Raw genomic sequence first — 55268 nt, 5'->3', positions numbered from 1 at the left:
ACCGCGATCGGGATCGCACCGACCCTGCGGGCGACCTGGATCGCCGCGGTCCCCACGCCGCTGGAAGCACCGGTGATCACGACATGGTCGCCGGCCCGCAGGCCACCGGCCGCCACCATGCCGCCGTACGCCGTGGAGTAGGTCAGCCACACGGCCGCCGAGGTGACCGCGTCCGTGCCGGCGGGCCGGTGCACCACCGATGCGGCGGGCAGCACCACCCGCTCGCCGTACACACCGTGCACCCCGAAGTCGAAGTTCGCGGCGGCCATCACCGGATCCCCTGCCACGAAGCGGGTCACGCCCTCGCCGACCGCTTCGACGACGCCGGCCGCCTCGTAGCCGAGCCGCGAAGTGTCGCCGGATAGTAGTAGCCGCCCGAACGGAACAGGGCCTCCGCCCGGTTGAGGCCGAGCGCCTCCACCCGGAACAGCACCTCGCCGGGTCCGGGCTCACGCAGCGGGACGTCCTCGACGCGGAGCACCTCCGGGCCGCCGGTCTCGTGGAACAGAACTGCCTTGGTCAACGCGGTAGTTGTCATGTCATGACCGTAGGAAGCGAGAGCTGGACGATCCATGTCCGAAGCCCTCCCCATCATGTCCGATCGTCTCCGCCGCCGCTTCATCCGGTGCGGTACGGTGCGCCCATGGACGTGCTGAGCGATGCGATCGCCGCGATGCGCACCGGGCGGCCCCACTCGTCCCGTTCCGTCAGATACGCCCCCTGGGGCATGCGTTTTCCGGCCTCCAGGGGCGCCGGATTCCATGTGATGCTCCAGGGCTCCGCCTGGCTCCTGCCCGACGACGCCCCGCCGCTCCGGCTCGGCCCCGGTGACGTCGTCTTCCTGGCCCACGGCTACGGACACGGCCTCGCCGACGACCCCGCGACACCACTGCGCGAGGTCGAGATGGAGCCGGACGGCAGCTGGCCTCCCGTTCCGCACCCGGGTCCGGCGAACGGTCGCCCCGAGAACCTTCTCCTGTGCGGCGCCTACCAGTTGAGCCGGGCACGGGCGCATCCGCTGCTGACCGAGCTGCCCGACGTGATCCACATCCCGGCCCGGATCGGCATGTACGCCTCCGTACGGGCTGCGGTCGATCTGCTCGGCGCGGAACTGGATCAGCCGCAGCCCGGATCCGACGCGCTCGTCCCCGCACTGCTCGACACCCTGCTGCTGTATCTGCTGCGCAGCTGGTGGCTCAACGACCGGCCCGGCACGGAAGACGGCTGGGCGGCGGCGCTGCGCGACCCGGGTGTCACCGCCGCCCTGCACGCGATCCACGGCGACCCGGCCAGACCCTGGACGGTCGGCGAACTGGGCGCCCGCGGGGGTCTGTCCCGGGCCGCCTTCGCCCGCCGCTTCACCACGCTGATCGGCCGACCCCCGCTCGCGTACCTCACCTGGTGGCGCATGACGACCGCGGGCAAGCTGCTGCGCACAGAGGACGCCCCGCTGCGTTCGATCGCCCAACGCGTCGGCTACTCCTCGGAGTTCGCCTTCGCCAAGGCGTTCAAGCGGGAGTACGGCATGTCGCCGGGCCGGTACCGCGCCGGGGAGGGCGGACGCGCGCTCACCGAGCAGGGCGACTAGCTTCTGTCGCCCGACAGGGCCTAGTACCCCTGGGCGGCCAACCGGTGCTCGTGGACACGCAGTTGCAGGGTCACCAGGTCGAGAAGCGGCGTGGTGACCGTCAGCGCGCGGGCGCGTGTGACCAGGTCGCCGAGGATGTGCTCCGCCTCGGTGAGGAGACCGGCCACGACGTCCCGGTACAGGGACGACGAGAACGGGACGCCGGTTCGCGTCACCGTCTCCTTGGTGGAGGTCAGTTCGCCGTCCGGGACGGGGAAGCCCGCCGCCGCGGAGACCGCGGCCGCCTCGGCGAGGATCGCGGGCCCGAGTTCCGGGCCGCCGGGGACGGTGTTGATGTCCCCGACCGTGCCGCGCATCAGGCAGGTCAGCGCGCCGATCGTGCTGACGAAGACCCACTTGTGCCACATCGCGGCGATGATGTCCGACGGAGCGTCCGAGTCGATGCCCGCCCCGCGCAGCAGCTCACGGACCGTCTCCACGCGGGCCGAGACGCCGCCGTCCTGCTCGCCGACGGTCAGGGCGCCGCGCGGGGCGAGCCGGACGATGTCCCCGTCGCCGTTCAGCGTGGTGGCGACCTTTGCCACGCCACCCAGGATCCGTTCGGCACCGAACCGGGCGTTGAGTGTGTCGAGATGGCCCATGCCGTTCAGCAGCGGCACCACCGCGGTGTCCGGCCCCACGGCAGGCGCCAGATCGTCCAGCGCTGCGTCCAGCGCGGTGGCCTTGACCGACAGCAGCACCAGGTCGTACGCCCCCGGGATCTCGTCGGCGGTGACGATGCGCGGGGTGATCACCTCGGCCTCGCCCTGTCCGGTGATCCGCAGCCCGCGCTCGCGCAGCACCTCGGCGCGCCGCGGACGGACCAGAAACGTCACGTCCGCCGCCCCCGCCCGGGCGAGCCGGGCGCCGTAGAAGCCTCCTGTGGCGCCGGCGCCCACGACCAGTACGTTCATTGCCGTCCCTCTCGTTCTCGATGCCCGGTCAGCCGGTGACACGCAGCAGGAGCTTGCCCGTCGAGGTGCGTCCGCCCATCAACTCGTGTGCCGCGGCCGCCTCGTGCAGCGGGAACTCGGCCGTCACCGGCAGCTTCACGGTGCCGTCCGTCACCGTGCGGAACGCGCGTTCGGCGAGGACGTGCAGGGCGGCCGGGTCCGAACCGGCCAGGCCGAGCACGGAGAAGGCCGCCACCGAGCGTGCCCCCGGCATCAGATCCGGCTGGCCCACCTGCCACGGCTCGGCGCCGGACGCGTTGCCGTAGGACACCAGGCGGCCGTACCGCGCGAGCGTGTCGAGACCGCGGCGCAGCGTGTCGCCGCCGACCGGGTCGAGGATCAGGTCGACGCCCCGTCCGCCGGTCGCGCGGCGCGCTTCCTCGGCGAAGCCGTCGGAGCTGTCGGACCCGTCGGCGACGAAGACCGCGTCGTAGCCGTGAGCGAGGGCGTGCTCCGCCTTGGCGGGCGAGGACACCACTCCGTAGACGGCTCCCGCGCCCGCCACGCGGGCCAGTTGGCCGGCAGCCGTCCCCACGCCTCCCGCGGCCCCGTGCACCAGCACGGTCTCGCCCGCGCGCAGACGCCCCACCTCGTGCAGCAGCGCATGTGCGGTCGGCAGCACGGTGGGCAGGGTGGCGGCGGTCCGCAGATCGAGGCCGTCGGGGACCGGGAAGACGGTCGCGGCGTCGGCGAGCACGATCTCGGCATAGGCGCCGGAGCCGGTGAGCGCGGCGACCTCCTGGCCGGGTCGCAGCCCTTCGACGCCGGGGCCGACGGCACGGATGCGGCCCGACACCTCCAGTCCGGGCACGAAGGGCAGGGACGGTACCCGGTAGCCCTCGGCACGGGCCTTCAGGTCGGCGAAGTTCACCCCCGCGTACGCCACGTCGATCGTGACCTGGCCGGTGCCCGGCTCGGGGGCCTCGAGAGCGACGGCCTCGAGCACCTCCGGACCGCCGTACTCCTGGAATCGGACAGCACGCATGGAGCCCACCCCTTCGAGTGTTCAATGGGAAGCGAACACTCGGAGTGTATGATCGTCATCGAACACTCGGCAAGGGGGATCGGAGGAAGGACATGCCGGACAGCACGCCTGTGCCCGGTCACCGCGCCGCCCCGGTGCACAAACATCCCGACGAAGTCGCCCTCCTCACGGCCCTGTCGGCCCTCGCCGACCCCGTCCGCCTCCAGCTCGTACGCGAACTCGGCGGCTCTCCCGACTGGACCCGCGCCTGCGGCAGCTTCGACGTCCCGGTCGGCAAGGCGGCCCTGAGTCACCACTTCACGGTGCTGCGCACCGCGGGCCTGGTCGAACAGCGCGACCAGGGCCCCAAGCGCATCAACCGCCTGCGCCGTGAGGAGTTCGACGCACGCTTCCCGGGACTGCTGGAGCTGGTGCTGAGGTCCGACCGTGCCGAGTAGCAGCACCGAGTGGCAGACGACCGGCGCGCAACCGCCGGGCGGCTGGGCGTCCGAGGTCCGTCGTGTGGAAAAGGGGCGTCGCTTCAGCGAGCTCGATGTCCTGCCCCCGGCGCGGGGGGACCGCGATGCGCCGCCGCTATCCGAGGCGGAGGTCCGCGAGGCCGAGGCGGAACTGGGGCTCACCCTCCCTGGGGAGTACCGGGACCATCTGCTCCGGAACAGCGCAGGCGGCATGCGCGTACGGCGGCTGCGCCGGACCCGGGAGGGCTGGGGCTGGTACGGCGACTACGACACCAACTACGCCTTGCTGACCACGGACTTCCCGCACCCCGACTCCTATCGCGCCTACGAGGACGCGCTGGACGGCCGGAAGCCGCAGGAGAAGGACTTCGCGGACCACGACGCCTACCAGGAGGCGTGGAACGACTGGGACGCCGAGTACGGGGTGTTCCAGGAGCGCAGGACGTCCGGTGCCGTGTTCGTGCAGGACAACGGCTGCGGATTCGCCACGCTGCTCGTCGTCACGGGCCCGCACCGCGGGGAGCTGTGGTTCGACGGACGGGCCACCTGCGACCGGATCCTGCCGATGACACTCCACGGACGGCCCGTGACGTTCACGGACTGGCTCGGCAGGTCCTCCATGGACCTTGTGGGCTGGTAGGCCGGGAGAACGAGCCGGGAGTCGCACGGCTTCCGGTCAGGAACTGTCGCGTCGCAGGCGGCGTCACTCCTGGGCAGGACGTGACCGACGGAAGGGGGAGCACGTGGACTGGGGGACGCTCGTTGCGACGGTCATGGGTGGCTCCATCGCCATCTCCGGAACCGTTTTCGCCGACCATCTGCGCCACCGCCATGAGGAGGACCGCGGGGTGGGGGCCCGCCGGCGGGCGGTGTACATCGAGTTCATCACCGCCGCAGGAGCCTGCCACGCGCGGTTGCGCGAGATCGCCCAGGACCCGGTAGCCGAACCCGACCTGGAAGCGGCCGCCCGCGCGGCACTGAGCGACGCCGCGATCCACGAAGTGCGCGAACGACTGTTCATCGACGCGACCACTGCCGTCGCCAGTGCCGGGCAGGCGATGTTCGAGCGGCTCCGCTCGCTCCAACGCACGGTGGCGGGGGGCGCATCGTCGACATCGCCCGCCTTCCACGACGCCTACCACCCGTACATCGGGACGGTCTGGACCTACCGGGTCGCCGTGCGCAAGGAACTGGAGGGCAAAGCGCTCTCGCCCGCGGTGTTCGGATGGGGCGAGTGGGACGGCACGGACCGGTGCCCCATGTGCAGGACGGCGGGTGATCGGGAACCGCAGTCCGGCGCGCCGTTCGTCACGGAGGGCCGGCGCGGGGAATGACGCACCCTTCCCGCGCGTTCCCCTCCTGGCGGAGGCGGCCTCCGCACCCGTACGACCCCTGGAGTGATGACAAGACATGCGCGTCGAGATCTGGAGCGACATCGCCTGCCCCTGGTGCTACATCGGCAAGGCCCGCTTCGAGAAGGGGCTGGCGGAGTTCGCCCATCACGACGAGATCGAGGTCGTCCACCGGTCCTTCGAGCTCGACCCCAACCGGGCGAAGGGCGACACCGCCCCCGTGATCGACATGCTGGCGAAGAAGTACGGCCGCACCCGCGAGGAGGCGCAGGGCATGGAGGAGCACGTCGCCTCCAACGCCCGCTCCGAGGGACTGGAGTACCGCACCGAAGGCCGCGACCACGGCAGCACCTTCGACATCCACCGGCTTCTCCACCTCGCCAAGGCCCGCGGCCGCCAGGACGAGCTGCTGAACCTCGCCTACCGGGCGAACTTCGCCGAGGAGCGGTCCGTCTTCGAGCCGGGGACGCTCCTCGCGCTGGCCGTCGAGGCCGGGCTCGACGAGCAGGAGGCGCGCGACGTCCTCGCCGACGAGAGTGCGTACGCCGACGACGTGCGGTCCGACGAGCGCGAGGCCGCCGAGCTGGGCGCGACCGGGGTGCCGTTCTTCGTGATCGACCGGCGCTACGGCGTCTCCGGCGGCCAGCCCGCCGAGGTCTTCACCCAGGCGCTGCAGCAGGCATGGCAGGGCCGCGTGCTCACGCCCGTCGGCGGGGACGCGGCGGTCTGCGGCCCGGACGACGCCTGCGAAGTCCCGCAGCAGTAAGGCGCCCGGCGGATCTGGGCCGAGCGGATACGCGATTGACCTCGCGGACGCCGCGGCCCAGGGTTGGGCGCATGGAGATCCTCAGCGCCCTGGCCGGAACCGAGTTCGCGCCCACGTCGACGTATCTGAACACCTCCAGCTGCGGGCTCCTGCCCCGCCGGACGGTACGCGCCGTCACACAGCTCCTCGGCGAGCTGGCCGACGGGCGGCCGGGCGGTGCAGGGGACTGGGCGGTCGTGACCGGTGCCCGGGAGACCTTCGCCCGACTCGCCGGGGTGGGCGCCGACGACGTGGCGATCGGCGGATCGGTCTCCGTGCATGTCGGGCTGATCGCTGCCTCCCTGCGGCCCGGCGCCGAAGTGCTGTTCCCCGAGGGCGAGTACGCCTCGGTCATCACGCCCTTCGTCGTGCGCGGCGACCTCAAGCTGCGCTACGCCCCGCTGGAGAGTCTGGCCGAGGCCGTGCGGCCGGGGACCGCGTTGGTGGCGTTCTCGAGCGTGCAGTCCGCCGACGGCCGGATCGCCGACCTGCCGGCGATCCGGGCCGCGGTGCAAGCGCACGGCGCCCGGACGCTCCTCGACGCCAGCCAGTCGGCGGGCTGGCTGCCGCTCGCTGCAGGGGAGTGGGACTACACCGTCACGGGCGGCTTCAAGTATCTGCTGTGCCCGCGCGGCGTCTCGTTCCTCACGGTGACGGAGGAGGCCCGGCGGGAGCTGGTCCCGCTGCACGCCGGTACCTTCGCCGCGGAGCGGCTGTGGGAGACGACGTACGGCCCGATCGAGGAACTCGCCGCATCCGCCCGCCGTTACGACGAGCCCCCTGCCTTCCCGTCGTACCACGGCGCAGAGCAGTCGCTCGCACTGCTGGAGGAGATCGGGATCGGGGCTGTGCACGCCCACGACACCGCGCTCGCACGGCAGTTCAGGGACGGGCTCATGGGGCTGGGGAGGGTACCCGTCCCGGCCGAGGGTTCGGCGATCGTCGCCGTCCCCGGCCTCGGCCACCGGGCCCGCGAGCTGGCCGAGTCCGGGATCGTCGTCTCGGAACGCGCGGGCAATCTGCGTGCCGCGTTCCATCTGTACAACTCGACCGCCGACGTGGAGCGTGTGCTGGACCGCCTGGCCGGTTAGGTTCCGGATGCGGTCTCACGCACGCGCCTACGGCTGGGGCAAGGGACTCAGCCCTGAGCCTCCGTGCACTCCGCCGTCTCCGTGCACAGGCTCGCCTCGACCTTGCCGAGCAGCCGCAGCAGTTCGGCGCGCTCGTCCGGCGCCAGGTCGGCCAGCGTGCGGTCCTCCAGTTCCGTCCACGCGGCGGACATGTCCGTGAGCAGCGCGCAGCTGCGGTCCGTCGCCTCGACCACGACCGCGCGGCGGTCCGCCGGGTCCGGGCAGCGGGTGACGTGGCCGGTCTGCTCCAGCCGCTGGAGCATCTTGGTGACCGTCGAGGGATCGAGGCCCACTTCCCTGATCAGTTCGGACTGCCGCACCGGGCCGGCGCCCCACAGCCGCATCATCAGGAACTCCTGGCCGGGGTAGAGGCCCAGGCTCCTGAGCTGCTTGCCCGCGGCGATGCGGTGCAGCCTGGCCACGCGCGACAGGGCGTGACTCACCGGGCCACCGCGGGCGGCGAGGGGGAGGGCGTCGGTACAGGCGGGCTGGTCCCGTGTATCGGGCGCGGCGGACATGGCGGCCTCCTCGGCGGTGGGTGGTGCGGACCCCTTGTTCGGCCACAGGGCCTGTAGGGCGGTTCAGGCCCTCGTTCCAGATGCTGTCACACATATTACCTTGGCCGACCAATGAATGCTGTACAGTGTTCATCGAGCCCATTACTTGGCCGACCACATAACGTATTGGGGATGCATCATGACCACCGCTTTCGACCCGGTCCAGCTCGGCGGCGAGCAGCTCGCGAACCGCATCGCCATGGCGCCCATGACCCGCAGCCGCGCCCACGGCCCCGGACTGACGCCCACACCCTCGGTGGTGGAGTACTACGCACAGCGCGCATCCGCGGGCCTGATCATCACCGAGGGCATCCAGCCCTCCGTCGTCGGCCAGGGATACCCCGACACGCCCGGACTGCACAGCCGCGAGCAGATCGCCGCCTGGCGCAAGGTCACCGACGCCGTGCACGCCGCCGGCGGCACGATCTACGCCCAGCTGATGCACGCCGGCCGCATCGGCCACCCGGTGCTCCTGCCCGACGGACTCGTACCGGTGGGCGCCTCCCCGGTCGCCGCGCAGGGACAGGTCTACACGCACGAGGGACCCAAGGACTTCGTCACCCCGCAGGAGCTGTCCGCCGACGACATCCGCGCCACCATCGCCGACTTCGCGGCGGCGGCCCGCAACGCCGTGGAGGCGGGCTTCGACGGCGTCGAACTGCACGGCGCCAACGGCTACCTCATCCACCAGTTCCTCGCGCCCAACACCAACGCCCGCACCGACGAATGGGGCGGCCCGGCCGAGAACCGCATCCGCTTCGCCACCGAGGTCGTCAAGGCCGTGGCCGAGGAGATCGGCGCCGAGCGCACCGCCATCCGGCTCTCGCCGGCGAACCCGTACAACGACATCGACGAGCCCGAGCCGGAGGCCGCGTACACCGCCCTCGTCCAGCGGCTGGAGCCGCTCGGTCTCGCCTATCTGCACCTCATCGAGGCCACCCCCGAGCGGCGGGAGCTCACCCAGACCCTGCGCAAGCTGTTCTCCGGGACCTTCGTGCTCAACGCGGCGACGGATGGCCCGACCGGCCCCGGCGAGCTCACTCTCATCGAGGACGGCATCGCCGATCTGATCTCCTACGGCGCCCTGTTCCTCGCCAACCCGGACCTCCCGGCCCGCCTCAAGGCCGGCGGCCCCTACAACACCCCCGACCCGTCCTCGTTCTTCGGCGGGGACGACAAGGGCTTCATCGACTACCCGGCGCTCGCCGGCTGAGCGCACACACGCAGGCGGGGCCGGTCTCCGAAGGGGAAGGAGACCGGCCCCGCCTGCGTGCGGCCGGTGAGCTATCGCACCGGGGTGAAGTCCCGCGCGCCGATGAACTCGGGGCGCGGTACGGGGGCCGCGAAGGGCTCCACCGCGGTGTTCTCCACGCTGTTGAACACGATGAAGACGTTGCTGCGCGGATAGGGCGTGATGTTGTCGCCGGAACCGTGCATGCAGTTGCAGTCGAACCAGGTCGCCGAACCGGCCCGGCCGGTGAACAGCCGGATGCCGTGGTCGTCGGCGAAGTGCGTCAGCGCCTCGTCCGACGGCGTGCCCGCGTCCTGCATCTGCAGCGACTTCTTGTAGTTGTCCTTCGGGGTCTCGCCTGAGCAGCCCAGGAACGTCCGGTGCGAGCCCGGCATGATCATCAGGCCGCCGTTGGTGTCCAGGTTCTCGGTCAGCGCGATCGACACCGACACGGTCCGCATGTTCGGCAGACCGTCCTCCGCGTGCCACGTCTCGAAGTCCGAGTGCCAGTAGAAGCCCGAGGCGCCGAAGCCCGGCTTCACGTTGATGCGCGACTGGTGGACGTACACGTCCGAGCCGAGGATCTGACGGGCTCTGCCCACAACCCGCTCGTCGCGCACCAGCGCCTCGAAGAGCTCGCTCAGCTTGTGCACCTCGAACACCGACCGCACGTCCTGGGACGTGGGCTCGATGATCGAGCGCTCGTCGGCGCGGACCGCCGGGTCGGCGATGAGCCGGTCCAGTTCGGCGCGGTACACCGCGACCTCGTCGTCGCTGATCAGCTGGTCGACGGTGAGGAAACCGTCGCGCTCGAAGCCCATCAGATCGGCCGTGACGATCGGCCCCGGGGTGCCCGGAGCGGACCAGACGACCGGGTCCTGACGCGGGGTCGTCACCTCACTCGCGCCACGGGTGGGGTACAGATCGGTGCGTGCGGGTGCGGTGGTCATGTTTCAGCCCTCCTCCGTCAGCAGGGGGTAGACGCCGTTCTCGTCGTGGTCCTCCCGTCCGGTCACGGGCGGATTGAAGACGCAGACACAGCGGAAATCGGTCTTGGGACGCATGGTGTGCTTCTCGTGCCCGTCCAGCAGGTACATGGTCCCGGGCTCGATCCAGTGGGTCTCGCCCGTCTCGTCGTTGGTCAGCTCGGCCTCGCCCTCCACACAGAGCACGGCCTCGATGTGGTTCGCGTACCACATGGAGGTCTCCGTACCCGCGTACAGCACGGTTTCGTGCAGCGAGAAGCCGACCTTCTCCTTGGCGAGCACGATGCGCTTGCTCTCCCAGGTCCCGGACGCGGACTTCACATGGCGGTCGGTGTTCTCGATGTCCTTGAACGATCGGACGATCACGGTGCGTCGATGCCTTTCTCTTCGTGCGCCTGTGTCAGGCGGTCTCGCGGACGGAGCGCGCCAGAATGCGCAGACCTTCGTCCAGCTCGTCGGGAGTGATGGTCAGTGCGGGCAGGAGCTTCACGACCTCGCTCTCCGGACCCGAGGTCTCCAGCAGCAGGCCGAGTTCGAAGGCACGGGCGCAGACCGCGGAGGCGCGCGCCTTGTCCTCGAACTCCATGCCCCACACGAGTCCGCGGCCGCGGAAGCTCACACCCTCGCCGCCCATTTCGTCGACGATGGCGAGCAGCGCGCGCTCGACCTGTTCGCCGCGGGCGAGGGTCTGCTTCTCCATCTGGCCGTCGGCCCAGTAGGTGTTGAGCGCGGCGGCTGCCGTCACGAAGGCCGGGTTGTTGCCGCGGAAGGTGCCGTTGTGCTCGCCCGGCTCCCAGATGTCCAGCTCCGGCTTGAACAGGCACAGCGACATGGGCAGTCCGTAGCCGCTGATGGACTTGGACAGCGTCACGATGTCCGGGACGATGCCGGCCTCCTCGAAGGAGAAGAAGCCGCCGGTGCGGCCGCAGCCCATCTGGATGTCGTCGACGATCAGCAGCATGTCCTGGCGCTCGCACAGCTCCTTGAGCGCGCGCAGCCATTCGGCGCGTGCGACGTTGATGCCGCCCTCGCCCTGCACCGTCTCGACGATCACCGCGGCGGGCTTGTTCAGGCCGGAGCCCTGGTCCTCCAGGAGCCGCTCGAACCACAGGAAGTCCGGGACCTGGCCGTCGAAGTAGTTGTCGAACGGCATCGGCGTGCCGTGCACGAGGGGGATGCCGGCCCCGGCGCGCTTGAACGCGTTGCCGGTGACGGCGAGCGAGCCGAGCGACATGCCGTGGAAGGCGTTGGTGAACGAGACGATCGCCTCGCGCCCCTTCACCTTGCGGGCCAGCTTCAGCGCGGCCTCGACGGCGTTGGTGCCGGTCGGGCCGGGGAACATGACCTTGTACGGCAGATCGCGCGGGCGCAGCACGACGTTCTCGAACGACTCCAGGAAGGCGCGCTTCGCGGCCGTCGCCATGTCCAGGCCGTGGGTGATGCCGTCGCGCTCGATGTAGTCGATCAGCGCCCGTTTCAGGACCGGGTTGTTGTGCCCGTAGTTGAGCGATCCGGCGCCGGCGAAGAAGTCGAGGTAGGTGTGGCCGTCCTCGTCGTGCAGATAGCTGCCCTGTGCGCGGTCGAACACGGCGGGCCAGCCACGGCAGTAGCTGCGCACTTCGGACTCGAGGGTCTGGAAAACGCTCAGGGCGGGCGGGGTGATGGTCACGACAGTCTCCAAGAAGTGGGGGGTCAGGCGGCGAGAGGGCCGATGCGGTAGAGCACTTCCGGCTGGTGGGTTCCCTCGGGGAACAGCCCGCCGTCGAAGAGGACTTCGTGGCTCAACGGCGCCTCGTGGCGCTTGGCGTAGGAGGTGAACAGTCGGTCCGACGCGGTGTTGTCCGGGGTGATGGTCGTCTCGATCTCGCGGACTCCGCGACCGCCGGTGACCTTGGCGGTCAGGGCGTCCAGCAGGACGCCGGCCAGTCCCCGGCCGCGGTGCGCACGGTCGACGGCGACCTGCCAGACGACGAGTGCCTCCGGGCGGTCGGGCCGTACATAGCCGGTGACGAAGGCGATCGGCTCTCCGTCCTGGCCGCGGGCCACGACGGAGGTGGCCGCGAAGTCCCGACACCACAGCAGATAGCTGTACGAGGAGTTGAGGTCCAGGACCTCGGAGTCGCGGGCGATGCGCCAGATCGCGGCTCCGTCCTCTACTCGTGGGGTGTCTATCTCAAGGAACTCCGGGGAGTCGGCAGAATCGGTGAATCCGTCTCGGGCTCGTACAAGGTCTTCCTGTGCGGCGGTCATGCGAATTGAATTTACCGAGCAAATTCAGAGATTGCATCGGGCCAAGGGGTTGGGTGGCGGCCGGTCCTGTGTTATCGCGCGGGCGCGAGCCGCCCTGCATATGACCCGCTGATCGCCCTTGTTTGACCGGATATGAGGGGGCAAAGCAGACTTCATGTGGCGTCGGTCACATGCGGGAAACCGCGTTGACACGTGTACGAATCGCCTACGGAATCTATTCGAATCTCTGCGTTTAGGTCGTGGGATCGGGGGCAGCAGAATGCGGGGAACTGTTCATCCGAATTTACTTACCGCATTCTTTCCGGGCCGTGCTGTGAATTCATGTTCCGTGTGCGTGGGGCGATATTGCCACAGGCGACGAGGGCCGGCTGCGGACGCCGTCCGGCCCTCGCCGGTGCCGCTACCAGCTCGCGCCGGCCGCCCGGCGCGCGCCCTCGAGGTCGACCGGCCTGCCGTGCCCGGCGAGCGCCGAACCGAGCGCCGCCAGCGAGGACTGCACGACACCGCGCGTGGCGTCCACCCCGTAGTGATTGACCCGGATCATCTCCTTGGCCAGGGCGCCACCGCCCGCGATCAGCGGCAGCGAGGGGTCGGCGGCCAGCGCCGCCGCCACCAGCTCGCGCGCGTCGACCCCTTCGGGGGCGCGCAGCGTCGTCGCCACCGGTGCGGCCTCCTCCGCCCGGTGGACATACGGCGCGAGCCCGCCGCCGAGCGCCAGCGCACCGGCACGCGTGGCGGCAGCCGCCGACGCGTGCCGCGCCATCACCGCGTCCAGGCCCTCGGCCTCGATGCGCTCCAGGCACGCCTCGAGCGCCAGCATCTCCAGCTGCGCGGGAGCGTGCAGCAGCGCCTTGCGGCCGCCGTCGATCCAGCGCTCCTGCCAGTCCAGGAGCGACAGGTACGAACGCCGCGGCGCGGCCGGATTGGCCGACATGCGCTCCCATGCCCGCTCGCTCACCGACACCGCGGAGACACCCGCCGGGCCGCCCATCGCCTTCTGGGCGCCGATCACACACAGATCCACGCCCCACGTGTCCGGCAGCAGGGGCTCCGCGCCGACGGAGGCGACCGCGTCCAGCATGAACAGCGCGCCGTGCGCCCTGACCACCTCACCGATCTCCGCGACCGGGTTGGTGTTGCCGGTCGCCGCCTCGGCGTGCACCAGCGAGACGAAGTCGATCTCCGGGTGGGCCGCCAGGGACTCGGCGACCTGCTCCGCCGAAACCGCCGTGTGGAACGGCACTTCGAGGTCGACGACCCGGGCACCGCAGTCACGCAGCCAGTTGCCGAAGGTCTGCCCGTACGGACCCGTCACCACGTTCAGAGCGGTGGAGCCCTCCCGTGCGCCGCCCCTGATGCATCCCTCCAGCGGCAGCAGCGCCTCGCCCTGCATGATCACCACGTCCTGCCCGGTGCCGAGGAGAGCGGCGACCCTGTGCTCGATGGCGGCGAAGTGCGCGGCGGTCAGCGGGGCCAGATCCAGCAGGGGGTGAGTCACGGCGGTGCTCTGCTCTCTTCGGTGTGCGGTCTTCGGCGGTGCGGACTCCGGTCGTTGTCCGGGCTCCCGGCCGAGCCTACCGAGCGCCTCGTACAGTGCCTGACATGAGCGATCACGCGGTGCTGCACGTGAAGGGGCGGGTGCTCGTCGGACCCGACGAGGCGCGCGACGAGGTCTGGGCGGTGGACGGCAGGATCACCTTCGACCGTCCTGACGCCGAGGCCGTCACCGTGCACGGATGGGCACTGCCGGGACTCGTCGACGCCCACTGCCACGTGGGGCTCGACCGCCACGGTGCGGTCGACCCCGCGACCAGTGAGAAGCAGGCGATCACCGACCGGGACGCGGGCACGCTGCTGCTGCGCGACGCCGGGTCGCCGTCCGACACACGGTGGATCGACGACCGGGAGGACCTGCCGAAGATCATCAGAGCCGGCCGGCACATCGCACGCACGCGCCGCTACATCCGCAACTACGCGCACGAGATCGAGCCCGACGACCTGGTCGCCTACGTCGCCCGGGAGGCCCGCCGGAGCGACGGCTGGGTCAAGCTCGTCGGCGACTGGATCGACCGCGACGCGGGGGACCTCACCGCCTGCTGGCCGCGCGGCGCGGTCGAGGCGGCCATCGCCGAGGCGCACCGCCTGGGTGCCCGGGTGACCGCGCACTGCTTCGCGGAGGACTCGCTGCGTGACCTCGTCGAGGCCGGGATCGACTGCATCGAGCACGCCACGGGGCTGACGGAGGACACCATCCCGCTGTTCGCCGAGCGGGGCGTCGCGATCGTCCCCACGCTGGTCAACATCGCCACGTTCCCGGACCTCGCGGCCGGCGGCGAGAGCAGGTTCCCCCGGTGGTCGGCGCATATGCGCAGCCTGCACGCGCGCCGGTACGACACCGTGCGCGCGGCCTACGACGCGGGCATCCCGGTGTTCGTCGGCACCGACGCGGGCGGCTCGCTGGCGCACGGTCTGGTGGCCCAGGAGGTGGCCGAGCTCGTGAAGGCCGGTATTCCGCCTCTGCAGGCCCTGTCGGCGACCGCCTGGGGTGCACGGCAGTGGCTGGGCCGTCCGGGGCTGGAGGAGGGCGCTCCCGCCGATCTGGTGGTGTACGACGAGGATCCGCGGGCCGATGTGCGGGCGCTGGCGGCGCCGCGTCGGGTGATTCTCAACGGGCGGATCATCGGCTGATGCCCTGGGAGGTGGCGTGTTGACCGGGCGTGACCCGGTCCACCGGCCGGTCGTTGAAGAACTCCGCACGCCGGTCGGGAGCGACCGGCGCACCACCCTCGGGGCGCGACACGCGGGCCCAAGGGAACGTCCGTACCTCAAGAATCGAAAATGGGCACGGAAACCCCACGTTGGAGTGAACTCACTTCAGGTGTCTGTCGGTTCACTCTCCGTGCGTAAAGATTCGGGTGTCTTCGCCACCGCCGCCCGTGTCCCCGGGCAGGCCGACGGCGCCATGTCTCTTGTGGGGGTTCCACCATTGTGAACAGCAACACCTTCCGTATGCCCGCACGCGGTTCCGCACGCAGGGCAGCCGCGGCGACGGCCGCCGCCGCAGTGGTCGCCGGCCCCCTCGCGCTCGCCGCCCCGGCCCACGCCACCGGCGGCGAGGGCAAGGCGGGCGCGGTCGTGCTCCGTACCGGCCTCGACGTTGCCCTGCTCAACAAGACCGTCGATGTGCCGCTCACCGCCACGCTCAACGAGGTGCAGGCGCCGGCGAGCGCCGAAAAGACCGCGCTCAGCGTGGAGTTGGACGGTGTCGACAAGGGGCGGCCCGTACAGCTGCTGCGCGCCGACGTGGCCACCGCGAAGGCACACGTCGAGGACGGAAGGGCCGAGGCGCGCAGCAACCTCGTCCGCGCCAGGGTCCATGTCCCCGGGCTGCCCCTGTTGTCCCTCATCGAGGTCGAGAAGGTCACCTCCGAGGCCGTCTGCGAGGCCGGCAAGCAGCCGGTCGCCAAGTCGAACGTGCTCGGACACGTGAAGGTGCTCGGCAAGAAGGTCACGCTGAGCACGGGCGGACCGACGCACGTGAAGGTGCCGGGGGTCGGCGAGGTGACCCTCGACCTGTCGAAGACGCACACCACGACGCGTACGGCCGCTGCCACGGCCCTGCAGCTCGAGGTCTCGGTGAATCCCCTGGAGCTGAACGTCGCCGATGTCACCGGCGAGGTCACCCTCGCCGAGGCGACATGCGAGTCGCCCGACGCACCCGAGAAGCCGGTCGAGAAGCCTGCCGAGGAGCAGCCGAGCACGGCACCGCCCAAGGACGTCGCGGCCCAGTCCGGGCAGGAGCCCGAGGAGAACCTGGCCGAGACCGGCGGCAGTTCGACCACCCCGTACATCGCCGGCAGCGCCGCCCTGCTGCTGGCCGCGGGTGCCGCAGCGATGGTGCTCACGCGGCGCCGCTCGCGCTCCCGGAGTTGATCCGTACCCTGTCGGGCCCCGCCGAGGGGGAGGGGCCCGGCCGGACGGGCGTGCCCGTGGTGGGCTGCCACGGGCGCCGGTCCCGCGTCAGCCCACCATGACCAGGGCCTGGTCGAGCGCCTGAAGGAAACGATTCGTCGTGGCCCGGTCACGTACCGCGAGCCGCAGCCAGTCGCCGTCGAGACCCGGGAACGTGTCCCCTCGCCGGGCCGCGAACCCCAGGGACCGCAGCCGCCCCCGTACCTGCTGCGCATGCCGGATCCGCACGAGCACGAACGGTCCCTCCGCGGGCTCCACGGCCCGCACCTCGTCGAACTCGGCGAGCCCCGCCAGCAGATGCCTCCGGTCCGCCGCGATCCGCCGCGCGGCCTCGGCCGCCTCCGCCAGCGCGTCGCTCCCCATGCATGCCTCCGCCGCGGCGAGGGCCGGTGTGGACACTGGCCACAGCGGCTGCGCCCGCTCCAGCGCGGCGATCGTCTCCTGCTCGGCCAGCACATAGCCGATCCGCAGACCCGCGAGCCCCCACGTCTTGGTGAGGCTGCGCAGCACGACGAGGCCGGGGACGTCCGTGCGGCCCGCAAGCGCCTCCGTCTCGCCGGGCACCGCGTCCATGAACGCCTCGTCCACCACCAGCAGCCGCCCGGGACGGGCAAGTTCGGCGATCTGCGCGGCCGGATGCAGGACCGATGTCGGATTCGTCGGATTGCCGATCACGACCAGATCCGCGGACTCGGGCACGGCCTTGGGATCCAGCCGGAAGCCGTCCTCCTCGCGCAGCAGCACGCGCCCCACCTCGTGGCCCGCGTCCCGCAGCGCCGCCTCCGGCTCCGTGAACTGCGGATGCACGACGACCGGTTGCCGCACCCGCAGAGCACGCGCCAGCAGCACGAACGCCTCCGCGGCCCCCGCCGTCAGCAGCACCCGCTCCACGGGCAGGCCGTGCCGCCGTGCGACAGCGGCCCGAGCCGCCCGGCCGTCCGGATACGCCGCGAGCGAGCCCAGCGAACCGGCGATGCACTCCCGCAGCCAGCCGGGCGGCGTGCCGGTGCGTACGTTGACCGCGAGATCGACCAGGTCCGAGGCACAGTCCCGCATCTCGGCATCGCCGTGGTGGCGCAGATCGTGGCCGCCCGGCGGCCGCTCCGGATACTCGGGCATGCCCCGGTGGTCAGTGCGCGTGTACATGGCTGCCACGCAGCGCCGCAGGAGGGCTGATCACAGGGGTCTCCTCGATGTGTGGGGGGTGGAAGAACGCACGACGGTCATCATGTCTCCTGCCGCCGGATCCCGTCAGGTGCCGGGGACGTCCGCGACGTCCGCCGGGCAATGGCGCATGTCACACCGGCGGGCCGCCCCACGGGGGACGACCTGCGTTTGGGTACGAGCAGCTCGCCGCCACCCGCGAGGGCCGCCGCCTCCGCCACCGAGGGCGTGCCCACCGCCTCCAGCACCGCCGCGGACTCGTTCGCGACGCGGACACCGGCCAGCTCCGCGGCCGTGTACGTCACCAGCGGAACGCCCAACCGCACGGCAGCGGCGACCACCCCCGGCTCCCAGGCCTTCGAGTCGAGCGTGGCGATCTCGACCACGTCCCGCGCCGGCAGGGACGCCTCGCGCAGCACGGAGAGGACCAGCTGCACCACCTCGTCGACCGGAACACCCCGGGACGCGCCGACGCCGACGACAAGGCCCTGTCCGTCCTCGTGGTGGACGTACTCGGGCGCCTGTGACAACTCGGCGTGGTGCCGCGGCCTCCGTTGCGGCCCCGGGACGACCGCCCGGGCAGGTAGCGGCGTACCGGGCGCGCCACCCGGGCCGGTCGGGAGAGGCATCAGCGGTTCCTCGTCGCGGCAACCGGGTGAACGGGCCCGGCCTTGATGTGCGCCGGAGTGGGGCGATCCGCTAGCAAGGGCCCATGGCGGTGTTCGTCGCGCTCGGCGCGTTCCTCATGACGCTGTTCGGCGGCTGGATGGCGCACCGCGTCACCGACCGCCGCCACCTCGTGCTCGGTCTCGCGGGCGGACTCATGCTCGGCGTGGTCGGCCTCGACCTGCTCCCGGAGGCGATCGAGGCGGCGGGCAGGCCGGTGTTCGGCGTCTCGCAGGCCCTGCTTTTGTTCGTCGGCGGCTTCCTCGCGGGGCACATGGTGGAACGGCTGCTGGCCGTGCGGCAGGCGGCGCACGGCGCGGAACGCCGCGTACCGCAGGTGGGCATGACGGCGGCAGCCGCGATGGTCACCCACAGCCTCATGGACGGCATCGCGCTGGGCGCCGCGTTCCAGGTCGGCGGCGGAATGGGCGCGACCGTCGCGCTCGCCGTCATCACGCACGACTTCGCCGACGGCTTCAACACGTACACGATCACCAGCCTGTACGGGAACACTCGCCGCAAGGCGGTCGTCATGCTGATCGCCGACGCACTCGCGCCCGTCGTGGGGGCGGCGTCCACCCTGCTGTTCACCCTTCCCGAGGAACTCCTCGGCAGCTATCTCGGCTTCTTCGGCGGCGCGCTTCTCTACCTGGCCGCCGCCGAGATCCTGCCCGAGGCCCACCACGAACACCCCGCCCGCTCCACGCTGTTGTGCACCGCGGGCGGCGTCGCATTCATCTGGCTGGTGGTCGGCCTCGCCGAATGAGCCGCACGTCCTCATGCCCGGGCCTCCCTACGGCCTGGCGGCCGTGGGCGGGACCTCCGCCCCGCACGAGGCGACGAACCGGGCCGCGACCTCCGGCCGGGCCGCCCAGTGCGTGTGCAGATAGCTGGCGTGCACGCCCTGCTGGACGAAGCCCTCCACCCGCCGCTCCGGACGCACCATGCCCCATGCGGGCACCGGGCCCGCGCCGGGCTCCAGCACCGTGCGATGGAACTCATGGCCACGCATCCGCGTCCCGGCGGCGGCCAGTGGGCTGTCGGCCACCGCAACGGCCTCCCGGTAGCCGAGCGTCAGCCGCCCCGACATCCGTGCTTCGGCATCCAGGACTCCGCACATGGGCTTCCCGTCGAGGGACCGGGCCAGATACAGCAGCCCGGCGCACTCGGCCGCGATCGGCGCCCCCGAGCGGGCCAGTTCGGCGACGGCCTTGCGCAACGACTCGTTCGCGGAGAGCTCGGGCGCGTACATCTCCGGGAATCCGCCGCCGATGACGAGCCCGCGGGTCCCCTCGGGAAGCTGCTCGTCCCGGAGCGGGTCGAAGGTCACCACCTCGGCGCCCGCCGCCTCCAGCAGCTCGACGTGCTCGGCGTACGAGAAGGTGAACGCGGCGCCACCGGCGACGGCCACCACCGGGTGCGCGCGATCGCCCGCCGCGGCCGCGGGGGAACCCCCGGGGAGGGTGGGCGCAACGGGACCACCGGTGCCCAGCCGCTCTGCGAGGCCCGGAGCCCACGGAGCGGCGTCCAACCGCGGCGCACTCCTCGCGAGCGCCAGCAACGCATCCAGGTCGCACCCGGCCCGTACCTGCTCCGCCATCGCCGCGATCGCATCCACCGCCTCGACCCGCCGCTCGGCGACCGGTACGAGCCCAAGATGGCGCGAGGGCGTCGCGACATCGCCCGCCCGCCGCAGCGCTCCCAGCACCGGTACGCCCGAACCGCCCAGCGCCTCCCGCAGCAGATGCTCATGACGGTCGGTGGCGACCTTGTTGAGGATCACGCCCCCGATCCGTACCTCCGGATCCCACGACGCGAACCCGTGCACCAGCGCCGCGACCGACCGCGACTGCGACGACGCGTCCACGACCAGCACCACTGGCGCCCGCAGCAACTTCGCGACCTGGGCGGTCGAGGCCAGCTCGCCCTGATCTGCGGCACCGTCGTACAGCCCCATCACGCCCTCGACGACGGCCAGTTCGCTGCCGCCGGCGCCGTGCGCGAACAGCGGTGCGATCAGCTCCGTACCGCACAGATACGCGTCGAGGTTGCGGCCCGGCCGCCCGGTGGCCAGCGAGTGGTAACCGGGGTCGATGTAGTCCGGTCCCACCTTGTGCGGCGACACCGCCAGACCACGGCCGGCGAATGCGGCCATCAGACCGGTCGCGACCGTGGTCTTGCCCGCGCCCGAGGACGGCGCGGCGATGACGAGACGTGCTACCACTCGATGCCCCGCTGGCCCTTCTGACCCGCGTCCATGGGGTGCTTGACCTTCGACATGTCGGTGACCAGGTCGGCGAAGTCGATCAGCTTCTGCGGCGCGTTGCGGCCGGTGATCACCACATGCTGGGTGCCGGGCCGGGCGCGCAGCACCTCGATCACCTCGTCCGTGTCGATCCACCCCCAGTGCAGCGGGTACGCGAACTCGTCGAGGACGTACAGCTTGTGCGTCTCGGCGGCCAGGTCCCGCTTGACCTGCTCCCAGCCCTCGCGCGCCTTGTCCTCGTTGGACTGCTCGCCCTCGGCGGGGGCACGCTGGATCCACGACCAGCCCTCGCCCATCTTGTGCCAGGCGACGGTGCCGCCCTCACCGCTCGCGCCCAGCACCTTGAGCGCGTTCTCCTCGCCGACCTTCCACTTCGCCGACTTGACGAACTGGAACACGCCGACCGGCCAGCCCTGGTTCCAGGCGCGCAGCGCGAGCCCGAACGCGGCGGTCGACTTGCCCTTGCCGATTCCCGTGTGCACGAACACGAGCGGGCGGTTGCGGCGCTGGCGGGTGGTGAGCCCGTCGTCGGGTACGACGGACGGCTGTCCCTGAGGCATCAGGCGGCCCTTCTGGTGGTTGCGGTGACGTTCCGGACGTCCTTGACGAGGCTGGCGATCGAGTCGGCGCGCAGCTCGTCGAGGGTGACGGCGGTGCCGCCGAGTTCGCCGGCGAGCGTGCCGGCCAGACCGAGCCGGACGTACCCGGACTCGCAGTCGACGACCACCGCGGCGGTGCCTTCGGCGGCGTGCAGGCGTGCGGCGCGCTGCGCGAGGGCGAACGCGTCACCGCCCCCCGACGCCGTCGCGCGGCCGTCCGTGACGACGACCAGCAGCGGGCGGCGCGACGGGTCGCGCAGACGTTCCACGCGCAGCGTGTCGTGTGCCTTCAACAGCCCGGCGGCCAGCGGCGTACGGCCGCCCGTCGGCAGTGATTCGAGACGGGATGCGGCCGCGTCCACAGACGACGTCGGCGGCAGCGCCAGCTCCGCGTCCTTGCCGCGGAAGGTGATCAGCCCGACCTTGTCGCGCCGCTGGTAGGCGTCCAGCAGCAGCGACAGCACCGCCCCCTTGACCGCGCTCATCCGCTGCCGCGCCGCCATCGAGCCCGAGGCGTCGACCACGAACAGCACCAGGTTGCCCTCGCGCCCTTCGCGGACCGCCTGCCGCAGGTCGTCCCGGCGGACGACCAGCCCGCGGCCGTTGCGGCCGCGGGCCCGCTGATGGGGTGCTGCGGCTTGCACGGTCGCGGCCAGGTGCAGTTTGGTGAGCGCCCCGCGCGGCCGCCGTGCTCCGGTCGTACGGCCGTGCTCGGTACGCGCCCGGGACCTGCGCCCCGCCGCGCCCTCGCCGAGACCGGGCACGCTCAGCATCTTCGTACGGAACGGCTCCGAGGCCCGGACGGGCTGCTGCTCGCCGCGTCCGGCCCCTGGCGCGGGCGAGGGAGCCGCCTGCTGCTCGTCCGTGCCGGTGGCCTCGGGCGACGCCTCCGGCCCCTGGTCCTGCGGGGGCACGCCGCCCCCGCCGCCGGGGCCGCCGTCCCCGTCCGGTCCGGGGTCCGGATCAGGGTCCGGATCGGGCTCGTCGCCGCCGAACTCGTCCAGCGTCTCGTCGAGCTTGTCCTCGTCGAGCCCCGGCGCGTCGAACGGATTGCGCCGCCTGCGGTGCGGCAGCGCCAGCAGGGCGGCCTGCCGGACGTCCTCCTCCGCGACCTCGTCCCGCCCGGCCCAGGCGGCCAGCGCGGTGGCCGTCCGCGCCATCACGATGTCGGCGCGCATACCGTCCACCTCGAAGGCCGCACAGGTCGCGGCGATCTGACGGAGCGCCATGTCGCCCAGCAGCACGTTGGGCAGCAGTTCCCGCGCGGCCACGATCCGAGCCCGCAGCGCCGCCTCGTCGTCCGCCCAGCGCGCCGCGAAGGCCGCCGGGTCGTCGTCGTACGCCAGCCTGCGCCGTACGACCTCGACCCGCTGGTCGGGGTCACGGGACGCGGCGACCTCCACCGTCAGCCCGAAGCGGTCGAGCAGCTGCGGCCGCAGCTCGCCCTCTTCGGGGTTCATGGTCCCGACGAGCAGGAAGCGGGACGCGTGCCGTACGGAGACACCCTCACGCTCGACGTACGAGGCACCCATGGCCGCGGCGTCCAGCATCAGGTCGACGAGGTGGTCGTGCAGCAGATTGACCTCGTCGACGTACAGGATCCCGCGGTGCGCGTCCGCGAGCAGCCCCGGCTCGAACGCCTTCACGCCCTCCGCGAGTGCCCGCTCGATGTCGAGCGCGCCGACGAGCCGGTCCTCCGAGGCGCCGACGGGCAGCTCGACCATGGGAGTCGGCCGGCTTGCCACCCCGCCACCCCCGTGGGGTCCGTCGGGGCAGTCGGGGTCGGGAGCGGCCGGGTGACAGGAGAAGCGGCAGCCGGGGACGACGTCCATGGCAGGCAGCAAAGCGGTGAGGCCGCGCACGATCGTCGACTTGGCGGTGCCCTTCTCACCGCGGACGAGCACACCGCCAACCGCCGGACTGACCGCGTTGAGCAGCAGGGCCAGCCGCAGATCGTCCATCCCGACGACCGCGGTGAACGGATAGGGGGTGCTCATCCTTTGATCACTCCTTCGTTGAGGTAGGCCGAGTTCGGCCGCGGCGGTGTTCGAGGCGTGGGGCTCCCGGGCGGAGCCCCGGTGCGGGACGGGGGTATCGCCCACGCCGCCGGGCGCAGGGCGAGGGCGGGGTGGGGAACACGCACGCCGCAGGCGCCACCCGCGCCCACGACCCGCACGCCCCTCACGGCGCTCCCGGCGGCACGAACGGCAACCCCGCCGGCGCCCCGCGCTCGATGAGGGCGAGCAGCGCATCCGTGTCCGCGTGTTCCTCGATCAGATCGCCCAGCCGGTCCAGCTGCTCCTCCCGGAGCATCCCGAAGCTCGTGTCCGGCGCGGGCACGAACCGCCGGCCCGCCTGCGCCGCCACCTCCCGCAGGAACACCCGCCGGAAGCCGTCGCTCTCCAGCGACCCGTGCCAGTGCGTGCCCCACACCGCGCCGACGCGGCAGCCGTCCAGGAAGGGGTCGCCGCCCCGTACTTCGGCGACACCGTGATGGATCTCGTACCCCTCGACCCGCTCGCCGAGCGCTTCGCCGACCGGCCGCGCAAGGGTCTTCTCGCGCGCGAACCGGACCCGTACCGGCAGTAGTCCGAGCCCTTCGACCTGCCCGGCCCTCGACTCGACGTCGTCCTCGATGTGCTCGGCCAGCGCCTGGAAGCCGCCGCAGATGCCCAGTACCGGCCGGCCCTCCGCCGCGCGCCGCGCGATCGCGTCCGCCAGCCCGCGCTCCCGCAGCCAGGCCAGTGCCTTCACCGTCCCGCGCGTGCCCGGCACCACGACCAGGTCGGCGTCCACCAGCTCCTCCGCGCGGTCCACGAACCGCACCACGACGCCGGGTTCGGCCGCCAGCGCGTCCACGTCGGTGAAGTTCGACATCAGCGGCACGGCGCACACCGCGATCCGCAGCACGTCCTCGCCGACCGGCGCAGCGACCGTGGACTCGCGTACCGCACCGCGCAGGGACACCCGCAGACCGTCCTCCTCGTCGATGCCCAGCCCGTGCGCGTACGGCAGGACACCGAACGTCCGCCGGCCGGTGAGCCCGAGCAGCATGTCCAGGCCCGGCTCCAGCAGCGTCACATCACCCCGGAACTTGTTGACCAGATAGCCGGCGACGAGCTCCTGGTCCTCCGGAGCCAGCAGCGCGGTCGTGCCGAAGAACTGCGCGAACACCCCGCCCCGGTCGATGTCCCCGACCACCAGCACCGGCAGCCGGGCCGCCCGTGCGATGCCCATGTTCACGATGTCCGTGCGCCGCAGGTTGATCTCGGCCGGACTGCCCGCCCCCTCGCAGATCACGGCGTCATACGTGCCCCGCAGCTCGTCCAGGCACGCCATGACGGGTTCGAACAGCTCCCGCTGCCTGTTCCCGTGGTACCCCTTCGCGCTCATCTCGCCGACGGGCTTGCCCATCAGCACGACCTGGCTGGACCGGTCGCTGCCGGGCTTGAGCAGCACAGGGTTCATCAGCGCGCTCGGCTCGACGCGGGCGGCCTGCGCCTGCATCGCCTGCGCCCGGCCGATCTCCGCACCCTCCCGGGTCACGAACGAATTGAGGGACATGTTCTGCCCCTTGAAGGGCGCGACCTTCACGCCCTGCCGCACCAGCCATCGGCAGATCCCGGCGGTCACCACGCTCTTCCCGGCGTCCGACGTCGTCCCCGCGACCAGCAGTCCGCCGCTCATGTACGCCGTCCCCTCATGGCTCCGCGGACGAGCCGCGCACCCGCGCAGGCCGCCAGCGTCAGCACTCCGATGCGGCGCGACAGCCGCACCGCGCGGTCGATGTCGCCGAACTCCACCGCTCGTCCGCCTCCGTTGAGCACCGGCCGGTGCTCGACCCGCCCGCCGTAAGAGAGGGTCCCGCCCAGCCGTACGCCGAGCGCCCCGGCGAACGACGCCTCCACAGGGCCCGCGTTGGGGCTCGGATGCTTCGCCGCGTCCGCGCGCCAGGCGCCCATGGCCCCGCGCGGGTTCGGGCCGGCGACGGCCGCGAGCGCGGCGGTGAGCCGGGCACCCGGCCAGCCGGCCACGTCGTCCAGCCGTGCGGAGGCCCATCCGTACCGCAGATGGCGGGGTGACCTGTGGCCGACCATGGCGTCGAGGGTGTTGACCGCGCGGAAGCCGAGCAGCCCCGGTACACCCGCGACCGCGCCCCACACCAGGGCGCCGACAACGGCGTCGGAGGTGTTCTCGGCGACGGACTCGACGACGGCGCGGGCGATCTGCTGCTCGTCGAGGGACTGCGGATCGCGCCCGCACAGATGAGGCAGGCGCTCGCGAGCGGTGTCGATGTCCCCGGCCGCCAGTGCCTCGCCGATGGAACGTCCCTCGCGGCCCAGGGAGGTGCCCCCGACGACGGCCCACGTGGCGGCGGCGGTCAGCGCGACCGACGCGGCGGGGGAGCGGCGCACGGCACGGGACGCCAACGCCCCGACGGCGACGGCGCCTCCGGCGCAGACGGCGGTGTGCAGGGCGCCCCAGCCACGGTGGTCGCGCCACAGCATGCGCTCGACGGCACCGGCCGCACGCCCGAAGGCAGCGACGGGATGGCCCCTGCGGGGGTCCCCGACGAGGAGGTCACCGGCGAGACCGGCGGTGGCGCCGTACACGAAGATCCGGTCGGCACGCATGGGGTCAGCGACCTCTGGGGTGGTGTCCGACGGGCAGGGCTGAACTGCAGCCAGGCATGGTGACGAGTCCTCACTCAGGGTCCGCGCCCTGGTTCGACGTGACCGGCGGTGAGAGTTCCTGGCTCCCCGGGACCTCCCGGGTGACAGTGGCGGGACCGCGCCGGATTCGCACCGGACTTCCTCTTCTGCCGCCGTATATGGCCCCGGCAGTCCACCACGCCCGCGAACGCCCGTCAACTCACCCTTGACCTGCGGCGGGACAGTGTGCCGAGCCCCACACCGGGCGTCCGCCGGGCGGCATACGAAAGCCGGGACGGAGGTCCCCGAGGGGGCTCCGGCCCGGCTTCCGAACGGGTCGTGCGGTCGTCGGCCGACGACCGGTCAGACGACGATCAGATAGATCCCGTACGCGACGGCCGCGGCGCACAGCGCGAAGCAGGCGTACGCGGCGGTTCGGGCCATGGACGCCGAGCCGCCGTTCGCGCTCGCCGACTCGTGCTTGGTCAGGCCCACGATGCCCAGGGTGAACAGGCCCACCAGGGCGACGGTGGCGACGAGGCTCACGCCGAACACGGAGCCGAGAGCTGCCCAGTCGATCTTCATGCTGCTGATTCCTTACACCGTGGCCGGACGGGCCGGCTCGGGCTCGGCCGGGGCCGGGATGGTGGTCTTGAGCTCGCCCGCCGGCGGCGGGGCGACGGCCGCGATGGCGGTGGTGACGATGCCCGCGGGCTCGTCGGCCGCGGTCTCCGTCTCGTTGACGTTGGTGTGGTCGACGACCTGGCGGCGGGAGACGAGCCAGATCGCGAGGCAGGAGGCGACGAGGAACACGGCGACGGCCGCGACGCCCCAGTCACCCTGCTTGGTGACGAACTCCGAACCCGCGGCGACCAGACCCGCGGCCGGCAGGGTCAGACCCCAGGCCACGAACATCCGGGTCGCGGTGGACCAGCGGACCACACCGCCCTTGCGGCCGAGGCCCGCGCCCATCACCGCGCCGGAGCACGAGTGGGTCGTGGAGAGCGAGAAGCCGAGGTTGGAGGAGGCGAGGATGACGCTGGCCGCGCTGGTCTGGGCGGCGAAGCCCTGCTGCGGCTGGAGGTCGGTGAGGCCCTTGCCCATGGTGCGGATGATGCGCCAGCCGCCGAGGTACGTGCCGAGCGAGATCGCGATACCGGCGGAGAGGATGACCCACAGCGGAGGGTTGGAGCCGGGGGAGAGCACACCGCCGGCGACGAGCGCCAGCGTGATGATGCCCATCGTCTTCTGTGCGTCGTTGGTGCCGTGCGCCAGGGAGACGAGACCGGCGGAGGCGATCTGGCCGGAGCGGTAGCCCTTGGCGGTCGCCTTCGGGTCCGCGTTCTTCCCGATCCTGTACGTCAGCCGGGAGGCGAGATAGGCGGCGATACCGGCCACCAGCGGCGCGGCGATCGCGGGGATCAGCACCTTGGTCACGACGACGCTGCCGTCGACGCCGCTCATGCCGACGGAGGCGACGGTGGCGCCGATGAGGCCACCCATGAGGGCGTGCGAGGAGCTGGACGGCAGTCCGATGAGCCAGGTCATCAGATTCCAGAGAATGGCGCCGACGAGCGCCGCGAAGATGACTTCAGGGGTGATGCCTGATTCGTCGACGAGGCCGCTGGAGATCGTCTTGGCGACCTCCACCGAGAGGAAAGCGCCGACGAGGTTCAGAACGGCGGACATGGCCACCGCGGTCTTGGGCTTCAGAGCGCCGGTCGAGATGGTCGTCGCCATCGCGTTGGCCGTGTCGTGGAAACCGTTCGTGAAATCGAACACGAGAGCTGTCACGATCACAATCGCGAGCAGCAGTGTGATGTGTTCCATTTACCCAGGCAATCGTTTGGCGTCATTGACGCGCCGACCGTAGGCAACCTGGATGAACGGAAGGTGAACTGGGTCCGGCGGAGCGGTGTCCGCAACTGGGGGCTGAGTATTCCGTTTGCACTTTTGACGCCCCGGCGGGACACCCTGCCACCACTCGAACACCGTCCGTGCCCCTGTCGGCTCCGGCGGCCCTGCTGACAGGATCGCCGCATGACTGAGCAGCCTCGGCAGGACCCGATCGAACAGGCATGGCAGGACCTCGTCGCGACAGCCCGCAGGACTGCTGCCGAGGGCCTCGTGGTGGGCACGTCCGGCAACGTCTCCGTACGCGTCGGGGACCTGGTGCTCGTGACGCCGAGCGGAGTGCCGTACGACCGGCTCCGGCCCCGGGACACCGTCGCCGTCGACCTCGACGGCCGTCAGGTCACCGGCGAGCTCCCGCCCACCAGCGAACTGCCGCTGCACCTGGAGATCTACCGCCACACGTCCGCCGCCGCGGTCGTCCACACCCACGCCGTGCACGCCACCGCAGTCTCCACGCTCGTCCCCGAGCTGCCGCCGATCCACTACATGACCGCCGCTCTGGGCGGCCCCGTCCGTGTCGCGCCCTATGCGCTGTACGGCACCCCCGAACTCGCACGGAACATGCTCGGCGCGCTGCGCGGACGGTCGGCCTGCCTCCTCCAGAACCACGGCACTGTCGCCCACGGCGACTCCCTGGCCCAGGCGTACGACCGCACGGCCCAGCTCGAGTGGATGTCCCGCCTGTGGCTCACGGCCTCCGCCGTCCCGGGCCGCGAGCCGAACCTGCTGTCGGACACCCAGCTCGCAGAGGCGGCGACGCAGCTGAAGGGGTACGGCCGACGCAGCTGACCGCTCTGCCCGGTCCGTGCCCGAGCGCCGCCCACTGGCACCCCCGGCCACCCGCGCCGACACTGGATCCGTGCGCCCCGCTACAGCGACGGCAGCAGCCGTCTCCACCCTGATAGGCGTCGGCGCGGCCGCGGTCGCCGCCGGACGCTACGCGAGCCACGCCGCCCTCGGAGCACGGCCCCGCCGTCCCCTGCCGGGTGAACCGCGGCTCACCGTGCACGACACCGGCCCCGGCCGCGTGACACTGACCCGCAGTCTCGCCTCGACGCGGACCGGCACCTACGGCCTGGAGGGGTCCGGCGTGCACGCGGTCGTCGGCCCCGTCCTCGACGGGGTGGCCCCGTCCGCGGACACCGTCGTCCGACGGCTCGAACGGGTGGCCGCGGGCGGCCTGGAGCCGGGGACACGGGTGCGTTTCACCCCGCAGGTGCACAGCGGGGACCCCACCACGGCCCTCGGCATCGCGTACGCGGACGTCCTCGTCCCCGGCGAGCTCGGTGCCCTGCCCGCCTGGTTCGTCCCCGGCGCCCGCACCACCTGGGTGATCACCGTGCACGGCCTCGGCACCACCCGGGAACACCCGCTGAACGTGTTGGAGTTCCTGCACGCCAACCAGTTCCCCGTGCTCAACCTCGCCTACCGGGGGGACGAGGGTGCCCCCCGGCCGCCGGACGGCCTCAGCCATCTCGGGGACTCCGAGTGGCGCGACCTGGACGCGGCCGTACGGCACGCGGTGCGGCACGGCGCCGACCGCATCGTCGTCCACGGCTGGTCCACGGGCGCGTCGATGGCCCTGCACGCCGCAGCCAACTCGGGACTTCGTGACTGCATCAGCGGACTTGTCCTGGACTCGCCGGTGCTCGAATGGGAGACGACCGTGCGCGCCCTGGCCTCCGCCCGGGGCACCCCGGCCCCGCTGCTGCCCCTCGCGGTCCGCGCGGCCCAGGGCCGCACCGGCCCGCACAGCGACCGGTTCGCCGAGGCCGTCGACCCGCTCGCCGTCCGGGTCCCGATGCTGATCTTCCACGGCCCCGACGACACCATCGCGCCGTGGCGGCCCTCGCGCCGACTCGCCGCGCAGCGACCCGGGTTGACCACGCTGCACACCGTCCCCGGTGCCCCGCACGCGGCGATGTGGAACGCCGACCCCACGGCGTACGAAGAGGTCCTGCGCCGCTTTCTCACCCCTCTCATGTAGCCGTCGGCGGCCGCGGGGCGGGGGCGCTCCCGGGGCGGCCCGTGAGGTTCCGTTTGGGCTTTCGGGCAGTCAGCGGGAAGACTGCTCCCCGTGACGTCCCGAAAGCCTGATGAGCAATTGGCGCGCAACTCCAGACTTCGTCTTGTCCGCCCGCGATCCCTGGCCACCGCGCGACGGGCCGTGACGACCCGGCGTACCCGTCCGGCGCCTCGTCCGCCGGAGGGCACGCCCGCCCCCGCCGAGCTGGCGCGACAGGCGCGCGCGATCCTTGCCGACGCCGTACGCATCGCCCGCTGGGCGGCCGTGGAACGCGGTCCCGGCGAGGCCCGTTCGGTCCCCGAGGCGCGGGAACGCGCCGCGGCCGCACTGGACCTGACCCCGGAGCAGGTGGGAGCGGGATGGGACCGCGCCCGCCTGGCCGGACTGATCGAGATCCACGGCGACACCGCCCGCCCGGGATGGCGGCTGCGCGCCTGGGACCGCGACGACATGGCCGTGCTGCGCGGCTGGGTCGCACTCTTCGACGCCTGGTCCCTGGCGCACCCCGCCCCTGCGGACGTCGCGCCCACCGGTGTGGCCGAGGTCGTCGAGGCCGTGCCCCAGGTGCTCTCCCTCCTTCAGCTCTCGGCCGGCCCCGTGCTCATGCCGGCGCTGCTCGACCTGCTGCAGCAGCGCGTCGCCGAACTGCGCGAGGAACGCTGCGAGGTGCCCGGTCCGGAAGCCGCGGACCCCTCGGGGGCCGCGGCCGGTCAGGACGTCCCGGTCTCCGCCCTCCTCGGCTGGGCGCTCGAGGGCCTGGCCGCCGTCGGAGCCCTCACCCTGGAACGCGACCGGGCCACACTCACCCCGCTCGGCAACTGGGCGGTGTGGGTCAAGCTGGAGCAGATCTGCGTCGCCGCGCAGAGCCCCGCGGGCAACATCGAACAGTCCGCCGAGGACATGCTGCGCGGCTGCGCCCGCCTCACCCCCGGCCCGGCACGCGCCGAGTACCGCGCCTGGCTCGCCGCCCGCACCGTCTCCAGCGCCGTCGGTGAACTCCTCGCCGTCGCCCGTGGCGAGGACGCCCTGCTGCGCGGACTCGCCTTCGAGGCGCTGCGCGTCGTCGGCGCCCCCGCCGAGGCCGAAGTCCGCGCCGCCGCAGGCGAACCGTCCCTGCGCCCCTACGCCCTGCTGTGGCTGGCCGAGTACGAAGGCGCCGATCCCGAGGACGCCGCGGACGCCCTCACCCGGGAGGAGGCCACCTGGCTCTGGGTGGACACCGCTGCCGCAGTCGCCGACCACGGCGAGCCCCAGCTGCTTCTGCGTCATCTCGACTCCGCCGTGCAGGGCACCGTCCCGGCACTGATCGAGGAGGTGCGGTCCGGCGGACACCCCCGGACCGTCCAGGTCCTGGTCGCGCTGGCCGCGGCACACCCCGACCCGGCACTGGCCAAGGCGGTGCGCCGCGCGGCCTTCCAGGTCCACACCGGAGGGGCATGAGGGCGGGTGACATGACCCGCACGGCGGCGGAGGACTACGAGGACTCCGCCGCCCCCGGCGTGTAGGTGCCGAAGCTCCAGATGTTGCCCTCCACGTCCCGGGCCATGTAGTCCCGTGCCCCGTACTCCTGGTCGGTCGGCGGCATCACGATCTCCGCCCCGTGTTCCACCGCCCGCCCGTGGTGCGCGTCGACGTCGTCGACATGCACGAACACCCCGGTGGGTCCGGCCCCCTGCATCAGCTTGTCGAACTCGCTTCCGGTGCCCTTGCTTCCCAGCATCACCATGCCGTTCCCGAAGGTCAGTTCGGCATGGAGCACCCCGCCGCCCTCGTCCTCGTACACCGCGTGCTCGGTGAAACCGAAGGCCTCCGTGAGCTGTCTGATCGCGGCCTTGGCGTCCGTGTAGACCAGCGTCGGACAGATGCTCGGCGACTGTGTCATCCCGATCACTCCTCACTCGCTCGACGACAGGATGGTGATCTGCGTCTCAGTCTGGCACCGCCCACCGACAACGCCCGCCCCCGGACCGCCGCCCCGCCGGGGCCCTCCGCGAGCTCAGCCGAACGTGTTGCACCGCGCCATGTCGCCGGTGCGGTAGCCGTTGTAGAACCACTGCTGCCGCTGCGCCGAGGAGCCGTGCGTCCAGGACTCGGGAGTGACCCGGCCCTGGTACCGCTGCTGGATCCGGTCGTCACCGACAGCCGCGGCCGCGTCGAGTCCGTCCCTGATGTCCGCGTCCGTGAGTTCGGTGATGAGCAGCCGGCCCGTCCTGTCGTCCGGCGTCGTCGTCGCGTGGTGGGCCCACACCCCCGCGTAGCAGTCGGCCTGGAGCTCCACCCGCACCGCGTTGCTGTCCGCACCCTGCCGTCCGTCCTGTGCCCGCTGCAGCGTGCCGGTCAGGTTCTGCACGTGGTGCCCGTACTCGTGCGCCACGACGTACGCCTGCGCGAAGGGGCCGCCGGTCGCGCCGAACTCGGTCCGCAGGTCGTCGAAGAAGTCGAGGTCCAGATAGACCTTGCGGTCGCCGGGGCAGTAGAACGGTCCGACGGCCGAGGTGGCCGTCCCGCACGCCGTGCCCACCTGTCCCGTGAACATCACCGTCGGCGCCGTCGTGTACCGCCCCTGCCGCCGCTGGAACTCCGCGCGCCAGTAGTCCTGCACGTTGTTGACCACCGCGACGATGCGGCAGTCCTCCCGGGTGTTGGCGTCCGCGCCGCGTCTGCAGGCCTCGTTCACCTCGGCCTGGGACGACGACGTCGCCACCGGGCCGTCGTCGCCCGAGGAGAGGCCCAGCTGTTCCGGTCCGACACCGAAGAACAGCCCCAGGATCAGTGCGATGACGCCCGCGATGCCGCCGCCGACGGTGGCCCTGCCGCCCGGGATCCGGCTGCCGCGCACATCCTGGACCTCCGAGGTGTCGAGGTCGGTGTTGTCGTCGAACTGCATGGGCGACCCTCCGCTCCACGGCGACGGAAGCCCCCGCTCCTCGCGAGTATCGGCCGGTTCGTAGCCGTATGCCCCTTTTGCTGAGGCGCTCACGGGCGGTCGCGTTCGGGTCAGTGGCGCCCGTCACTCCTGCTCCACAGCCGGAAAAGTACTTGGCGAGCCCCGTTAGACTGGGCCGTATGGCAATTCTCCTTGTGCATTAGACGGCGTCGAAGCGTCGCTCGCCCGTCCCTTCCGTCGTCCATACCGCCCTGGAGTATTCCCCCGTGATCACCGCATCCGGTATCGAGCTGCGCGCCGGCGCGCGCATCCTCATCGAGTCCGCCTCCTTCCGCATCGCCAAGGGTGACCGCATCGGCCTCGTCGGCCGCAACGGAGCCGGCAAGACCACCCTCACCAAATGCCTTGCCGGCGAAGGCATCCCCGCCGGCGGCACGATCTCCCGCTCCGGCGAGGTCGGCTATCTCCCGCAGGACCCCCGCACCGGCGACCTCGACGTGCTGGCCCGCGACCGGATCCTCTCCGCCCGCGGCCTCGACGCCCTGATCCGCAAGATGCGTCTGAACGAGGAGCGCATCGCCACCGGCCAGGGCTCCACCCGCGAGAAGGCGCTCAAGCAGTACGAGCGCCAGGAGACCGAGTTCCTCACCAAGGGCGGTTACGCCGCCGAGGCCGAGGCCTCCACCATCGCAGCCGCGCTCGGTCTGCCGGACCGGGTCCTCTCTCAGCCGCTCCATACGCTCTCCGGCGGTCAGCGCCGCCGCGTCGAGCTCGCCCGCATCCTCTTCTCGGACGCCGACACCCTGCTCCTCGACGAGCCCACCAACCACCTCGACGCCGACTCGATCGTCTGGCTGCGCGACTACCTGAAGTCGTACCGCGGCGGCTTCATCGTGATCTCCCACGACGTCGACCTCGTCGAGACGGTCGTCAACAAGGTCTTCTACCTGGACGCCAACCGCTCGCAGATCGACGTCTACAACATGGGCTGGAAGCTCTACCAGCAGCAGCGCGAGGCGGACGAGAAGCGCCGCAAGCGCGAGCGGCAGAACGCCGAGAAGAAGGCCGCGGCCCTCAACTCCCAGGCCGACAAGATGCGCGCCAAGGCGACCAAGACCGTCGCCGCCCAGAACATGGCCAAGCGCGCCGAGCGGCTGCTGGCCGGACTCGAGGACGTCCGCATGGCCGACAAGGTGGCCAAGCTGCGCTTCCCCGAGCCCGCACCCTGCGGCAGGACTCCGCTGACCGCGGACGGCCTGTCCAAGTCGTACGGCTCGCTGGAGATCTTCACCGACGTGGATCTCGCCATCGACAAGGGCTCGCGGGTCGTGATCCTCGGTCTGAACGGCGCGGGCAAGACGACGCTGCTGCGCCTGCTCGCCGGGGTCGAGCAGCCCGACACCGGCCAGGTGACCCCCGGGCACGGGCTCAAGCTCGGCTACTACGCCCAGGAGCACGAGACGCTCGACCCGGACCGCACCGTCCTGGAGAACATGCGCTCCTCCGCGCCGGACCTCGACCTGGTCGAGGTGCGCAAGACGCTCGGTTCGTTCCTCTTCTCCGGCGACGACGTCGACAAGCCGGCCGGCGTGCTCTCCGGCGGCGAGAAGACCCGTCTGGCGCTGGCCACCCTGGTCGTCTCCTCGGCCAACGTGCTGCTGCTCGACGAGCCCACCAACAACCTGGACCCGGCCAGCCGCGAGGAGATCCTCGGGGCGCTGCGCACCTACAAGGGCGCGGTCATCCTCGTCACCCACGACGAGGGCGCGGTCGAGGCGCTGGAGCCGGAGCGGATCATCCTGCTGCCGGACGGCGTCGAGGACCTGTGGGGCGCGGACTACGCGGACCTGGTCGCCCTGGCCTGACCGGGTCCGGCGGGTCGCCGATCCGCCTCGACCTGACCCCGGCAGGTCGTTGATCCACTCCGTATGGATCATTCGGCCTACGGGTGATCCATCATCTGCGTGAGTGCGTCTGGTCAGGCGGCGTGCCGCCTGGCGGACGGCCTCCGTCCGCTCCTGGCCGGCCCGTTTCCCGGTTCCCTGGCCCTGACCTGGTATTTCGGTGGGAATTGGGGGCAACCGCGCTCCCGACCGCGACTGGAATGCTTCATTCCGCTCGTGGTGGCCGCAAATCCCATTGCCAAGCGTTCCGTACTGACCTTGTCGAATGGGTGGCCAGGATGCCCGGGAGGGGTGATCATGAGAAGTCCAGAGCGCACTTCCCATGAGGAGGCACGGGTGGCCGAGACTCTGAAGAAGGGCAGCCGGGTTACCGGCGCCGCGCGCGACAAGCTCGCGGCAGACCTGAAGAAGAAGTACGACTCCGGTGCGAGCATCCGGGCGCTGGCCGAGGAAACCGGCCGCTCCTATGGATTCGTCCATCGGATGCTCAGTGAGTCCGGAGTTGTTCTGCGTGGACGCGGCGGAGCGACGCGGGGCAAGAAGGCCGCCTCGGCCTGACGTCCCCGTCGGCGGAGATTCCTTCGGCCCACCGGTTTTCGCGGTGGCCACCCGGGCGGTCCCAGGACCTGCCCGGGTGGTTACTGTGCAGTAGCTTATCTTCGTAAGCACGACTGCACCGAACCGGAGGCGTCTCATGACTTCGCTCGACCCTGTGCTCGACAAGGACGGCGTACGGCTCACCGTCGACGACGCCGTTGCCACGGTGACCCTGACCAAGCCGGACAAGCGCAATGCCCAGGACTTCGCGCTGTGGCGGGCATTGACGCAGGCCGGACGGTCGCTGCCGGGCAATGTGCGGGTCGTGGTGCTGCGCGGCGAGGGCAAGTCCTTCTCCGCCGGGCTCGACCGCCAGGCCTTCACCCCCGAGGGCTTCGACGGCGAGCCGTCGTTCATCGACCTCGCGGGCAAGGCCGACACGGAGATCGACGCCGCCATCGCCGAGTTCCAGGAGGCGTTCACCTGGTGGCGCCGCAGTGACATCGTCACGATCGCGGCCGTCCAGGGCCATGCGATCGGCGCCGGATTCCAGCTCGCCCTCGCCTGTGATCTGCGGGTCGTGGCCGAGGACGTCCAGTTCGCCATGCGCGAGACCAGCCTCGGGCTCGTCCCCGACCTCACCGGCACGCATCCGCTGGTGTCTCTCGTCGGTTACGCCCGCGCGCTCGAGATCTGCGCGACGGGACGCTTCGTACACGCCGAGGAGGCCGAGCGCACAGGGCTCGCCAACCTCGTCGTGCCCGCGGGCGACCTCGACGCCGCCGTCACGGACCTCGCCGCGGCGCTCGTTGCCGCGCCCCGCGACGCGGTGATCGAGACCAAGGCGCTGCTGCAGGGCGCCGCGGGCCGCTCCTACGAGGAGCAGCGCGTCGCCGAGCGTGCCGCGCAGGCCCGTCGGCTGCGCGATCTCGCGGGCCTCTCCGACTGATCCGGTCGTACGGTCCGTCCGGCCGCGCCGCCGCGCGCGTTCCCGTGGCCGGACGGGTCAGCCGACCGAAGTGATCAGGACCGTGGCCGGACGGGGCAGCCGACCGACGTGATCAGGACCGTGACCGGGCGGTCGTCCGCGAGCGCGGCGGACACCGACGCACGCACCGCCCCGGCCACGTCCAGAGCCCGGCTGCCCACGGTCGTGGCGAGTTCCACCCGTACATGGTCGTCGGCCCGGTGTACGGCGCTGCCCAGCGTCGCCGTCAGGCACTCCACCCCCGCTGTCGCCGCCGCAGCCCGGGAGACCGTGTCCGAGGGGGCGACCGGCGAGGGCGTCGGCTCCGCCTCCGGCTGCGGGGCGGTGTCCGGCAGACCGGTCACCCGCAGATCCACGGTGGCGACCACCAGCCCCATTCGCTCCGCGGCCGCCGCGAACAGCGCGTCGCGCACCGCCTCCGTCACCGCGGGCAGCGGTTCCCCGCTCCACACGACGAGTTCCGCCACGATCCGGTGCGGCCCCGATGGCAGAGCGCTCGGAGGCGGCGGCAGCAGCGGCTCCTGGGCCGACTCGGGATCCGCGAGCATCACCTCCAGCCGTGTCACACCCGCGCCCGGCACCGCATCCGCCGCCGCTCGTGCAAAGGCCGCCGCCGCGGCCCGCTCCGTCAGCCATGTGCCCTCCGCCGGCCCGCCCAGAACGACGAACCTGCTGAGCCCCATCGCCTGCCGCACCCGCCGCATCGCGCCCGAAGTGGTCATTCCTCCAGCCTGCCGCATCCCCGGCGCGAGACCGGGCAAGCGCACTTAGTGTGGGCTTGGGGCCTTTGAGAAGTGCCTTGGGGGAGGTCACACCGCCCGGAAAGGACCATGCGATGACCGACACAGGCGAGCGCAACCGTCCCCAGAGCACGGGAGGAGAGACGGCGGGCTCCGGCGAACAGTCCCGCAGGACCTCCATCAGCAAGCGCGTCGACCCCGGAGTCCGCGGCCGCACCACCATCGCCGACGGCGTCGTCGAGAAGATCGCCGGACTCGCCGCGCGCGACGTCGTCGGCGTCCACGCGATGGGCAGTGGCATGTCCCGTACCTTCGGCGCCGTACGCGACCGGGTCCCGGGCGGAGGCGGCGGCAAGTCCGGCGTCACGCGCGGGGTCAAGGCCGAGGTCGGCGAGGTGCAGACGGCCCTCGACCTCGAACTCGTCGTCGACTACGGCGTCTCCATCTCCGACGTGGCGCGCGCCGTCCGCGAGAACGTCGTCTCCGCCGTCGAGCGCATGACCGGACTCGAGGTCGTCGAGGTCAACATCGCCGTCACCGACGTCAAACTGCCCGATGAGGAAGAGGACGAGCCGGAGCCGCGTCTCCAGTAGAGGAGCTCAACATGAGCATGGCCGTGGTCGGCATGGTGGCCGGCATGGCGCTCGCATTCGCCGGGTACTTCGGCGGATTCGGGGCGTTTCTGCTGGTCGCCGCATTGGGGGCCGTCGGTTTCGTCGCAGGGCGCTTCCTCGAGGGCGACCTCGAGGTCGGTGACTTCTTCCGGAGCCGCGATCGTGGCGACGGGCGGCGGTGACCGCAGTGACCGCCGGGGGCTCATCCACCGGAGGCAGAGGGAATCTCGACCCCGCCGAGCGCGGGGCTACCGTCATCGCCGACCGCGTCGTGGCGAAGATCGCCACACAGGCGGCACGGGAGGCGCTCGGAGCGGTGCCCGAGGACGGCACCCCGCCGCACGCCATGGTCGTCGTGCACCACGACATTGCCCGGGTGCGGGTCAGCCTGGAACTCGAATACCCCTGCGACATCGGCGGCCGGTGCCGTGCCGTGCGTCACCGGGTCGCCGAACGGGTAAGGACGTTGGCGGGGATGGAGGTACCCGAGGTGGCGGTGCAGGTCGAGCGGCTGCACTCCGTCCACTCGCGTCGCGTGGCGCAGGGGAGGATCCGATGACCGAGCCCGAAGAGCCCACCCGTCCTGTCCTCGAAATGGACCAGTCCGCGTCCGGCGCCGCCTACGACCCCGCCCCGAACGCCCGGGACGGCGAAGGCGGCAAGGCAGGACGCTTCTGGTCGGCGCGGCGCATCCCCGCGGGGCTGCTCGCCGCCGTGCTCCTCGGCGGCGCGGGACTTCTGCTGTACGACGTCGCCGCCGTGCGCGCCGACCGCCCGGCGATGCAATGGCGGCGCTCCCTGGCCGACGATCTCGCCACGTGGCGCCTCGACGAGGTCGGCGTCCTCGCGGCCGCCGGGGCCGTCGTGCTCCTCGGTGTCTGGCTGATCGTTCTTGCCGTGACCCCCGGCCTGCGGGCGATCCTGCCGATGCGCTGCGAGCGGGCGGACGTCCGCGCCGGCCTCGACCGCGACGCCGCGGCACTCGTGCTGCGCGACCGGGCGATGGAGGTCTCCGGGGTGCAGTCCGTACGGGTACGGATGGGGCGCTCCAAGGCGACGGTGCGGGCACGGTCGCACTTCCGCGAGCTCGACGAGGTGCGCGCCGACCTGGACACGGCGCTCGCCGTCGGTCTCAGGGAGCTGGGGCTTGCGAGGCCGCCCGCCCTGTCCGTGCACGTCGTCCGGCCCCCGGCGAAGAAGAAGTGAGGTGTGAGACGGATGCTGCGCACGATCAACCGGGTCCTGCTCGGCCTCGCCGGACTGGTCCTCCTCTGCGGCGGCGCTGCGGTGCTCGTGGCGGGGGCGGGAGTGTCCGTTCCGTCGTGGTGGCCGTACGACGGACCGAACGATGTGCTGCTCAGCGACGCGGACCGGATGCGCCGGCAGGACGAGGGCTGGTGGTGGCCGGTCGTCATCGCGGTCCTCGCCGTGGTGGTCCTGCTCGCCCTGTGGTGGCTGCTTGCCCAACTCCGCCGCGCACGCCTCGCGGAGGTCCTCGTCGACAGCGGTGACGGCGAGGGCGCACTGCTGCGTGGCCGGGCGCTCGAGGGCGTGATGGCGGGAGAGGTCGAGGCACTGGAGGGTGTGTCCCGCGCGTCGGTGATGCTGACCGGACGCCGGCGCACGGCGCCGGAGGCGCGGGTGCTGCTGCAGCTGGAGCCGCATGCGGCGCCTGCGGAGGCGATGGCGCGGCTGATGGACGAGGCGGTGACACACGCGAAGGAGTCGGCAGGGCTGGGATCGTTGCCGACGGAGGCACGGCTGCGGGTGGCGCGGCACGGGGCGGAGCGGGTGAAGTGAGGCGGGTGGAGCGCGCCGCGCCTCCGGCGGGCGTGCCCCACCCCACGAACGGGCCGGGGTAGGCCCCCGGTTGGCCCTGGCCCTGTCCGGGTGATCTTCTCGGGCCCGCGACGCCGGCTACGGCACCCCCGAGCCTTCGGCCGGGTGGGCCCCGGCGGGTGCCCCCACGCTGTGTTCTCAGTCGCCCGAGTACGTCCAGTGCGAGGGTGATCTCCCATCCAGGCGGCCGGGTGGGGGTCCCCGGGCGGAGCCAGGGGGAGTGCCCCCACCGCCTTGCGAGGCGTCCCCTCGGCCCTGGCGGGCCGGGGGGACGCCCCGTGCATCTGAGGTCGCGGGCTGAACCTCAAAGATCGCCCGGACAGGACCTGGTGCCCCTCCCGGCAACCTTTGCCCCGTCGCGCCGCCCAGCATGCGCCCTCGCTGCGTTGGCCGGAAGTCCTCGTAGCTCCGCTACGAGGACTTCCGGCCGCCTTCGATCGCACGCACTGGACGACGCTCCTGAACGGGCAAACACGCCCTAGAAGCCGTGGCGCGCCCCGCCGTCAACCGGGAGCATCACGCCCGTCAGATACGACGCCGCCGGCGACAGCAGGAACGCCGCCGTCGCGCCGAACTCCTCCGGCTTCCCGTAGCGACGCAGCGGGATTCGCGACTCGTTCGCCGCGCGCGCCGCCTCCGCGTCTCCCGACAGCGCGTCCAGTTCCCGCACCCGGTCCGTGTCGATGCGTGCCGGGAGCAGGCCGATCACGCGGATGCCCCGCGGGCCCAGTTCGTCCGAGAGGGACTTCGCGAAGCCCGCCAGGCCCGGGCGCAGGCCGTTGGAGATCGTCAGGCCGGGGATGGGTTCGTGGACCGAGCCGGACAGCACGAATCCGATGACACCGCCCTCCGACAGCTCCGCCGCCGCCGTCCGGGCCAGCCGCACCGCGCCGAGGAACACCGACTCGAACGCCGACGCCCACTGCGCGTCCGTGTTGTCCGCGACAAAGCCCGGTGCCGGACCGCCGACGCTGATGAGAATGCCGTCGAGGCGGCCGAAGTGCGCACGGGCCGCCGCGACCAGCCGTTCCGCGCCCGACTCGTCGGCGTTGTCCGAGGCCAGGCCCACCGCGTTCGGGCCCAGTTCGGCCGCCGCGTCCTTGACCGTCTTCTCGTCTCGTCCGGTGATGACGACCTTCGCGCCGTCGGCCACGAGCGCCCGCGCCGAGGCGTTGCCAAGGCCGCGTGAGGCGCCGGTCACGATGTAGACGCGGTCCTTCAGTCCAAGATCCATGGCTCTATCCTGCCGTCTCGTGCCGGCTCAGCGCGAGGGCCGTGTTGACCAGCCCGATGTGGCTGAACGCCTGCGGGAAGTTGCCGAGCTGGCGCCCCGCGATCGGGTCGTACTCCTCGGCGAGCAGCCCCACGTCGTTGCGGAGTTCGAGCAGCCGCTCGAACATCTCCCGCGCTTCCTTCACGCGGCCCGTCATGCACAGCGCGTCCGTCATCCAGAACGAGCAGGCGAGGAACGTCCCCTCGTCGCCGGGCAGCCCGTCGACAGGGACGCCCTCGGTGCTGTAGCGGCGCACCAGCGGGCCGGCGGCCAGCTCGGCCTGCACCGCGGCGACCGTGCCGAGGACCCGAGGGTCGTCGGGAGGGAGGAAGCCGACATGCGGGATGAGCAGCACCGCGGCGTCCAGTTCGGCCGAGCCGTACGACTGGGTGAAGGTGTTCCGTATCGGGTCGAAGCCTTTCTCGCACACCTCCCGGTGCACCTCGTCCCGCATGGCCCGCCAGCGTGCCGCGTCCCCGCGCAGCGTCGGGTCCGCCTCCAGGGTGCGCACCGCGCGGTCGGCCGCGACCCACGCCATCACCTTGGAGTGCACGAAGTGGCGGCGCGGGCCGCGTACTTCCCACAGCCCCTCGTCCGGTTCGCGCCACTTGGACTCCAGGAAGCCGAGGAGGCTCAGCTGGATGTTCCACGCGTGCCTCTCGGAGGCGAGCCCCGCCTCTCCGGCCACGAAGAGGGAGTCGATGACCTCGCCGTACACATCGAGCTGCAGTTGGTGCGCCGCGTCGTTGCCCACCCGGACCGGTTTGGAGCCGCCGTAGCCGTCGAGCCAGTTCAGTTCCATCTCGGGCAGTCGGCGTTCGCCCGCGAGCCCGTATATGACCTGCAGGTCTGCCGGGTCACCGGCCACCGCGCGCAGCAGCCAGTCGCGCCAGGCCGCGGCCTCGTCCAGATAGCCGACCGCCAGCAGCGCGCCCAGGGTGAGCGTGGAATCACGCAGCCAGCAGAAGCGGTAGTCCCAGTTCCGTACGCCGCCCATCTCCTCGGGCAGGGATGTCGTCGGCGCGGCGACGATCCCGCCGGTAGGTGCGTAGGTGAGTGCCTTGAGGGTGATCAGGGAGCGCATGACCGCTTCGCGGTAGGGGCCCTGGTACCGGCAGCGGGACGACCAGGCGGCCCAGTCCTCCAGACAGTGCCGCAGCGATTCGTGCGGGTCGACGAGTTCGGGTCGCGGTTTGTGCGAGGGGTGCCAGGTGAGCACGAACGCCACCTGCTCGCCCGCCGCGACCGTGAACGAGGAGCAGGTGCTGAACTGCTGGCCCCAGGTCCTGACCTCCGGTTCGCTGCGCAGCCACACGGAGTCGGGGCCCGCGATCGCCACCCGGTGCCCGTCCACACGTCGCATCCAGGGCACGACGGAGCCGTAGTCGAAACGCAGACGGAGGGTGGCGGCCATCTCGACGGTGCCGCTGACGCCTTCCACGATGCGTACGACATCGGGTGCTTTGTCCCGTTGTGGCATGAAGTCCAGAACTTTGACGGTTCCCGTGCGTGTCTCCCATACCGACTCGAGAACCAGCGACTCATCGACATATCGCCGACTGGTGCACGGCCCGGCCCCCTTGGGCGCGATCCGCCAGTGGCCGTTCTCCTCATCGCCGATGAGCGCGGCGAAGCAGGCCGCCGAGTCGAAGCGTGGGAGGCACAGCCAGTCGATGGAGCCGTCGGCACCGACCAGTGCGGCGGTCTGCAGATCGCCGATGAGCGCGTAGTCCTCGATTCGTTGGGTCACGCTCTGCCGTGTGCCCGCCGGAGATGACGGCTAAGCAGCCGCGGGGACCGGCTCCGGTGCGCTCTGCGCGGCTGCTGCCCTGTCCCGCTTCTCGCGCCGTACGAGGACCACCCAGCCGACGGGTACCGCGGCGGCGAAGAGCCACCACTGGACCGCGTACGCCATGTGCGCGCCGATGGACTCGTGGTCGGGATCCGGGATCTGTTCCGGGCCCGCACTGCCGGACTGCGGCTGCGTCTGCTCCAGATAGCCGCCGAGCACCGGACGGTCCAGCAGTTCCGCCTGCTGCCCGCTGTTGATCAGCATCACCTGACGCGGCGGCAGCCCGGTCAGGTCTTTGATCCCGCTGGCGCCGGTCGTCTCATCGGCCTTGAGCCTGCCGGTGACCATCACGCGGCCCTTCGGCGCGGCCGGTACGTCGGGGAACGCCTTCTGGTCGGCGGCGGCCGGGACCCAGCCGCGGTTGACCAGCACGGTCTTGCCGTCGGACAGCACCAGTGGCGTGAGGACATGGAAGCCGACGCGGTCGTCGGAGTTGGTGCGGCGGCGTACGACGACCTCGTGCGACGTGTCGAAGGTTCCCGTCGCAGTCACCTGCCGCCAGTAGTCGGGGCGCGGGACGGTGTGCCCCGGCGAGGTGAGATCGCCCACCGGCATCGGCTTCGCGTCGAGGTTCCGTGCGATCAGTGCGTTCTGCGCGACGCGGTGCTCATGGCGGTGCAGCTGCCAGAAACCCAGCTCGACCATCGTGGGGATCAGGACGAGGGCGATGAGGGTGAGGATCACCCACTGCCGGGACAACAGGAAGCGGTACACGGCTTCGACCGTACCCGTAGCGGCCGGGGGATCCGGACGGGGGGTCCCGGTGGTGTCCCGTCCGGACCCCCGGATCGCGGTGCGGTCACACCCTGTCGACGATGCCGGCCCTCCCCTCGGCCCGGGCGCAGTGCGCTCCGCAGTACCAGTGCCCCTCGACCTCGACCCCTTGGCCGATGATCTGGACCCGGCAGTGCTCACAGATGGGCGCCATGCGGTGGATGGCGCAGGAGAAGCAGTCGAAGACGTGCACCGCGCCTTGCGCGTGCACCTCGAAGGACATGCCGTAGTCGTTTCCGCAAACCTCGCAACGTGCCATGCGCCACAGGGTGGGACGCGGAGGCGGCCGGGGCGAGCGGGCCGTGGGCGAGTCGCGTCGGGTTCACTCCGATGCGGGTGCCGTGCCCGGCGGCCGCCCGGTGGCCGGCGTCACATGCCGCAACAGCTGGGTGAACACCGCCTCGTCGACGACGGGGGTGCCGTACGAAGCGGCCTTCACCGCCTTCGACGTCCCCGCGTGCGGGTCGTTCGTCACCAGCAGACTCGTCAGCCGGGAGACGCTCGAGGCGACATGCAGACCCGCGTCGGTCGCCCGGTCCTCCAGCAGCTCGCGCTCTATGGAGGTGTCGCCCGAGAACGCCACCCGCATGCCCTGCACCAGCTGGCCGCCCATCCGGTACCTGCCCGGGTTGGGGTACGGGCACGGAGGACGCTTGCGCGACGCGCGCCAGGTGCCGTGGCCGTACGACGGCTGATGGCCGATGCGCGGGGCGGGCGGGGGCTCGGACCACTCGGTCAGCGGGCGGCACTCCAGCAGCGGCAGTCGCACACCGTCGCGGGCTGCCGAGTGCAGGCTCGGGCGGAACGCCTCGGCCAGCACCCGCGCGTCGTCCAGCGCATGGTGGGCCCGCTGCTGCACGACGCCGTAGTGCGCGGCGAGCGTCTCCAGTTTGAAGTTGGCCAGCGGAAGCCCGAGCTCCCGGGCGAGCGCGATGGTGCACAGCCGCTGCCGGGTCGGTGCGGCCCGCTCGGCGCGTGCGTACTCGCGGGAGATCATTCCCCAGTCGAACGCCGCGTTGTGTGCGACCAGGACGCGGCCGTCCAGCCGGTCCGAGAGCTCGCCGGTGATGTCGCCGAACAGCGGGGCGCCTTCCAGCACGTCGCTCGTCAGACCGTGGATCCATACGGGGCCCGGATCACGCTCGGGGTTGACCAGGGTGTACCAGTGGTCCTCCACCTCGCCCTGGGCGTCGAGGCGGTAGACGGCAGCGGAGATTATCCGGTCGTGATGGGACAGCCCGGTGGTCTCCACGTCGACGACCGCGTACCCCTTCGGGTACGCGGCCGGCCACGTCGTCGCTGCGGTCGTACGGTCGTCGAGCATGGTCACAGAGAATACGGGCCGCCACCGACACCCAGGTTCCGCCCCGGCCCCCTCCGGTGGTGCGACCGGGGCTCGGCTGCGGCCAGTTCCCGCCCACAGCCGTCAACGGGGCCCGGAACGGGCGATGTACGACGCCGCTCACTCGATGGGAAGTCACCCTGCCGTGACACTCCGGCGGGTTGTCCGCGTGCACCCCGAGCCCGGGGTGAGACCCTCCACCCGTGACGGACGAGACCAAGGGTGAAGCATACGACGAACCGCACGGCGGCGCGCTCGGCACCCGGCTCAACTGGCTGCGGGCCGCGGTCCTCGGCGCCAACGACGGCGTCGTGTCGACGGCGGGCCTGGTCGTCGGCGTCGCCGGGGCGACCTCCGAGCGTGGCACCCTGCTCACGGCCGGACTCGCCGGACTGCTGGCCGGCTCCATGTCCATGGCCGCCGGTGAATATGTGTCCGTCTCCACCCAGCGCGACTCGGAGAAGGCGGCCCTCGCCGTGGAGAAGCGCGAGCTGAAGGAACAGCCCGAGGCCGAACTCGACGAGCTCACCGGCTTGTTGACCGAGCGCGGTCTGTCCCGCGACGTGGCGAGGGAGGCCGCGATCCAGCTGACCGAGCGCGACGCACTGCGTGCCCACGCACGGGTGGAGCTCGGCATCGACCCCGACGCCCTGACCAACCCCTGGCACGCGGCGGGCGCCAGTTTCCTCGCCTTCACCGCGGGCGCCCTGCTGCCGCTGCTCGCGATCGTGCTGCCGTCGGCGTCGCTCCGGCTGTACGTCACCGTCCTGTCGGTGCTCGCGGCCCTGGCCCTCACCGGATGGTGGAGCGCCCGCCTCGGCGAGGCGGGCCCGGCGCGCGCCGTGCTGCGCAACGTGGGCGGCGGGGCGCTGGCGATGGCGGTGACCTACGCGGCGGGGTCGCTGCTGGGGGCGGCGGGCGTCTGAACCCGTGCCGGGGCACCGCTTGGCCGAAGTCACCAAAATCCGCGGCGGGAGCAGCCTGCTTACTTGTCGGTAAGTACATCTATCCGCACCCCCGCCCGCGGCCCTACCGTGCACGCATGCCGAACCTGCCCGATGTCGTGCTGTGGTCCATACCCGCCTTCGTGCTGCTCACCGTCGTGGAGATGGTGAGCTATCGCCTCCATCCCGACGAGGACGCCGCCGGCTACGAGGCAAAGGATGCCGCGACGAGCATCGGCATGGGTCTCGGCAGCCTGCTCACCGACCTGGCCTGGAAGATCCCCGTCGTCGCGATCTACACCGCCGTGTACGAGCTGACGCCCCTCCGTGTCCCCGTCCTGTGGTGGACGGTCCTGCCGATGCTGCTCGCGCAGGACTTCTTCTACTACTGGTCCCACCGCGGCCACCACGTCGTCCGGATCCTGTGGGCCTGCCATGTCGTCCACCACTCCAGCCGGATGTTCAACCTCTCGACCGCGCTGCGCCAGCCCTGGACCAGCCTCACCTCATGGCCGTTCTACCTCCCGCTCGTCGCCTGCGGTGTGCACCCGGCAGCGCTCGCCTTCTGCTCCTCGGTCAACCTCGTGTACCAGTTCTGGATCCACACCGAGCGGGTCGACAGGCTGCCCCGGCCCTTCGAGTACGTCCTGAACACCCCCTCGCACCACCGGGTGCACCACGCCTCCCAGGGCAGCTACCTGGACCGCAACTTCGGCGGCATCCTCATCGTCTGGGACCGGCTCTTCGGGTCGTTCGCCCCCGAGACCGAGCGGCCCGTCTACGGGCTCACCAAGAACATCGGGACGTACAACCCGCTGAAGGTGGCCACCCACGAGTACGCGGCAATCGCCAGGGACGTACGCAATGCCCGCACGCTGCGCGAGGTGGCCGGGCGCCTCTTCCGCGGACCCGGCTGGGAGCCGGCGCCGTGAGGTGGCAGGGAGGGCTCCGCGGCAGGCGTACCGTGTGAGCGGTACTCACCACTCGTTCAGCAAGGACCCAGCAGCATGCGCGCCACAGTCATCCACGCCCCGCACGACATCCGCGTGGAGGAGGTGCCGGACCCCGTCGTCCAGCAGCCCACCGACGTGGTCCTGCGCGTACTGCGGGCCTGCATCTGCGGCAGCGACCTGTGGGCCTACCGCGGGGAGTCCTCCCGGCAGCCCGGGCAGCGCATCGGGCACGAGTTCCTCGGTGTGGTCGAGCAGGCCGGTGCGGACGTCGCCGGCTTCGGACCCGGTGACCTGGTCGTCGCCCCGTTCGTCTGGTCCGACGGCACCTGCGACTACTGCGGCGAAGGACTGCACACCTCCTGCCCGCAGGGTGGCTTCTGGGGCTCGGTCGGTTCCGACGGCGGCCAGGGCGAGGCGGTACGAGTTCCGTTCGCCGACGGCACCCTTGTCAAACTGCCGGCCGATGCCGCCTCGGACGACCGGCTGCTGACCGCCCTCCTCGCCCTCTCCGACGTGATGGGCACCGGACACCACGCCGCTGTCGGCGCGGGAGTCACCCGCGGCAGCACCGTGGCCGTCGTCGGTGACGGAGCCGTCGGCCTGTGCGGTGTGCTGGCCGCCAAGCGCCTCGGCGCCGAACGGATCATCGCGCTCGGCCGCCACCAGGCGCGCACCGACATCGCCGTCGCCTTCGGAGCCACCGACGTCGTCGCCGAGCGTGGCGAAGCCGCCGAGGCCGCCGTGCGCGAGCTGACCGGAGGGCAGGGTGCGCACGCCGTGATCGAGGCCGTCGGCACCGAGCAGTCGATGCGTACGGCCGTCGGCATCACCCGCGACGGCGGCGCGATCGGCTATGTCGGCGTCCCGCACGGCAGCGGCACCGGCCTCGACCTGTCCGTCATGTTCGACCGGAACATCGCGCTGCGCGGCGGTGTGGCCCCGGTCCGCGCCTACATTCCCGAACTGCTCCCCGACGTCCTGGACGGCACCATCGACCCGTCGCCCGTCTTCGACCTGGCGGTCGGTCTCGACGGTGTGCCCGAGGGCTACAAGGCGATGGACGAGCGCACCGCACTGAAGGTCCTCATCACGCCGTGACCGGTGCCCAGGCAGGTGCCGCGGCACGACCTGACCGGCAGCCGTCGCCGGACAACGCGGCGCTCACCGGCGCCACATGGGCGCGTCCTCACCCCAACGTCCGGACGGCCGGACCCAGTCGGCCGGTCCGCCGGCGAACGAGACCGCGGGCAGGGCATGACGCAGCCGGCCCACGGGGCTGTCCGTCTCGGTGAGCCAGGGTCGCGGGTCGTAGCCCTCGGGTGCGGCGGTGGCCGGGTCCTTGTCCAGGCCGCCGGTCAGCCAGGCAGCCGTCTGCGTCAGGGCGAGCTCCACCAGCCGGGCGCCTCCGGAGCCGTGCTGCTCGGTCAGCGCCCGCAGCACACCGGCGGCGAGCAGATAGCCCGTGCCGTGGTCCAGGGCCTGGGTGGGCAGCGCTCCCGGCCGCTGCCCGTCCCCCTCGATGCCCGCGATCCCGGTGGCGGCCTGCACCAGGCTGTCGAAGCCGCGCCGCCCCGCCCACGGGCCGTAGCGCCCCCAGGCCGAGAGCCTGCCCACCACGAGACCGGGCCGCCGCGCCGCGAGCTCGTGCGGGGCCAGGCCGAACCGGTCCAGGGCACCCGGCCGGTAGCCGGTGATCACCACGTCGGCACTGCGGAGAAGTTCTTCGAACGTGTCCCGGCCGGTGGCGCTGCGGAGGTCGAGCCGGGCGGACCGTTTGCCCATGCCCGTGTCGTTGTGCGCGTCCTGGCTCTCCGGCAGCCGCGTAGAGTCGATCCGCAGCACGTCGGCGCCGAGCAGGGCCAGAGTGCGGGTGGCGACCGGGCCCGCGAGCACCCTCGTCAGGTCCAGGACCCGCAGACCCGCGCACGGCAGCCCGGCCGGACCGCCGGCCGGACGCCGCTCCGGCGCGTCCCCGATCCGTTCCGTGACCAGCAGCGGATGCGCGGCCGCGGCCGCGCCCTGGGGATGCTCCGCCCACTCCGTCGCGCTGCGCGCGGCGACGGCCAGTCCGCCCGCGGCGTACACGCTCTCCTCGATCTCCACCGCCCGGCGCTCGGCAACGGCCGCGGCGACGGCGTCCTCGCCCGCGTCGGCGGGCAGTCGCAGCGCATGGAGCAACCGGGCACGGTGGTGCGGGTAGTTGGCATGGGTACGCACCCAGCCGTCGGCGGCACTCCAGAACCGGGAGAGCGGGGCGAACGTCACCGCGGCCACCCCGTCGACCCGCACCAGCCGGTCGCAGAGGAATGCCGCGGTCACCGCCCCGTCGTCCACCCGGACCGCGGGGACCGGGCCGCCGGAGCGGCATGCGGCGAGTTCGGCGGCCGCCAGCGAGCAGACCGCCGTGGTCGCCCGCGCCAGCTCGAGCACGGGCAGCCGGGCAGGCAGCCCGCCGTGGCCCGCGTACTCCACCTGCCCCAACAGCGCGCTGTCGCCGCCCAGCTCGGCCCATGCCCGTGCCGTACCGCTCGACGGTGTATGTGCCATGCACCCACTATGGCGTATCGAACGCAAGGGCCCGGTGCGCAGTCTCCGCACCGGGCCCCGCAGAAAAGGTGTGACTACCGGCGGACCGCGTCAAGAGCGTCGGCGACGCCCGTGCCGTAGAAGCCGTTGTTGCGCTCGCCGCCCTCGCAGACCGCGTCGACCGTCCCGTCCTTGTTGATGTCGTACGGGTTGGTGCACTCGGTGTCGTCGGCCTGCGCGTACAGCAGACCCTTCACCAGCGCCGGAGGCGCGTACGGGTGCGTCGACTTGATGAGTGCGGCGACACCCGCGACATGCGGGGAGGCCATCGACGTACCGGCCTTGTAGCCGAACTTGCCGCCCGGCAGGGTCGACAGGATGCGGCCGTCGGTCGCCGGGGCGTCCGGCGTCTGGTAGACGGTCGAGTCACCGCCGGGGGCGGAGATGTCGACAACGCCGTTGCCGTAGTTGGAGTACGAGGCCTTCAGGTTCTTCGCGCCCAGCGCGGAGACCGTCACGACGCCCGGGATCTGCGTCGGGATGTCGAGGCACTCGCGCGGGTTGATCTTCCGCTCGACCGGCGTGGTGTCGTTCGGGCTCGTGGTGTCGGTGAGCTCGTCGGCGGCGAGGTCCATCCGCGAGTTGCCCGCGGCGGCCACGTTCACCGCGCCCTTGCGCTCCGCGTACCGGGTGGCCCGGGACACGGCCTCGACGAGGGCCTTCTGGTCCGCGTCGTTCTTGCAGTTGAACAGCCACGGGTCCGTGTAGTAGCTGTTGTTGGTCACGTCGACGCCGTGCTCGGCGGCCCACACGAAGCCGCAGACGACCGCCTCCGTGTAGAAGAAGCCGTCGGGCTGCGAGACCTTGATGCCGGAGACCTTCACGCCCGGCGCGACACCGGTGACCCCGACGCCGTTCTTCGCCGCGGCGATCGTGCCCGCGACGTGCGTACCGTGGTCGCTCTCGGTCGGGCCCGGACGCCAGGCGCCGTCCGTCGTGTCCGGGGCGCCGCCGACGCAGCTGACCGAGGCGTTCCGGTCGAAGTTCGGGGCGAGGTCGGGGTGGGTGTCGTCGACACCCGTGTCGATGACCGCGACCGTGACCTTCTTGCTGCCCAGCGTCTTCTCGTGGGCCTTGTCCGCCTTGATGGCGGGCAGGTCCCACTGCAGCGGCTCCAGCGGGTCCTGGCCCGCTTCCGCCGCGCCCGCGGCCGCCTCGGCCTCCGCGGCGGTCAGCGGACGCTCCGACTCGATGGCAGTGTCGGCTGCGGGAGCAATGGGGGCGGTGCGGGTGACACCGGCCGATGCGACACCGCGGACCGCGCGGATCGTGTCCGCGAACGCGGGGTTCTGCGAGTGGACGACGACGACGCCTATCTGGTCGTAGGCGTGGACTATCGTGCCGCCGGCCTTGGATATCGCCTTCTTGACGGCCTTGGCGTTGCCGTGACCGCCCTTCACGTTGACCACGTACGACAGCTTGGGGCCGTCCGTCGACACCGCGGCCGGAACCTCCTCGGCGACTGCTGCCGACGCCGTACCCGTCGGCAGGAATCCGAGCGAGGCCGTGAGCGCCAGACCGACAGGCACCGCGAGTGCGCGCCGTCGTCTGGATCCCAGATGAGCCATGGGTTCTCCACATCATCCGTGACAACCGCCCAGACACCCCTTGCGAATGGGCGGGTACATGACGAGCGAAGCTATCGCCGATCATGCCCCCACATCAATGGATTCGGGCAGATGTGCCACAACGGGTCGGACACGAAGTACAAGGAAAAACAACAGAGGTGAACCGGTTCGGTGCGTACTCCGTGCCGTTGTCAGGGAGTGGAAGAACACTCGACCGCACCCCCCGGCAAGATCCCCCCGTCCACCACCTCACCCGCGTCGCGAGGAGTTTCCGTGGCCACCGATGCACCGCCGCCGCCCCAGCGCGGTACGGACGCCAGCCCCGCCCAGCCCACGACAGAGTCGTTCGTCTCGGTGCAGGAAAGTACGGAATTCGGCGAACTGCGCCGCACCTACCGTTCCTTCGCCTTCCCCCTGACCGTGGCGTTCATCGCCTGGTACCTGCTGTACGTCCTGCTCTCCAACTACGCCGGCGGCTTCATGGGCACGAAGCTCTTCGGCAACATCAACGTCGCCCTCGTCCTCGGGCTCGCCCAGTTCGCCACCACGTTCCTCATCGCCTGGTTCTACTCGCGGTACGCCGCCTCGAAGCTCGACCCGAAGGCGGAAGCCATCAAGTCCCGTATGGAGGCCGACGCATGAGCCCCGCCCTGCAGCTCGCGGCGTCCAGCGCCACCACCGAGCACCGGCCGCTGATCATCACCCTCTTCGCGGCTTTTGTCGTCGCCACTCTCTGCATCACCGTGTGGGCGGGCCGTCAGACCAAGGACGCGGCCGACTTCTACGCCGGAGGCCGCCAGTTCACCGGCTTCCAGAACGGCCTCGCGATCTCTGGCGACTACATGTCGGCCGCCTCGTTCCTCGGTATCGCCGGCGCCATCGCCCTCTTCGGCTACGACGGCTTCCTCTACTCGATCGGCTTCCTGGTCGCCTGGCTCGTCGCCCTGCTGCTCGTCGCCGAGCCGCTGCGCAACTCCGGCCGCTACACGATGGGCGACGTGCTCGCCTACCGCATGCGCCAGCGTCCGGTGCGCACCGCGGCCGGTACGTCCACCATCGTCGTCTCGATCTTCTATCTGCTGGCGCAGATGGCGGGCGCCGGCGTGCTCGTCTCGCTGCTGCTCGGCATCACCAGTGACGGCGGGAAGATCGCGATCGTCGCCCTCGTCGGCCTGCTGATGATCGTGTACGTGACGGTCGGCGGCATGAAGGGCACCACCTGGGTGCAGATGGTCAAGGCCGTCCTGCTGATCGTGGGCACCCTGCTCATCACCTTCCTGGTGCTGTGGAAGTTCAACTTCAACATCTCCGACCTGCTCGGCCAGGCCGCCGAGAAGAGCGGCAAGGGCTCGGCCTTCCTCGAACCCGGCCTCAAGTACGGCGCCGACAGCCTGACCAAGCTCGACTTCCTCTCGCTCGGTATCGCCCTCGTCCTCGGCACCGCCGGCCTTCCGCACATCCTCATCCGCTTCTACACGGTGCCCACCGCCAAGGCCGCCCGTAAGTCCGTGAACTGGGCGATCGGCATCATCGGCGGCTTCTACCTCATGACCATCGCTCTCGGCTTCGGTGCCGCGGCCCTGGTCGGACCCGCCGAGATCACCGCCTCCAACAAGGCGGGCAACACGGCGGCGCCCCTGCTCGCCCTGCACCTCGGCGGTGTCGACTCGGCCGGCGGCGCGATCCTGCTCGCCGTGATCTCCGCGGTCGCCTTCGCCACCATCCTCGCCGTGGTCGCCGGCCTCACGCTCGCCTCCTCGTCGTCCTTCGCGCACGACATCTACGCGAACGTCATCCGCAAGGGACAGGCCACCGAGAAGGAGGAGGTCCGGGCCGCCCGCTGGGCCACTGTCGCCATCGGCATCGTGTCGATCGCGCTCGGCGCCATGGCCCGCGACCTGAACGTCGCCGGCCTGGTCGCCCTGGCCTTCGCCGTCGCCGCGTCGGCGAACCTGCCCACGATCCTCTACAGCCTGTTCTGGAAGAGGTTCACCACGCAGGGCGCCCTGTGGTCCATCTACGGCGGCCTTGCCTCCTCGGTGATCCTGGTGCTCTTCTCGCCGGTCGTCTCCGGCAAGGCGTCCTCGATGTTCCCGGACGTCGACTTCTCCTGGTTCCCGCTGGAGAACCCCGGCCTGGTCTCCATCCCGGTCGGCTTCCTGCTCGGCTGGATCGGCTCGCTCCTGTCCAAGGAGGAGCCCGACAAGGGCAAGTACGCCGAGCTCGAGGTCAAGTCGCTGACCGGAGTCGGAGCCCACTGACGCCGGACCACGGGCAACGGGCACGGCCGCGTCGTAGGGATCTACGATGCGGCCGTGCCGTGCCTCGTGCCAATCGGGCCACCTCGGCGTCAGTACGGTGACGTAGGCTCGGAACTGTCAGATCCGCGAATGGGGGAGGGGGCCCACAGTGCTCATCGACACCTACGGCCGAGTGGCCACTGACCTGCGCGTTTCCCTGACGGACCGCTGTAATCTGCGGTGTACGTACTGCATGCCCGAAGAGGGCCTGCAGTGGCTGAAAAAGCCCGATCTGCTGACCGACGACGAGATCGTCCGGCTGATCCGTATCGCCGTCACCGACCTCGGCATCACCGAGGTCCGCTTCACCGGCGGCGAGCCTTTGCTGCGCCCCGGCCTGGTCGGAATCGTCGAGCGGGTCGCCGCCCTCGAGCCCCGCCCCAGGATGTCCCTGACGACCAACGGCATCGGACTCAAGCGCACCGCCGCCGCCCTCCGGGCCGCCGGCCTCGACCGCGTCAACGTCTCCCTCGACACGCTGCGCCCCGACGTCTTCAAGACGCTGACCCGCCGCGACCGCCACCACGACGTGCTGGACGGCCTCGAAGCCGCCCGCGCCGCCGGCCTCACCCCGGTCAAGGTCAACGCCGTCCTGATGCCGGGCCTCAACGACGACGAGGCCCCCGACATGCTCGCCTGGGCCGTGGCCAACGACTACGAGCTGCGCTTCATCGAGCAGATGCCGCTGGACGCCCAGCACGGCTGGAAACGCGACGGCATGATCACCGCCGGCGACATCCTCGAATCCCTGCGCACGCGCTTCACCCTCACCCCCGAGGGCGACCGGGCACGCGGCTCCGCGCCCGCCGAGCGCTGGCTCGTCGACGGCGGACCCCACCGGGTCGGCGTCATCGCCTCCGTCACCCGCCCGTTCTGCAGCGCCTGCGACCGTACCCGCCTCACCGCCGACGGCCAGGTGCGCACCTGCCTGTTCGCGACCGAGGAGACCGACCTGCGCGCGGCGCTGCGGTCGGACGCTCCGGACGAGGACGTCGCCCGGATCTGGAAGCTCGCGATGTGGGGAAAGAAGGCCGGATCCGGTCTCGACGACCCGTCGTTCCTGCAGCCCGAGCGCCCGATGTCGGCGATCGGCGGCTGATCGCCGGGCAGCGGCTCACTCGCCCTGCCGGCGCTCCCATTCCTCCAGGGTCACCACGTCCTTGAGGAACCCGCGTACGCCGAGGAACTGCGACAGGTGTTCCCGGTGCTCCTCGCAGGCCAGCCACGTCTTCCGGCGCTCGGGGGTGTGCAGTTTGGGGTTGTTCCACGCGAGGACCCAGACGGCGCTCGTGCGGCAGCCCTTGGCGGAACAGATCGGGGTTTCGTCACTCACCGGATCATTGTCCCAACATGGCGACGCCGAGCAGCCACGGGGGGAGCTGCCCGGCGTCGGTCCGTCGCTCCGACGGGGGATGCGGAGCGCGTACGAAGTATGTCACGGGTAACGGGCTGGCGGGCACAGGAACTTCATGATTGATCTGAGGTTTTCCTGAGGTTCGCGGACCACGTCGCAGGTGGTCGCAAATCACCCCTGTTCGGACGCGTCCCGTTCCCGTTCGAAAGACTCCGACGACGGGTCGGCATCCTCCGGACCCTCGTGCGCGGCCGGTGCGATCATCGGCCGCGTCGGCGTCGGGACGAACGTCGACGGCAGCGAAGGGGCGTTCTCCCGGCCCGCGTTGGCGATGACCACCGAGATGTACGGCAGGAGAACGCCGAGCACCAGCGCGACGACGGCCACATGGCGTTCCACGTTCCACAGCACCGCGGCCAGGATCACCGAAACGGTCCGTACGGACATCGAGATCACATAGCGGCGCTGCCGGGCGCGCACGTCGTCGGCGAGCCCCTGCCTGGCCCCGGTGATCCGGAAGACCTCCGTACCGCCGTGTCTGCGCATCACGCTCCACCACCCGATTCCCGCGTGCGGGGCGATCCCGTACAACCCGTCCCGACGCATCCACGGTACGCCGCCGCTGCGCCGTGTTCGAGAGCGGGGCACCCCGGACGGCGACCCCGGACGGCGACCCCGGACGGCCCCCGGACGGCGGCCGCCCCGAAGGCGGGGCGACGCGTTTGGGTGCCCCGACGTGCGGCCCATGGCACGCGGGCCGAGACTGACAGGCGTAACTGCTCACGCGGAGCCGTACAAGGAGGCAGCCATGGGCTGGTTGTGGGCGATCATCGTGGGATTCGTACTCGGCCTGATCGCCAAGGCGATCATCCCGGGCAAACAGCACAGTCCGCTCTGGCTGACCACGATCTTCGGCATCATCGGCGCGCTCATCGGCAACGCTCTGGCCCGGGCGTTCGGCATCGCCGAGACCAGCGGCATCGACTGGGGCCGGCACGCGCTCCAGCTCGGGGCCGCGATCGTCGTCGTCTTCCTCGGCGACATGGCCTACACGTCGATCCGCGGCGGCAAGAAACGAACCGCGTGACGGCGTGACACGGACGGCGGCGGGGGGGGGGGGGGGGGGGCCCCCCCCCCCCCCCCCCCTTCCCCCCCCCCCCCCCCCTCCACCCCACCCGACCCCCCCCCCACCCCAACCCCCCCTCCCCCCCCCCCACACC

The 55268-nt window shown here is 71.6% G+C and carries 57 protein-coding genes, 1 pseudogene and 1 riboswitch (1 of these 59 cut by a window edge); of the genes and pseudogenes, 28 read left to right on the top strand and 30 right to left on the bottom strand.

Annotated elements, in window-relative coordinates; all coding sequences use genetic code 11:
* Window positions 1–538 (bottom strand): annotated as a pseudogene (locus AC067Z_RS00435) (zinc-dependent alcohol dehydrogenase family protein) (it extends 454 nt beyond the left edge of the window).
* 105 nt (window positions 539–643) lie between these two features.
* Between AC067Z_RS00435 and AC067Z_RS00430 the strand changes: the two are divergent.
* Window positions 644–1588 carry an AraC family transcriptional regulator gene (locus AC067Z_RS00430; protein WP_478787168.1) on the top strand — a complete coding sequence of 315 codons (945 nt, stop codon included), beginning with the start codon at window positions 644–646 and terminating at the stop codon, window positions 1586–1588.
* A gap of 20 nt (window positions 1589–1608) precedes the next feature.
* Here the strand turns inward: AC067Z_RS00430 and AC067Z_RS00425 are convergent, their stop codons facing one another.
* Both AC067Z_RS00425 and AC067Z_RS00420 read right to left on the bottom strand, forming a co-directional pair.
* A complete protein-coding gene (locus AC067Z_RS00425) occupies window positions 1609–2541 on the bottom strand; it encodes a 2-dehydropantoate 2-reductase (protein WP_478787167.1) in 933 nt (310 codons plus the stop codon).
* Window positions 2542–2569: 28 nt separating this feature from the next.
* Entirely contained in the window at window positions 2570–3565 is a 996-nt protein-coding gene (locus AC067Z_RS00420; RefSeq protein WP_478787166.1) for a quinone oxidoreductase family protein, read from the bottom strand.
* 92 nt (window positions 3566–3657) lie between these two features.
* Between AC067Z_RS00420 and AC067Z_RS00415 the strand changes: the two genes are divergently transcribed.
* The 5 genes from AC067Z_RS00415 to AC067Z_RS00395 all read left to right on the top strand — a co-directional run bounded on the left by AC067Z_RS00415 (window position 3658) and on the right by AC067Z_RS00395 (window position 7271).
* Complete coding sequence (locus tag AC067Z_RS00415; protein WP_478787165.1) at window positions 3658–4002, top strand: ArsR/SmtB family transcription factor; 345 nt, start codon at window positions 3658–3660, stop codon at window positions 4000–4002.
* The gene (locus AC067Z_RS00410) at window positions 3992–4663 is read left to right on the top strand and encodes an SMI1/KNR4 family protein (RefSeq protein WP_478787164.1); all 672 of its coding nucleotides are present in this window, start codon (window positions 3992–3994) and stop codon (window positions 4661–4663) included. The genes AC067Z_RS00415 and AC067Z_RS00410 overlap by 11 nt, the downstream gene beginning before the upstream one ends.
* A 103-nt stretch (window positions 4664–4766) precedes the next feature.
* Window positions 4767–5357 (top strand): CchlQ, encoded by a 591-nt coding sequence (locus AC067Z_RS00405; RefSeq protein WP_478787163.1) that lies wholly within the window; start codon window positions 4767–4769, stop codon window positions 5355–5357.
* A 76-nt stretch (window positions 5358–5433) separates the two neighbouring features.
* Window positions 5434–6141 (top strand): DsbA family oxidoreductase, encoded by a 708-nt coding sequence (locus tag AC067Z_RS00400; RefSeq protein WP_478787162.1) that lies wholly within the window; start codon window positions 5434–5436, stop codon window positions 6139–6141.
* A 71-nt stretch (window positions 6142–6212) separates the two neighbouring features.
* On the top strand, window positions 6213–7271 hold the full coding sequence (locus AC067Z_RS00395; protein ID WP_478787161.1) for an aminotransferase class V-fold PLP-dependent enzyme: 1059 nt from the start codon (window positions 6213–6215) through the stop codon (window positions 7269–7271).
* 47 nt (window positions 7272–7318) lie between these two features.
* Here AC067Z_RS00395 and AC067Z_RS00390 read toward each other — a convergent pair whose 3' ends face one another.
* On the bottom strand, window positions 7319–7828 hold the full coding sequence (locus AC067Z_RS00390; protein WP_478787160.1) for a MarR family winged helix-turn-helix transcriptional regulator: 510 nt from the start codon (window positions 7826–7828) through the stop codon (window positions 7319–7321).
* A gap of 178 nt (window positions 7829–8006) precedes the next feature.
* On the opposite strand from AC067Z_RS00390, the gene AC067Z_RS00385 reads away from it, so the two are divergent.
* Window positions 8007–9080, top strand: coding sequence for an alkene reductase (locus AC067Z_RS00385; protein ID WP_478787159.1), 1074 nt, complete (start codon window positions 8007–8009; stop codon window positions 9078–9080).
* A gap of 71 nt (window positions 9081–9151) precedes the next feature.
* Here the strand turns inward: AC067Z_RS00385 and thpD are convergent, their stop codons facing one another.
* From thpD to AC067Z_RS00360, 5 genes are all read right to left on the bottom strand, one after another.
* Window positions 9152–10048 carry an ectoine hydroxylase gene (gene thpD, locus AC067Z_RS00380; RefSeq protein WP_478787158.1) on the bottom strand — a complete coding sequence of 299 codons (897 nt, stop codon included), beginning with the start codon at window positions 10046–10048 and terminating at the stop codon, window positions 9152–9154.
* A gap of 3 nt (window positions 10049–10051) precedes the next feature.
* Window positions 10052–10450, bottom strand: a complete 399-nt coding sequence (locus AC067Z_RS00375) for an ectoine synthase (protein WP_478787157.1) — start codon at window positions 10448–10450, stop codon at window positions 10052–10054.
* Window positions 10451–10484: 34 nt separating this feature from the next.
* Entirely contained in the window at window positions 10485–11753 is a 1269-nt protein-coding gene (gene ectB, locus AC067Z_RS00370; RefSeq protein ID WP_478787156.1) for a diaminobutyrate--2-oxoglutarate transaminase, read from the bottom strand.
* A 23-nt stretch (window positions 11754–11776) separates the two neighbouring features.
* Entirely contained in the window at window positions 11777–12334 is a 558-nt protein-coding gene (gene ectA, locus AC067Z_RS00365) for a diaminobutyrate acetyltransferase (protein ID WP_478787155.1), read from the bottom strand.
* Between the two features lie 400 nt (window positions 12335–12734).
* A complete protein-coding gene (locus AC067Z_RS00360; protein ID WP_478787154.1) occupies window positions 12735–13832 on the bottom strand; it encodes a pyridoxal-phosphate-dependent aminotransferase family protein in 1098 nt (365 codons plus the stop codon).
* Between the two features lie 104 nt (window positions 13833–13936).
* Here AC067Z_RS00360 and AC067Z_RS00355 point away from each other — a divergent pair, with 104 nt between their 5' ends.
* Together AC067Z_RS00355 and AC067Z_RS00350 are read left to right on the top strand one after the other, a co-directional pair.
* Window positions 13937–15022, top strand: a complete 1086-nt coding sequence (locus AC067Z_RS00355; protein ID WP_478787153.1) for an amidohydrolase family protein — start codon at window positions 13937–13939, stop codon at window positions 15020–15022.
* 300 nt (window positions 15023–15322) lie between these two features.
* Window positions 15323–16267 carry an SCO1860 family LAETG-anchored protein gene (locus tag AC067Z_RS00350; protein WP_478787152.1) on the top strand — a complete coding sequence of 315 codons (945 nt, stop codon included), beginning with the start codon at window positions 15323–15325 and terminating at the stop codon, window positions 16265–16267.
* 87 nt (window positions 16268–16354) lie between these two features.
* Here the strand turns inward: AC067Z_RS00350 and cobC are convergent, their stop codons facing one another.
* Both cobC and AC067Z_RS00340 read right to left on the bottom strand, forming a co-directional pair.
* Window positions 16355–17452, bottom strand: coding sequence for an Rv2231c family pyridoxal phosphate-dependent protein CobC (gene cobC, locus AC067Z_RS00345; RefSeq protein WP_478787151.1), 1098 nt, complete (start codon window positions 17450–17452; stop codon window positions 16355–16357).
* Between the two features lie 80 nt (window positions 17453–17532).
* Window positions 17533–18099 carry a cobalamin biosynthesis protein gene (locus tag AC067Z_RS00340; protein WP_478787150.1) on the bottom strand — a complete coding sequence of 189 codons (567 nt, stop codon included), beginning with the start codon at window positions 18097–18099 and terminating at the stop codon, window positions 17533–17535.
* Between the two features lie 83 nt (window positions 18100–18182).
* On the opposite strand from AC067Z_RS00340, the gene AC067Z_RS00335 reads away from it, so the two are divergent.
* On the top strand, window positions 18183–18902 hold the full coding sequence (locus AC067Z_RS00335; RefSeq protein ID WP_478787149.1) for a ZIP family metal transporter: 720 nt from the start codon (window positions 18183–18185) through the stop codon (window positions 18900–18902).
* Between the two features lie 27 nt (window positions 18903–18929).
* Here the strand turns inward: AC067Z_RS00335 and AC067Z_RS00330 are convergent, their stop codons facing one another.
* The 7 genes from AC067Z_RS00330 to AC067Z_RS00300 all read right to left on the bottom strand — a co-directional run bounded on the left by AC067Z_RS00330 (window position 18930) and on the right by AC067Z_RS00300 (window position 27483).
* Entirely contained in the window at window positions 18930–20360 is a 1431-nt protein-coding gene (locus AC067Z_RS00330; protein WP_478787148.1) for a cobyrinate a,c-diamide synthase, read from the bottom strand.
* Window positions 20354–20962: a cob(I)yrinic acid a,c-diamide adenosyltransferase gene (gene cobO, locus AC067Z_RS00325; protein ID WP_360045493.1), complete on the bottom strand. Its 609-nt coding sequence runs from the start codon at window positions 20960–20962 to the stop codon at window positions 20354–20356. Before cobO ends, AC067Z_RS00330 begins: the two co-directional genes overlap by 7 nt.
* Window positions 20962–22998 carry a putative cobaltochelatase gene (locus AC067Z_RS00320; RefSeq protein ID WP_478787147.1) on the bottom strand — a complete coding sequence of 679 codons (2037 nt, stop codon included), beginning with the start codon at window positions 22996–22998 and terminating at the stop codon, window positions 20962–20964. The genes cobO and AC067Z_RS00320 overlap by 1 nt, the downstream gene beginning before the upstream one ends.
* A 184-nt stretch (window positions 22999–23182) precedes the next feature.
* Window positions 23183–24688: a cobyric acid synthase gene (locus tag AC067Z_RS00315; RefSeq protein WP_478787146.1), complete on the bottom strand. Its 1506-nt coding sequence runs from the start codon at window positions 24686–24688 to the stop codon at window positions 23183–23185.
* Entirely contained in the window at window positions 24685–25635 is a 951-nt protein-coding gene (locus AC067Z_RS00310; protein ID WP_478787145.1) for a cobalamin biosynthesis protein, read from the bottom strand. Before AC067Z_RS00310 ends, AC067Z_RS00315 begins: the two co-directional genes overlap by 4 nt.
* A 90-nt stretch (window positions 25636–25725) precedes the next feature.
* Window positions 25726–25866: riboswitch (cobalamin riboswitch) on the bottom strand.
* A 150-nt stretch (window positions 25867–26016) separates the two neighbouring features.
* On the bottom strand, window positions 26017–26238 hold the full coding sequence (locus tag AC067Z_RS00305) for a hypothetical protein (RefSeq protein ID WP_478787144.1): 222 nt from the start codon (window positions 26236–26238) through the stop codon (window positions 26017–26019).
* A 12-nt stretch (window positions 26239–26250) separates the two neighbouring features.
* Window positions 26251–27483 (bottom strand): inorganic phosphate transporter, encoded by a 1233-nt coding sequence (locus tag AC067Z_RS00300; protein ID WP_478787143.1) that lies wholly within the window; start codon window positions 27481–27483, stop codon window positions 26251–26253.
* Window positions 27484–27693: 210 nt separating this feature from the next.
* Here AC067Z_RS00300 and AC067Z_RS00295 point away from each other — a divergent pair, with 210 nt between their 5' ends.
* From AC067Z_RS00295 to AC067Z_RS00285, 3 genes are all read left to right on the top strand, one after another.
* Window positions 27694–28356, top strand: coding sequence for a class II aldolase/adducin family protein (locus AC067Z_RS00295; RefSeq protein ID WP_478787142.1), 663 nt, complete (start codon window positions 27694–27696; stop codon window positions 28354–28356).
* Between the two features lie 70 nt (window positions 28357–28426).
* Window positions 28427–29554 carry an alpha/beta hydrolase gene (locus AC067Z_RS00290; protein WP_478787141.1) on the top strand — a complete coding sequence of 376 codons (1128 nt, stop codon included), beginning with the start codon at window positions 28427–28429 and terminating at the stop codon, window positions 29552–29554.
* A gap of 90 nt (window positions 29555–29644) precedes the next feature.
* Window positions 29645–31033, top strand: a complete 1389-nt coding sequence (locus tag AC067Z_RS00285) for a hypothetical protein (protein ID WP_478787140.1) — start codon at window positions 29645–29647, stop codon at window positions 31031–31033.
* 34 nt (window positions 31034–31067) lie between these two features.
* On the opposite strand, the gene AC067Z_RS00280 is transcribed toward AC067Z_RS00285, so the two are convergent.
* Together AC067Z_RS00280 and ypfJ are read right to left on the bottom strand one after the other, a co-directional pair.
* Window positions 31068–31475 (bottom strand): VOC family protein, encoded by a 408-nt coding sequence (locus AC067Z_RS00280; RefSeq protein ID WP_478787139.1) that lies wholly within the window; start codon window positions 31473–31475, stop codon window positions 31068–31070.
* 114 nt (window positions 31476–31589) lie between these two features.
* Complete coding sequence (gene ypfJ / locus AC067Z_RS00275; protein WP_478787138.1) at window positions 31590–32480, bottom strand: KPN_02809 family neutral zinc metallopeptidase; 891 nt, start codon at window positions 32478–32480, stop codon at window positions 31590–31592.
* Window positions 32481–32746: 266 nt separating this feature from the next.
* On the opposite strand from ypfJ, the gene AC067Z_RS00270 reads away from it, so the two are divergent.
* The 3 genes from AC067Z_RS00270 to AC067Z_RS00260 all read left to right on the top strand — a co-directional run bounded on the left by AC067Z_RS00270 (window position 32747) and on the right by AC067Z_RS00260 (window position 35870).
* The gene (locus AC067Z_RS00270) at window positions 32747–34345 is read left to right on the top strand and encodes an ABC-F family ATP-binding cassette domain-containing protein (RefSeq protein ID WP_478787137.1); all 1599 of its coding nucleotides are present in this window, start codon (window positions 32747–32749) and stop codon (window positions 34343–34345) included.
* 375 nt (window positions 34346–34720) lie between these two features.
* Entirely contained in the window at window positions 34721–34942 is a 222-nt protein-coding gene (locus tag AC067Z_RS00265; protein ID WP_005319113.1) for a helix-turn-helix domain-containing protein, read from the top strand.
* A gap of 136 nt (window positions 34943–35078) precedes the next feature.
* Window positions 35079–35870 (top strand): enoyl-CoA hydratase/isomerase family protein, encoded by a 792-nt coding sequence (locus AC067Z_RS00260; protein WP_478787136.1) that lies wholly within the window; start codon window positions 35079–35081, stop codon window positions 35868–35870.
* 74 nt (window positions 35871–35944) lie between these two features.
* Here AC067Z_RS00260 and AC067Z_RS00255 read toward each other — a convergent pair whose 3' ends face one another.
* Window positions 35945–36631, bottom strand: a complete 687-nt coding sequence (locus AC067Z_RS00255) for a hypothetical protein (RefSeq protein ID WP_478787135.1) — start codon at window positions 36629–36631, stop codon at window positions 35945–35947.
* Between the two features lie 113 nt (window positions 36632–36744).
* Between AC067Z_RS00255 and AC067Z_RS00250 the strand changes: the two genes are divergently transcribed.
* From AC067Z_RS00250 to amaP, 5 genes are read left to right on the top strand one after another with little or no spacing between them, the layout of a single operon-like run.
* Window positions 36745–37242 carry an Asp23/Gls24 family envelope stress response protein gene (locus AC067Z_RS00250; RefSeq protein WP_478787134.1) on the top strand — a complete coding sequence of 166 codons (498 nt, stop codon included), beginning with the start codon at window positions 36745–36747 and terminating at the stop codon, window positions 37240–37242.
* Between the two features lie 11 nt (window positions 37243–37253).
* The gene (locus AC067Z_RS00245) at window positions 37254–37445 is read left to right on the top strand and encodes a hypothetical protein (protein WP_478787133.1); all 192 of its coding nucleotides are present in this window, start codon (window positions 37254–37256) and stop codon (window positions 37443–37445) included.
* A complete protein-coding gene (locus AC067Z_RS00240; RefSeq protein WP_478787132.1) occupies window positions 37442–37822 on the top strand; it encodes an Asp23/Gls24 family envelope stress response protein in 381 nt (126 codons plus the stop codon). The genes AC067Z_RS00245 and AC067Z_RS00240 overlap by 4 nt, the downstream gene beginning before the upstream one ends.
* Complete coding sequence (locus AC067Z_RS00235) at window positions 37819–38469, top strand: DUF6286 domain-containing protein (RefSeq protein WP_478787131.1); 651 nt, start codon at window positions 37819–37821, stop codon at window positions 38467–38469. The genes AC067Z_RS00240 and AC067Z_RS00235 overlap by 4 nt, the downstream gene beginning before the upstream one ends.
* 12 nt (window positions 38470–38481) lie before the next feature.
* Window positions 38482–39063: an alkaline shock response membrane anchor protein AmaP gene (gene amaP / locus AC067Z_RS00230; RefSeq protein ID WP_478787130.1), complete on the top strand. Its 582-nt coding sequence runs from the start codon at window positions 38482–38484 to the stop codon at window positions 39061–39063.
* Between the two features lie 517 nt (window positions 39064–39580).
* Here amaP and AC067Z_RS00225 read toward each other — a convergent pair.
* From AC067Z_RS00225 to AC067Z_RS00205, 5 genes are all read right to left on the bottom strand, one after another.
* On the bottom strand, window positions 39581–40336 hold the full coding sequence (locus AC067Z_RS00225; RefSeq protein WP_478787129.1) for an SDR family oxidoreductase: 756 nt from the start codon (window positions 40334–40336) through the stop codon (window positions 39581–39583).
* A gap of 4 nt (window positions 40337–40340) precedes the next feature.
* Window positions 40341–42125 carry a glycoside hydrolase family 15 protein gene (locus AC067Z_RS00220; protein ID WP_478787128.1) on the bottom strand — a complete coding sequence of 595 codons (1785 nt, stop codon included), beginning with the start codon at window positions 42123–42125 and terminating at the stop codon, window positions 40341–40343.
* A 30-nt stretch (window positions 42126–42155) separates the two neighbouring features.
* On the bottom strand, window positions 42156–42941 hold the full coding sequence (locus AC067Z_RS00215; RefSeq protein ID WP_478787127.1) for an SURF1 family cytochrome oxidase biogenesis protein: 786 nt from the start codon (window positions 42939–42941) through the stop codon (window positions 42156–42158).
* A gap of 85 nt (window positions 42942–43026) precedes the next feature.
* Complete coding sequence (locus tag AC067Z_RS00210; protein WP_100106509.1) at window positions 43027–43260, bottom strand: hypothetical protein; 234 nt, start codon at window positions 43258–43260, stop codon at window positions 43027–43029.
* Window positions 43261–43323: 63 nt separating this feature from the next.
* Window positions 43324–44325: a DEDDh family exonuclease gene (locus AC067Z_RS00205; protein ID WP_478787126.1), complete on the bottom strand. Its 1002-nt coding sequence runs from the start codon at window positions 44323–44325 to the stop codon at window positions 43324–43326.
* 221 nt (window positions 44326–44546) lie between these two features.
* Here AC067Z_RS00205 and AC067Z_RS00200 point away from each other — a divergent pair, with 221 nt between their 5' ends.
* The 3 genes from AC067Z_RS00200 (at window position 44547) to AC067Z_RS00190 (ending at window position 47338) form a co-directional block, all read left to right on the top strand.
* Complete coding sequence (locus AC067Z_RS00200) at window positions 44547–45269, top strand: VIT1/CCC1 transporter family protein (protein ID WP_478787125.1); 723 nt, start codon at window positions 44547–44549, stop codon at window positions 45267–45269.
* A gap of 116 nt (window positions 45270–45385) precedes the next feature.
* On the top strand, window positions 45386–46219 hold the full coding sequence (locus tag AC067Z_RS00195) for a sterol desaturase family protein (protein ID WP_478787124.1): 834 nt from the start codon (window positions 45386–45388) through the stop codon (window positions 46217–46219).
* 75 nt (window positions 46220–46294) lie between these two features.
* Entirely contained in the window at window positions 46295–47338 is a 1044-nt protein-coding gene (locus AC067Z_RS00190) for a zinc-dependent alcohol dehydrogenase family protein (protein WP_478787123.1), read from the top strand.
* Between the two features lie 63 nt (window positions 47339–47401).
* Here the strand turns inward: AC067Z_RS00190 and AC067Z_RS00185 are convergent, their stop codons facing one another.
* Complete coding sequence (locus AC067Z_RS00185; protein WP_478787122.1) at window positions 47402–48787, bottom strand: CoA transferase; 1386 nt, start codon at window positions 48785–48787, stop codon at window positions 47402–47404.
* Between the two features lie 74 nt (window positions 48788–48861).
* Window positions 48862–50394 carry a S8 family peptidase gene (locus AC067Z_RS00180; RefSeq protein WP_478787121.1) on the bottom strand — a complete coding sequence of 511 codons (1533 nt, stop codon included), beginning with the start codon at window positions 50392–50394 and terminating at the stop codon, window positions 48862–48864.
* Between the two features lie 273 nt (window positions 50395–50667).
* Between AC067Z_RS00180 and AC067Z_RS00175 the strand changes: the two genes are divergently transcribed.
* From AC067Z_RS00175 to moaA, 3 genes are all read left to right on the top strand, one after another.
* Window positions 50668–51036 carry a DUF485 domain-containing protein gene (locus AC067Z_RS00175; RefSeq protein WP_478787120.1) on the top strand — a complete coding sequence of 123 codons (369 nt, stop codon included), beginning with the start codon at window positions 50668–50670 and terminating at the stop codon, window positions 51034–51036.
* Window positions 51033–52655 (top strand): solute symporter family protein, encoded by a 1623-nt coding sequence (locus tag AC067Z_RS00170; protein WP_478787119.1) that lies wholly within the window; start codon window positions 51033–51035, stop codon window positions 52653–52655. Before AC067Z_RS00175 ends, AC067Z_RS00170 begins: the two co-directional genes overlap by 4 nt.
* A 148-nt stretch (window positions 52656–52803) precedes the next feature.
* On the top strand, window positions 52804–53793 hold the full coding sequence (moaA, locus tag AC067Z_RS00165; RefSeq protein ID WP_478787118.1) for a GTP 3',8-cyclase MoaA: 990 nt from the start codon (window positions 52804–52806) through the stop codon (window positions 53791–53793).
* A gap of 15 nt (window positions 53794–53808) precedes the next feature.
* Here the strand turns inward: moaA and AC067Z_RS00160 are convergent, their stop codons facing one another.
* Window positions 53809–54027 carry a hypothetical protein gene (locus AC067Z_RS00160; RefSeq protein WP_478787117.1) on the bottom strand — a complete coding sequence of 73 codons (219 nt, stop codon included), beginning with the start codon at window positions 54025–54027 and terminating at the stop codon, window positions 53809–53811.
* A gap of 192 nt (window positions 54028–54219) precedes the next feature.
* Window positions 54220–54594 (bottom strand): DUF3099 domain-containing protein, encoded by a 375-nt coding sequence (locus AC067Z_RS00155; RefSeq protein ID WP_478787572.1) that lies wholly within the window; start codon window positions 54592–54594, stop codon window positions 54220–54222.
* 262 nt (window positions 54595–54856) lie between these two features.
* Here AC067Z_RS00155 and AC067Z_RS00150 point away from each other — a divergent pair, with 262 nt between their 5' ends.
* Complete coding sequence (locus tag AC067Z_RS00150) at window positions 54857–55135, top strand: GlsB/YeaQ/YmgE family stress response membrane protein (RefSeq protein ID WP_478787116.1); 279 nt, start codon at window positions 54857–54859, stop codon at window positions 55133–55135.
* Window positions 55136–55268: the final 133 nt, after the last annotated feature.

Source organism: Streptomyces sp. NPDC043812, assembly GCF_056436245.1.
This window is presented reverse-complemented; position numbering and strand designations above follow the sequence as displayed.

Excerpts from the sequence above, each read along its gene's own strand:
- AC067Z_RS00415 (WP_478787165.1), top strand. The coding sequence starts at position 3,658 with ATGCCGGACAGCACGCCTGTGCCCGGTCACCGCGCCGCCCCGGTGCAC.
- AC067Z_RS00280 (WP_478787139.1), bottom strand. The coding sequence starts at position 31,475 with ATGACACAGTCGCCGAGCATCTGTCCGACGCTGGTCTACACGGACGCC.
- AC067Z_RS00340 (WP_478787150.1), bottom strand. The coding sequence starts at position 18,099 with ATGCCTCTCCCGACCGGCCCGGGTGGCGCGCCCGGTACGCCGCTACCT.
- AC067Z_RS00170 (WP_478787119.1), top strand. The coding sequence starts at position 51,033 with ATGAGCCCCGCCCTGCAGCTCGCGGCGTCCAGCGCCACCACCGAGCAC.
- AC067Z_RS00195 (WP_478787124.1), top strand. The coding sequence starts at position 45,386 with ATGCCGAACCTGCCCGATGTCGTGCTGTGGTCCATACCCGCCTTCGTG.
- AC067Z_RS00320 (WP_478787147.1), bottom strand. The coding sequence starts at position 22,998 with ATGAGCACCCCCTATCCGTTCACCGCGGTCGTCGGGATGGACGATCTG.
- AC067Z_RS00400 (WP_478787162.1), top strand. The coding sequence starts at position 5,434 with ATGCGCGTCGAGATCTGGAGCGACATCGCCTGCCCCTGGTGCTACATC.
- AC067Z_RS00425 (WP_478787167.1), bottom strand. The coding sequence starts at position 2,541 with ATGAACGTACTGGTCGTGGGCGCCGGCGCCACAGGAGGCTTCTACGGC.
- AC067Z_RS00395 (WP_478787161.1), top strand. The coding sequence starts at position 6,213 with ATGGAGATCCTCAGCGCCCTGGCCGGAACCGAGTTCGCGCCCACGTCG.
- AC067Z_RS00235 (WP_478787131.1), top strand. The coding sequence starts at position 37,819 with ATGACCGAGCCCGAAGAGCCCACCCGTCCTGTCCTCGAAATGGACCAG.
- AC067Z_RS00250 (WP_478787134.1), top strand. The coding sequence starts at position 36,745 with ATGACCGACACAGGCGAGCGCAACCGTCCCCAGAGCACGGGAGGAGAG.
- AC067Z_RS00190 (WP_478787123.1), top strand. The coding sequence starts at position 46,295 with ATGCGCGCCACAGTCATCCACGCCCCGCACGACATCCGCGTGGAGGAG.
- AC067Z_RS00155 (WP_478787572.1), bottom strand. The coding sequence starts at position 54,594 with ATGCGCAGACACGGCGGTACGGAGGTCTTCCGGATCACCGGGGCCAGG.
- AC067Z_RS00180 (WP_478787121.1), bottom strand. The coding sequence starts at position 50,394 with ATGGCTCATCTGGGATCCAGACGACGGCGCGCACTCGCGGTGCCTGTC.
- AC067Z_RS00310 (WP_478787145.1), bottom strand. The coding sequence starts at position 25,635 with ATGCGTGCCGACCGGATCTTCGTGTACGGCGCCACCGCCGGTCTCGCC.
- ectA (WP_478787155.1), bottom strand. The coding sequence starts at position 12,334 with ATGACCGCCGCACAGGAAGACCTTGTACGAGCCCGAGACGGATTCACC.
- AC067Z_RS00420 (WP_478787166.1), bottom strand. The coding sequence starts at position 3,565 with ATGCGTGCTGTCCGATTCCAGGAGTACGGCGGTCCGGAGGTGCTCGAG.
- AC067Z_RS00305 (WP_478787144.1), bottom strand. The coding sequence starts at position 26,238 with ATGAAGATCGACTGGGCAGCTCTCGGCTCCGTGTTCGGCGTGAGCCTC.
- AC067Z_RS00430 (WP_478787168.1), top strand. The coding sequence starts at position 644 with ATGGACGTGCTGAGCGATGCGATCGCCGCGATGCGCACCGGGCGGCCC.
- AC067Z_RS00315 (WP_478787146.1), bottom strand. The coding sequence starts at position 24,688 with ATGAGCGGCGGACTGCTGGTCGCGGGGACGACGTCGGACGCCGGGAAG.
- thpD (WP_478787158.1), bottom strand. The coding sequence starts at position 10,048 with ATGACCACCGCACCCGCACGCACCGATCTGTACCCCACCCGTGGCGCG.
- AC067Z_RS00210 (WP_100106509.1), bottom strand. The coding sequence starts at position 43,260 with ATGGCACGTTGCGAGGTTTGCGGAAACGACTACGGCATGTCCTTCGAG.
- AC067Z_RS00300 (WP_478787143.1), bottom strand. The coding sequence starts at position 27,483 with ATGGAACACATCACACTGCTGCTCGCGATTGTGATCGTGACAGCTCTC.
- cobC (WP_478787151.1), bottom strand. The coding sequence starts at position 17,452 with ATGTACACGCGCACTGACCACCGGGGCATGCCCGAGTATCCGGAGCGG.
- AC067Z_RS00255 (WP_478787135.1), bottom strand. The coding sequence starts at position 36,631 with ATGACCACTTCGGGCGCGATGCGGCGGGTGCGGCAGGCGATGGGGCTC.
- AC067Z_RS00260 (WP_478787136.1), top strand. The coding sequence starts at position 35,079 with ATGACTTCGCTCGACCCTGTGCTCGACAAGGACGGCGTACGGCTCACC.
- ypfJ (WP_478787138.1), bottom strand. The coding sequence starts at position 32,480 with ATGCAGTTCGACGACAACACCGACCTCGACACCTCGGAGGTCCAGGAT.
- AC067Z_RS00335 (WP_478787149.1), top strand. The coding sequence starts at position 18,183 with ATGGCGGTGTTCGTCGCGCTCGGCGCGTTCCTCATGACGCTGTTCGGC.
- AC067Z_RS00390 (WP_478787160.1), bottom strand. The coding sequence starts at position 7,828 with ATGTCCGCCGCGCCCGATACACGGGACCAGCCCGCCTGTACCGACGCC.
- AC067Z_RS00185 (WP_478787122.1), bottom strand. The coding sequence starts at position 48,787 with ATGGCACATACACCGTCGAGCGGTACGGCACGGGCATGGGCCGAGCTG.
- AC067Z_RS00225 (WP_478787129.1), bottom strand. The coding sequence starts at position 40,336 with ATGGATCTTGGACTGAAGGACCGCGTCTACATCGTGACCGGCGCCTCA.
- AC067Z_RS00355 (WP_478787153.1), top strand. The coding sequence starts at position 13,937 with ATGAGCGATCACGCGGTGCTGCACGTGAAGGGGCGGGTGCTCGTCGGA.
- cobO (WP_360045493.1), bottom strand. The coding sequence starts at position 20,962 with ATGCCTCAGGGACAGCCGTCCGTCGTACCCGACGACGGGCTCACCACC.
- amaP (WP_478787130.1), top strand. The coding sequence starts at position 38,482 with ATGCTGCGCACGATCAACCGGGTCCTGCTCGGCCTCGCCGGACTGGTC.
- AC067Z_RS00205 (WP_478787126.1), bottom strand. The coding sequence starts at position 44,325 with ATGCTCGACGACCGTACGACCGCAGCGACGACGTGGCCGGCCGCGTAC.
- AC067Z_RS00295 (WP_478787142.1), top strand. The coding sequence starts at position 27,694 with ATGACTGAGCAGCCTCGGCAGGACCCGATCGAACAGGCATGGCAGGAC.
- AC067Z_RS00385 (WP_478787159.1), top strand. The coding sequence starts at position 8,007 with ATGACCACCGCTTTCGACCCGGTCCAGCTCGGCGGCGAGCAGCTCGCG.
- AC067Z_RS00245 (WP_478787133.1), top strand. The coding sequence starts at position 37,254 with ATGAGCATGGCCGTGGTCGGCATGGTGGCCGGCATGGCGCTCGCATTC.
- AC067Z_RS00150 (WP_478787116.1), top strand. The coding sequence starts at position 54,857 with ATGGGCTGGTTGTGGGCGATCATCGTGGGATTCGTACTCGGCCTGATC.